Genomic DNA, 55593 nt, shown 5'->3' on the forward strand with positions numbered 1-55593 from the left:
TGTGGAAGGCGCTCGGACCGTTCGGGCCGAAGTAGTCGGCGAAGCCGGAGCGGATGCGGGCGGGGACGCCGATGTGGCGCAGGAACGAGCAGTGCAGGAGGGAGAAGTCCCGGCAGGTCCCGACGAACCGGTCGGCGGGCTCGCGCCGTTGGCCGAGGGGGGCGTCGTTCCGCTCCACGATGATCCGCAGGATGTCGTCGACGTAGCGGGTCTCGGCGTCGTTGTGCAGGCGGTCGGTGGGGTGGGTGTGGGCGAAGAGGTCGCCCTCCATGCGGTGGATCACCAAGTCCCTGGACATGCGCGCGAGTTCGGTGGGGTCGTGCGGCAGGTCGGCGTAGTGGTGGGCCAGTTCGCCGGGGTCGGAGAACGTGCTCTGGGCGGTGTAGAAGTCGAGGGGCATGTCGCGTCACGCTGCCAAAATTCGGGGCGAATTGTCCAGAGGGCGGTCGTGGCCGGGGGGCCGGAGGCCGACGGTGGCCCGGCGGGCGACTAACCTGTGCCGATCACCGTCGCGTGTGCGGCAGTTGAACCCCAGGTGTGGTGTGGAGGAACGGTCATGGTTGCTGCTCCGGTACTGGAGGAGCTGCGGGAGGTCTGCCAGCCGCAGGCCAAGCTGGCTAGCCGCAACGGCGAACACTGGGCGGGCCGGCTGTACATGCGGAGCGTCTCGCTGCGGTTCACCCGGCAGCTGGTGCGCACGCCGGTCACGCCCGACCAGCTCACCTGGACGATGGTGGCGTGCGGGGTGGCCTCTGGGGCCGCGCTGATGATCCCGGGTCTCACCGGTGCCGTACTCGCCGTGATCCTCATGCAGTTGTTCCTGCTCTTCGACTGCGTCGACGGCGAAGTCGCCCGCTGGAAGGGGCAGAACAGCGCGGTCGGCATCTACGTCGACCGGCTGGGCGCCTATCTGGCGGACGCGGCCCTGATGGCCGGCGCCGGCTACCGCGCCGCCGAGTCCGGCGTCGGCGGCTGGCTGTCGATCGGCATCGCCACCGCGCTGGGTGTCGTGCTGCTGAAGGCCTCCACCGACCTGGTGGACGTCGCCCGCGCCCGCCGCGGTCTCGGCGTCGTCGACGACGAGTCCACCCGCCCCCGCTCCCAGGGCGTGGCGAACGTCCGCCGCCTCGCCGCCGCCTTCAAGATCCACCGCGTGACCAACGGCATCGAGGCGTCCCTGGTCCTGCTCGTGGCCGCCGTCGCGGACACCCTGACCGACGGCATCGAACCCACCCGCTGGGCCCTGGGCGCGCTCGCCGTCATCACCTGGGTGATGGTCCCGGCCCACCTGCTGTCGATCCTGTCGTCCTCGCGACTGCGCTGACTCGGCCTCGGGTGGCGGGAGTTCAGCCGGCCACCCGCAGCAACAGCTTGCCCGTGCTGGTGCGCGTCCCCATCAGGCGGTGCACCTCCGCCGCCTCCGCCAGCCCGAACTCGGCGGTGACCGGAAGCACGACCGTCCCGTCCGCCACCTTCGCGAAGGCCCGCCCGGTCAGCTCCCGCAGCGCCGCCGGGTCGGTCTGCGCGAGGGTGAGGATCGAGAAGCCCGCCACCGAGAGGCCGCGCGGGTACAGGTCGGGCTGCCCCACCGTCCAGGCCGGCTCCCCGCCCGCGTTGCCGAAGGAGACCAGCCGGCCGAAGACCCCGAGGGAGGCGAGCGAGGACCGCAGGGTCGCGCCGCCGACGGGGTCCAGGGCGAGGTCGACCCCGCGCCCGCCGGTCGCCTCGCGCACGGCCGCCTCGAAGTCGCCGACGAACACCTCGTCGTAGCCGTACTCCCGCGCGTACGCCGCCTTCGCGCCGCTCGACACCACGCCGTACACCGCACCGGCGCCCGCCGCCTTCGCCAACTGCCCCACCACCGTGCCGATTCCGCCCGCCGCGCCCTGCACGAGCACCGTCTCGCCGGGCTGGAGCCGGCCGACCGCGTGCACGAGGGCGTACGCCGTCGGCAGCACCGTGGGGAGCGTGGCCGCCGTCCGCAGATCGACGCCCGACGGGAGCGGGAAGACGGTCGCCGCGCTCGCGACGGCCACATCCGCGTAGGCGCCGCCCTCGGTCAGGGCCGTCACCTCCTGGCCGACGGCGAGGTCCGTGACGCCCGCGCCGACCGCCCGTACCCGGCCGGAGACCTCGAGGCCCGGCCGGAAGGGCAGCGACGGCACCCGGTACCCCGTCTCCCGCGCCTTGAGGTCGGCGAAGTTGATCCCGGCGTACGCCACGTCGACGCTCACCTGGCCGGGGCCCGGCTCGGGTACCTCCGTCTCCACCACCTTGAGGACCTCGGGACCGCCGTACTCCTGGATCTCGACCGCGCGCATGCCACCACATCCCTCGTTGAGTGTTCGACGGTAGGCGAACACTCGGGAGTGTATGGTTTTCATCGAACACTCGGCAAGCGGATTCAGGGAGACAGGGAGGTGGCGGACGGCATGACCGGCACCAGTCACCGCGCCGCCCCGGAGCACACCCACCCGGACGACGTCTCCGTACCGGCCGCCTTCGCCGCGCTGGCCGATCCCGTACGCCTCACCCTCGTGAGGGAGTTGGCGAACTCGCCGGAATGGGCGCGTAGTTGCGGCAGCTTCGACGTGCCCGTCGGCAAGGCCGCCCTCAGCCACCACTTCGCCGTCCTGCGCGCCGCCGGCCTGGTGGAGCAGCGTGACGAGGGGCCGCGGCGCGTCAACCGGCTGCGCCGCGTCGAGTTCGAGGCCCGTTTCCCGGGGCTGCTCGCGCTGGTCCTGCGCGACGACACCCGGCAGGGCTGAACCTCCTGCCCCCGTCCGGCGTCACAGTGGCGAGCCGGACGGAGTCGGACGGAGGGGGACGGGACATGAGGAATCGTGGGTGGGCGGGCGTGGCCGCCGTGCTGGCGCTGGGCGCGGTCCAGGCCTGTGGCGGCGAGGGGCTGCGGGTCTCGACGGCGCCGGAGGCCGACGACCTCACCGTGTGCGTGGGTCACCGACCCGTGAACAGCCTTCCCGACCGGGACGACGGCACGCCGCTGATGCGGGTCGTCGTGCACGTCGAAGACCTCGCCCAGAAGCGGTACGGCGCCGTCTACACCGGCCTCTCGGTGGACGAGGACGACTCCGCGGCCGACATCTGGCGCATCCCGTCCGACGCCTTCGACACCGCGGTCTGCGAGGCGGCCGTGCGGGGAGTGACCCTCCGGCTGCACGACACCGACGTCAACGGGCGGACGCTGACCAGGCTCGGCGACCGGATCGTCGACGACATGGACCGCTGGGACGGCAGGTTCCAGCTGCGCGAAGTCGGCTCGGACGAAAGGGGGTTCGTCATGGTCGGCGTCGACGACCCCGCCACGGCCGAGCCGATCCTCAAGAAGGCGTACGGGGCGAAGAACGCCCCGTACATCAGGGTCGAGTACGCCGATCAGGCCGAACTGTTCGACGAGGGCTGAGACTTCGGCCGCCGCAGCACCGCGTACAGCCCGGCGTACACCGCCGCGCTCAGCACGAAGCCGACGACCGGCGTGATGTCACCGAAGGACGGCCAGTGCTTCGGTACGTAGCCGACGTAGTCCTCCTGGTTGGAGAAGAGCGGGACGGACACCGCGACGCCGATCAACAGGGCTGCCACACCGGGCCAGTTGGTGAAGGAGCGGTCGGTGAGGCGGGGGGCCAGTTCGGCGTCCGGGGTGCCGGAGCGGAGCCGGCGTTCCACCAGGACCACGCCCAGCCAGGGCGCCACCCAGTACGCGATGACCAGGAGAAACGCCTCGTAGGCGGCGCCCGCGTCCGACAGCGACGCCCATGCCGCCGCCGTACCGGCGATGCCGGAGACCACGACCAGGACGCTGCGGCTCAGCCACGGCGGGAGGTTCAGGCCGAGCGCGGTGATGGAGATCGCGCCGGAGTAGACGTTCAGGGCGTTGGCCGAGACCGCCCCCAGGATGATGGCGATCAGCACCAAGTCGCCGAGCCAGCCCGGGAGATGGCCGGTGAACGCGGCCGTCGGGGTGGCGTCCTTCGGGGCGATCAGGGTCGCCGAGGCCGCGCCGATCACCGCGACGAGGGTGACGGACACGAAGAGCCCGACCGCCGGGTAGAGGACGGTCTTCAGCCTGTTCGCCGTGCGCGGGAGGTAGCGGGAGTAGTCCGTGGCGTACGGGTTCCAGCCGGCCGCGTAACCCCAGGCCGCGCTGAACGCGAGCAGGAAGCCGCCGATGCCGCCGCCCGTGCCGCCCCCGGTGAGATCCGCGTCCTTGAACGTCCACACGCCCGCGAGCAGGAAGATCAACGCGAGCGCGGGGAAGGCGTACTTCTCGAAGGTGTGCACGAAGTTGTGGCCGATGAAGCCGATCAGGATCTCGGCGACGACCACGAGGAGCAGCGAGGGCAACGGGCGCAGTCCGGTGAGGGTGTTGAGCGCGAAGGCCGCGCTCACGCTGTTCACCGCGAACCAGCCCACGCCCGCGACCAGGCCGTTGGCCGCCGACGGCAGGATGTTGCCGCGGAAGCCGAAGGAGAAGCGGCCGATCACCATCTGCGGGACGCCGAACCGCGGCCCGTCCAGGGAGAGGAAACCCTGCGTGATCGCGCCGAGCGCGGTGCCGAGCACGATCGCGCCGGTGGCCTGCCAGAAGCTGAGCCCGAAGAAGAGGACCGCGATCACGCCGATGTAGACCGTCGCGAACTCGATGTTCGGGGAGGCCCAGGTCCACAGCAACTGGAGCGGGCCGCCGTGGCGTTCGGCGTCGGGGATCGGTTCGGAGCCCGCCGTCTCGACGGCGATGACCTTGTCACCGTATTCGGGGGCGAGGGTGCCGGTGGAGTCGGCGGGTGCTGTCGTCATGCGAGGTAAGTGTCCGGTTCCGACCGGTCCGGGCACAGGGGCGCATTGTCCGCTTCGAGGGGCTCGGCGGCGTACAACCTGTAGGTCAGTCCGTCCGGCGGTCGTCCTTCTTCTGGTCGTCCTCGTCGAGCGACTTCAGGAACTCCGGGTTGTCGTCCGGCGCCACCCAGCGGCCCTGCGCGGGGCCCGCGCCCGGCGCGGTGCGCTTCTTGCCGGCCACCAGCCAGGCGACCGGGCCGACCAGGACCTCGCCGAAGAGCAGGATGACGATCACCCACGCGACCTTCGGCAGCGGCTTGCGGATCTGGTCCTCGGGCGTGTTCAGACAGTCGATGAAGGCGTAGATCCAGAGCGCCAGGACCAGCAGGAAGGGCAGATACCTGAGCATGTTCGAGCGTTCTCCCTACAGGTGGGGCGGCCCCGGTGACGGGGTCAGGGTAGCGGGTGGCCGATACTGGGACGCATGGCTTACGACGATCTTCGCTCCCTGCTCAGGGCACTGGAACGCGAGGGCGACCTCAAGCGCGTCAAGGTCGAGGTCGACCCGTACCTGGAGGTCGGGGAGATCGTCGACCGGGTGCAGAAGGCGGGCGGCCCCGCGCTGCTCTTCGAGAACGTGAAGGGCTCCGACCTGCCCCTCGCGATGAACGTCTTCGGGACCGACCGGCGCCTCCTGAAGGCGCTCGGGCTGAAGTCGTACGCGGAGATCAGCGACAGGATCGGCGGACTGCTGCGGCCCGAACTGCCGCACGGGTTCGTCGGGGTGCGCGAGGCCTTCGGGAAGCTCGGCGCGATGGCGCACGTACCGCCGAAGAAGGTGAAGGACGCGCCGGTGCAGGAGGTCGTCCTGACCGGTGACGACGTGGACCTCGACCGGCTGCCCGCTCTCTTCACCTGGCCGCAGGACGGCGGGTCCTTCTTCAACCTCGGGCTCACCCACACCAAGGACCCCGAGTCCGGGATCCGCAACCTCGGCCTCTACCGCCTCCAGCGCCACGACAAGCGCACCATCGGCATGCACTGGCAGATCCACAAGGACAGCCGCAACCACTACCAGGTCGCGGCCCGGCGCGGCGAGCGGCTGCCGGTCGCGATCGCCTTCGGCTGCCCGCCGGCGGTGACGTACGCCTCCACGGCCCCGCTGCCCGGTGACATCGACGAGTACCTGTTCGCCGGGTTCATCGCGGGCAAGCGGATCGAGATGGTCGACTGCAAGACCGTGCCGCTCCAGGTGCCTGCGCAGGCGGAGGTCGTGATCGAGGGCTGGCTGGAGCCGGGGGAGATGCTGCCGGAGGGGCCGTTCGGCGACCACACCGGTTTCTACACCCCGCAGGAACCCTTCCCCGCCCTGAAGATCGACTGCGTGACGATGCGGAAGCGCCCGCTCCTTCAGTCGATCGTCGTAGGCCGCCCTCCGACGGAGGACGGACCGCTGGGGCGCGCCACGGAGCGCTTCTTCCTCCCCCTCCTCAAGATCATCGTGCCGGACATCGTGGACTACCACCTGCCGGAAGCGGGCGGTTTCCATAACTGCGCGATCGTCTCGATCGACAAGAAATACCCCAAGCACGCCCAAAAGGTGATGCACGCTGTCTGGGGGGCCCACATGATGTCCCTGACGAAGCTGATCGTGGTCGTGGACTCCGACTGCGACGTCCACGACCTGCACGAGGTCGCCTGGCGGGCCCTCGGCAACACGGACTACGCCCGCGACCTCTCGGTCGTGGAAGGCCCCGTCGACCACCTCGACCACGCCTCCTACCAGCAGTTCTGGGGCGGCAAGGCGGGGATCGACGCGACCAGGAAGTGGCCCGAGGAGGGCTACACGCGCGACGGGGGTTGGCCCGAGATGGTGGTGTCCGACCCCGAGACGGCGGCGACGGTCGACCGCCGGTGGAAGGAGTACGGCCTGTGAGCAGCGCCTCCGCCGCGATCCCGCAGCCAGGACGCACGAAAGCCTTTCTGCGGCTGGTGATGATCGAGCACTCGGTCTTCGCCCTGCCCTTCGCCTACATCGCCGCGCTCACCGCGATGTTCGAGATGGACGGCAACATCCACTGGGGCCGGCTGCTGCTGGTGACCATCTGCATGGTGGGTCTGCGGACCTTCGCGATGGCGGTGAACCGGATCATCGACCGGGAGATCGACGCCCGGAACCCGCGCACGGCACACCGCGAGCTGGTGACCGGTGCGATGTCGGTGAAGCACGCGTGGACGGGCGCGCTGGTCGCGGTCGTGGTCTTCCTGGGCTCGGCCGCTCTCCTCAACCCCCTCTGCCTGGCCCTCGCCCCCATCGCGGTCGTGCCGATGGTGATCTACCCCTACGGCAAGCGGTTCACGAACTTCCCGCAGGCCATCCTCGGTCTCGCCCAGGCCATGGGCCCGATCGGCGGCTGGCTCGCGATCACCGGCGAGTGGTCCTGGGACGCGGTGATCCTGGGCCTGGCCGTCGGCATCTGGATCGGCGGCTTCGACCTGATCTACGCCTGCCAGGACGTCGAGACGGACCGCGAGATCGGCGTCATGTCGGTCCCGGCCCGGTTCGGCATCCCGGCCGCGATCCACGGCGCCCGCGTCTGCCACGCCCTCACCACCGGCCTCCTCATCTGGTACGCCGTCGCCACCGAAGCCGGCGCGTTCTTCTGGATCGGCCTGATGATCGTCGCCGGCGCGTTCGTCTACGAGCACTCGATCGTGCGCCCGCACGACCTGTCCCGCCTGAACAGGGCGTTCTTCAGCGTCAACGGGTTCATCGGGATCGCGCTGTTCGTGTGCGCGCTGCTGGATCTCCTGGTGCGCGGGCTCACCGTATAAGCGCTGGAGTGGTCCGGGCGCGGCGGCCCAGCCAGAATGCCGTGCCCACCCCCGACACCAGCCCGATCAGGTGTGCCTGCCAGCTGACGCCCGACTGGGTCGGGGCCAGGCCCAGCAGGATCGACGTGCCCCAGATCGCGCCTATGACCAGGCCGACCAGGATGCCCAGGGGCTTGCGTTCCACGAAGCCGGTGACCAGCAGGAAGCCGAAGAGGCCGAAGATCAGGCCGGAGGCGCCCGCGGTGTTGGTGTGGGCCGGGGCCACCAGCCAGACGCCGAGGCCGTCGGCCACGATGATCACCGCGCAGATCGCGGCGAACCGGCGCAGGCCGCCCAGCGCGGCGAGGAAGCCGAAGACCAGCAGCGGCACACTGTTCGCCGCCACGTGGGCGAAGCCGAAGTGGATGAACGCGGCGGGGACGACGTCGATCAGTTCGGAGGGCTCACGCGGCGTGATGCCCAGGCCGTCCAGGGCGTGGCCGCTGGCCACGTCGATCACTTCGAGCAGCCACAGCAGCGCGATCCAGCCGACCATCAGCTTGGCCGCGGTCTTCGCGCGGTCGCCGCGTGACCAGCCAGGCGATCCGCCTCGCGACCTGTCGAGCTCGGTATCCATGACACCCCCCACTGCCCGCCCGTCACCCACCTGTTCCGCTTACAAGAACGGTCGGACCCCCTTGGCCGGTTCCCGACCCGCGGTGCCGGATAGGCTCGGGGACGTGAACCCAGTCAAGCCAGGAGAAGCGCCGCGTACGCCTTGGATCGTAGGGGTGTCCGGCGCCTCCGGCACCCCGTATGCCGCGTCCGTGCTGCGCGCACTCCTCGCGGCCGGCGAGAGCGTCGACCTGGTGGTCAGCCGGGCCTCGCGGCTCACGCTCCTGGACGAGACCGGGATCGCCTTCCGGGACGCGCACTGGCGGGACGACCTGCGGGAATGGCTGGCGCGGGGGGCCGACGGGAAGCCGGACACCTTCGCGGTCGACCTGGACGCGGTGCGGTACTGGCCCGCCGGGGACCTCGCCGCCGGGCCGTCCTCGGGCTCGTACCCGGTCAAGGGGATGCTCATCGTGCCCGCCTCCACCGCGTGCGTCGCCGGTGTCGCGCTGGGGCTCTCCAAGGACCTGCTCCAGCGGGCGGCGAGCGTCACGCTGAAGGAGCGCCGGCCGCTCGTCGTCGCCGTACGGGAGACTCCTCTGAACGGGCAGACCCTGCGTCATCTGGTGACCCTGGACGACCTGGGCGCCGTCGTGGTCCCCACCTCGCCCGCCTTCTACGCGGGCGCCACCCACATCCAGGACCTGGTGGACTTCGTGGCCGGACGGGTGCTCGACGCGGCGGGCGTCGGACACCAGCTGTACCGCCGTTGGGAAGGCGAGCTGGGCGGCGGGGGCCGTACCGGCTGAGCGACCCGCGGCGCGCACGTGGCAGTACCTCTCATCACTTCAGGAACTTTTCAGTGGAAGGCTTCGATCGCATGGACGCGGTGGACAGGCAGCTCATCCAGGCCCTGAGGGAGAACGGCCGGGCCTCGTACGCGGAGCTGGGGCGCCTCGTCGGACTGTCGGGACCCAGCGTCACCGACCGCATCAACCGGCTGGAGGCGGCCGGCGTCATCACCGGCTACCGCGCCACCGTCGACGCCGCCTCGCTCGGCCTCGGCGTGATCGCGCTGATCGGCATCTCGCTGTCCGACGCGGCCGACCACGAGGACGTGGCCCGGCGGCTGAAGGACCTCTCCGAGATCGAGGACTGCTGGTTCATCGCGGGCGACGACTCGTTCATGCTCAAGGTGCGCTCCACCAACGTGGACGGCCTGGAGAAGACCATCCGGCGGCTCAGCGGGACCAAGGGCGTCTCCCGCACCCGTACCACCATCGTGCTCTCCACCAAGTGGGAGAACCGGGTCGGAGAGCTGCCCGAAGAGGTGTGAGCGAGGGCGTGATCGGGGTGGGCGTACGGTTGGTTCGGGATTCTGAGAAAGGTGTGGGTATGGACGTCGGGCTCAAGCGCGAGCTGGAGGAGAAGGTCCGCTCCGGCGAGCGGCTGTCCCGCGAGGACGGCATCGCGCTGTACGAGTCGGACGACCTGGCATGGCTGGGCGGCCTCGCGCACGAGGTGCGGACGCGGAAGAACGGCGACGTCGTCCACTTCAACGTCAACCGCCACCTCAACATGACCAACGTGTGCACGGCGTCCTGCGCCTACTGCTCCTTCCAGCGCAAGCCGGGCGAGAAGGACGCGTACACGATGCGCATCGAGGAGGCGGTGAAGCTCGCCAAGTCGATGGAGGGCGAGAACCTCACCGAGCTGCACATCGTCAACGGCCTGCACCCGAACCTGCCGTGGCGCTACTACCCGCGCTCCCTGCGGGAGTTGAAGGCCGCGCTGCCGGAGGTGTCGCTCAAGGCGTTCACGGCGACGGAGATCCACCACTTCGAGACGATCAGCGGTCTGTCCGCCTCCGAGATCCTCGACGAGCTGATCGACGCGGGCCTGGAGTCCCTGACCGGCGGCGGCGCGGAGATCTTCGACTGGGAGGTCCGCCAGCACATCGTGGACCACCGCACGCACTGGGAGGACTGGTCGCGGATCCACCGGCTGGCGCACGAGAAGGGGCTCAAGACCCCGTGCACCATGCTCTACGGCCACATCGAGGAGCCCCGCCACCGCGTCGACCACGTGCTGCGGCTGCGTGAACTCCAGGACGAGACCGGCGGTTTCCAGGTCTTCATCCCGCTGCGCTACCAGCACGACTTCGTGGACATGAAGGACGGGAAGGTACGCAACCGGCTGCAGGCGCGGACGCAGATGGCGACCGGCGCCGAGGCCCTGAAGACCTTCGCGGTCTCGCGGCTGCTCTTCGACAACGTCCCGCACGTCAAGGTCTTCTGGGTCATGCACGGCGTCCAGACCGCCCAACTCGCCCTCCAGCACGGCGCGGACGACATGGACGGCTCGGTCGTCGAGTACAAGATCACGCACGATGCCGACAACTACGGCACGCCGAACAAGCTGACCCGCGAGGACCTGCTGGACCTGATCCGCGACGCGGGCTTCCGGCCGGTGGAGCGGAACACGCGCTACGAGATCATCCGCGAGTACGACGGTCCGGACCCGGAGCGTCGGGAGGCACCGCAGCCGATGCGGGTCTGAGCGGGAGCCCCACCCGCTGCAAGATCGCCCCGGGGGCGTGCTTCACTGAATGGTGCCCCCTTTGGGACGCCTTTTGGGACGGTCGGACAGTTCGAATCGGAAGAGTGGATTGAGATGTTCCGCTACACGTTGATGCGCCTCGGAGTCTTCGCGAGCTGCCTCGTGGTCGTCTGGGGCCTCGTCTACTTCGGCGTCTTCCCGCGCGGGCTCGGCGAGTCCAACGGCATGTGGGTCGTCCTGCTCGCCCTGCTCGTCTCCGCCCCGATCAGTTTCGTGGTGCTGCGCAAGGAACGCGACCGCGCCTCCATCCAGGTCGTCCAGCGGGTGGACCGGATGAAGGCCAACCTGGACGCGAACCGCAGCCAGGAGGACGTCGAGGACGACTCGGCGCCGGCGCAGGGCGCGCAGGGTCAGGCACCGCAGGCTTCGTAGGTCTTGTTGCGAGGCTCGCGGGAGGGGTGCCCGGCGCCGCCGCCAACTAGTGTGTGATGCATGGGTGCCGTGAAGACCAAGCGGATGCCGCGAGCGGTCCGTGAACAGCAGATGCTGGACGCCGCCGTTCGGACCTTCGGGCAGCGCGGGTACATGGCCGCGTCGATGGACGAGATCGCCGAACTGGCGGGCGTCTCCAAACCGTTGGTGTATCTGTACCTGAACTCCAAGGAAGACCTGTTCACCGCGTGCATCCGCCGGGAGGCGAAGGCACTGGTGGAGGCGGTACGGGCCGGAGTGCGGCGCGATCTGCCCGCCGACCGCCAACTCTGGGAAGGGCTGCGGGCGTTCTTCACGCACACCGCGCAGAACCCGGACGGCTGGTCGGTCCTGCACCTCCAGGCCCGCACCCACGGTGAGCCGTTCGCGTCCGAGGTCACGGCGATGCGCGAGGAGATCGTCGTGTTCGTCACCCAGCTCATCGTCGTCGCCGCCCGCGAGGCGCACCGCGACCCCGACCTGCCCGAACGCGAGGTCGCCGGACTGGCGGAGGCCCTGGTCGGCGCCGCCGAGTCGCTGGCCGCCTGGGCCAACGCCACCCCCGGCGTCACGGCCCGCCAGGCCGCGGCCACGCTGATGAACTTCGCGTGGGCGGGCCTGGGCAACCTGATGGAGGGGCGGCCGTGGCAGCCGCCGGCCGGTTCCACGGCTCAGTAGCCCCCTTCGGTCAGGACCCGAGCGGTGTCACCGTCCCCGACACATGCACCCGCTCTTCGTCACCCCGCAGCTCGAACCGCCCGCCCTCGGCCGCGTACGTCACCGTCCCCGGCAACAACACCGGCGCCCGGAACTCGGCCCGCACCCGCACCGCGTCCGGCGTCCCGTGCGCGGCCAGACAGCGGGCCACCGTCCACATGCCGTGCGCGATGGCGCGAGGGAAGCCGAACAGGCGGGCGGTGAGCGGATGGAGGTGGATCGGATTCCGGTCACCGGACACGGCACCGTAGCGACGGCCGACGTCCCCGGCGAGCTGCCACTCGGCGACGGCGGGCAGGGGCTCGGCAATCGGGCCCTCAGCCGTGGCGCCGGCGGACGGCGCCCGGCCCTGCCCGGAGCCGGCGCCGGTGGCGGGCAGCGGCTCGCGCGCGTCCGGGGCGTCGTCGAGGGACCGGCGCCGCTCGCCGGCGGGCAGCGACCGGCCGGGCCCCCGCACGTACGGCGCCCGGTCGCCCGAGGCGCGGCCCTCGCCGTCCGTTCGCGACGCCGTCCGCTCGACCTTCTCCCCGTCCCCGCCGGAGCCCCGATGCCGAGCCAAGTACGTGCTCCGTGACTCCCACACCACCTCCCCGCCACCCCGCAACTCCGTCACCACCGTCGCCTCGGTGCCGCGGCGGTGCGGCGCCAACCCCTCGACGCGCACGGCGAGTTCGTACTCCCCGGTGGCCGGGAGGGGCCCGGGGCGGGTGATGTCGATCGAGGTGTGGACGAGGCCGAGCAGCGGCAGCGGGAAGTCCCGGCGGCTCATCAGGCGCATGGCCAGCGGGAAGCCCAGGACGTGCGGATAGGTGAGGGGCAGCGCGTCGTCGCCGGTCGCGAAGCCGCACACCCGCTCGTAGGACGCGAGCCGGGCGAGGTCGATGCGTGGGGCGGCCAGCACGAGGCGGTCGTGGGGGAACTCCGCGTCCGGGCGCGGCCGTTTGAAGGGGGACAGCAGGGCGCCCCGGGCGAGGAGCGGCGTGAGCGCGGGGGACTGCGCGAGGACTACGGACATCACGCCCCCAACAGACTCTGGCCGCAGACCCGTACGACCTGTCCGTTGACCGCGCCGGAGGCCGGGTGGGCGAGCCAGGCCGTGGTGCGGGCGACGTCGACGGGCAGGCCGCCCTGGGCGAGGGAGTTCATGCGGCGACCCGCCTCCCGGATGAAGAGCGGGACGGCGGCCGTCATCTTCGTCTCGATGAAGCCCGGCGCGACCGCGTTGACGGTGACCCCGTGCTCGGCGAGCGCGCGCGGCGCGAGGGAGCGGACCAGGCCGACGATGCCCGCCTTGCTGGCGCCGTAGTTCGTCTGGCCCGCGTTGCCCGCAAGGCCGGCGATCGACGCGGTGGCGACGACACGGCCGCCCTCGCGCAGGGTGCCCGCCGCGAGCAGCGCGTCCGTCGTCCGCAGCACGCTCGCCAGATTGACGTCGAGGACCGAACTCCATCTCTCCGCAGGCATGTTGACCAGTCGCCGGTCCCGCGTGATGCCCGCGTTGTGCACGAGGACGTCCAGACCGTCGGGCAGCGCGGCGGCGATCCGCTCGCCCGCGTCCGGCGCGGTGATGTCGAGCAGGAGCGCGCTGCCCCCGAGCCGTTCGGCCACGCGCCGCGCGTCCTGTTCGGCCTGCGGCACGTCGAGTACGACGACCTCGGCGCCGCCCTCGGCCAGCGTCTCGGCGACCGCCTCGCCGATCCCGCGCGCGCCGCCGGTGACCAGTGCGGTGCGCCCGCCCAACGGCCGCTGCGCGTCCGCCGGTTGGGTCACCGGGCGCGCGTCGACGGCGATCACCTGGCCGCTGACGTAGGCGGACCCGGGGGACAGGAGGAAGCGCAGGGTCGACTCGGCGGCGAGGGCGTCGGTGAGGCGGACGAGGTTCACGGTCCTGCCCCGCCCGATCTCCTTGCCGAGCGAGCGCACGAAACCCTCCAACGCCTGCTGGACGGCGGCCTGATGGTGGTCGTCGGCGTCCAGAGGCGCGCCCAGCACGACGATCCGGCCGCTGCTCGCGACCGACCGGACGACGGGGTGGAGGGCCGCGTGCACCTCGGCGAGGGTCTCGATGTCCCGTACCCCGGTGGCGTCGAGGACGACGGCGGCCGGTTCGTCGGCGGGCCCGGCCGCGGGCTGCGTACGGGCGAGGACCGGTTCGAGGTCGAGGTCCGACTTGCCGGCGGTGAGGTGGCGCAGGCCGCCGGTGAGGGCGGGGGCCGTGGGGGACCAGCGGCGCAGCGGGGCCGGTTGCGGCAGCCCGAGGCGGCGGGTCAGGAAGCGGCCGGGTGCGGTGCCGGTGAAGCTCAGATAGCGGTCCGCCATGTCCATCTCCCCATTCGGGACCGCACTGGGTCCACCGTCAGGTCCACGTTGCTTACTCTGGAGTAAGGTTACCGTAGGTAAGCCTACGTCACAGATGAGGAACCGGTCGAGATGAGCCCCCTTGAGCAGCCCCTCGCACTCCCGCGCACGCGCCGCGTGGCGATCATCGGCGGCGCCCGGATCCCGTTCGCGCGCTCCGACGGCCCCTACGCCACCGCGTCGAACCAGGAGATGCTGACCGCGACCGTGGACGCGCTGGTCGACCGGTACGGGCTCGAAGAGCCGGGCGCCGTCGGCGAGTTCGTGGCCGGCGCGGTGCTCAAGCACGCCCGGGACTTCAACCTCGCGCGCGAGACGGTCCTCGGCTCCCGGCTGGACGCCCGCACTCCGGCGTACGACATCCAGCAGGCCTGCGGCACCGGGCTCCAGGCGGTGATCGCCGCTGCCAACAAGATCACCCTCGGGCAGACCGAGTCGGCGATCGCGGGCGGCGCCGACACCGCGAGCGACGCGCCCCTCGGGGTCAATGACGCGCTGCGCCGGATCCTGCTGGAGACCCGGCGCGCGAAGTCGGCCGGCGCCCGGCTGCGGGCCCTGTCCCGGATCCGCCCGGGCCACCTGGTCCCCGACATCCCGCGCAACGCCGAGCCGCGCACCGGCCTGTCGATGGGCGAGCACGCGGCGGTGACCGCACGGGCCTGGGGCGTCGCGCGCGAGGCGCAGGACGAGCTGGCGGCGGCGAGTCATCAGCGGTTGGCGGCGGCGTACGAACGGGGCTTCTTCCAGGACCTGGTGGTGCCGTTCCGGGATCTCGCGCGGGATCAGAATCTGCGGCCGGGCTCGACGGTGGAGAAACTGGCCTCCCTGAAGCCGGTGTTCGGCCTCGATGCTCCGAACCCGACCATGACGGCGGGCAATTCGACCCCGCTGACCGACGGGGCGGCGACCGTGCTGCTGGCGTCCGAGGAGTGGGCGCAGGCACGCGGCCTGGAGCCGCTGGCCTATCTCACGGCCTACGAGACGGCGGCCGTGGACTTCGTGGCGGGCGATGTCGTGGGCGGCGAGGACGGGTTGCTGATGGCACCGGCGTACGCGGTCCCGCGCATGCTGGAGCGCGCGGGGCTGACCCTGGCCGACTTCGACCTCGTCGAGGTGCACGAGGCATTCGCGTCCCAGGTGCTGGCGACCCTCGCGGCCTGGGAGAAGCGGGGGCTCGAACCGGTCGACCGGGCCCGGCTGAACGTGGCCGGGTCGTCGCTGGCCACCGGCCATCCCTTCGCGGCGACCGGGGCCCGTATCGTGGCGACCCTGGCGAAACTGCTGGCCGAACGGGGCGGCCCGGGGCGCGGGTTGATCTCGGTGTGCGCGGCGGGCGGCCAGGGAGTGACGGCCGTTCTGGAGCGAACGTGAACTCTTGTCACATAACCCCCGAGGTTGCACAAGCCCGGCCCCGGATCGCCGTCGAACCCTTACCAACCCCCCACGTGGGCCCCGTACGATCGCCAACCTGACCGCCGGTAACTCCTTCCGCCGCAGGCCGCCGGTGAACGACTTGGTATGCGAAATCCGTACCAAAGCAGCAGAGCGGTACCGAGCTGCGCGCCCCAGGAGCTGCCATGTCCGTGCCCTACCCGTCCGCCGCCGACTACGACGGCGTGCCTCAGCTCGTGGAACCCGAGATCGTGCGGCTGGACGGGGTGGTGCGGGAGGTGTCCGTGCCCGCGTTCGTCATGCCGTCCACGCACGGCTCGCTCGCGGACCTGCCGTTCGACAACGCGGCCGCCGCCCCCGGGGCGCGCGTGCTCAGCCGCCGTACGCAGGACGGGGATTGGGCCGATGTCACCGCGGCGGAGTTCGCGGACGAGGTGCTGGCCCTGGCCAAAGGGCTGATCGCGGAGGGCCTCGTGCCCGGCGACCGGATCGCCGTCATGGCCCGGACGATCTACGAGTGGACCCTGCTCGACTTCGCCGCGTGGGCGGCCGGCCTGGTCACCGTCCCGATCTACCCCACCTCCTCGGTCTTCCAGACCCGGTGGATCCTCCAGGACTCCGGCGCGGTGGCCCTGGTGACGGAGACCGCGGGACAGGCCTCGGCGCTCGGCCCGGAACTCAACCGGCTGCCCGACCTGCGCCACATGTGGGTCGTGGAGAAAGGCCACTTGGACCGGCTCGCGGAGCTCGGACAGTCGGTCCCCGACCAGGAGATCTCCGTACGCCGGGGCATGCTGGTCCCCGACACCCTCGCCACCGTCATCTACACCTCGGGCACCACGGGCCGCCCCAAGGGCTGTGTGCTCACGCACGCCAACTTCCTGGCCGAGGTCGACAACGCCGTCGAACTCCTCTACCCCGTCTTCAAGTCGAAGACCTCGGACGAGCCCGCCACCCTCCTCTTCCTGCCCATGTCGCACGTCTTCGGCCGCATGGTGGCCGTGGCCTGCATACGCGCCCGGGTCCGCCTCGGCCACGCGCCGAGCCTCCAGTCCGAGGACCTCATCGCGGACCTCGGCAGCTTCAAGCCGACCTTCCTGCTCGCCATCCCCTACATGCTGGAGAAGGTCTACAACAGCGCCCGCGCCAAGGCGGAGAGCAGCGGCCGGGCCTCCTCCTTCGACCGCGCCGCGAGCGTGGCCCAGCGCTACGGCGAGGCCATGGAGGCCCGCCACGCGGGCACCGGGTCCGGCCCCGGCACGGCCCTGAAGACGGCCCGCACCTTCTACGACCCGCTCGTCTACCGCCGTATCCGCAACGCCATGGGCGGCCGCATCCGCCAACTCATCTGCGGCGGCTCGCCATTGGGCCGCCGTCTCGCCGCGTTCTACGCGGGCGCGGGCATGGAGATCTACGAGGGCTACGGCCTCACCGAGTCCACCGGCGCCGCGACCTGCACCCCGCCGCTCAAACCCCGCCTGGGCACGGTGGGTTGGCCCATGCCGGGCACGAAGGTGCGGATCGCGGCCGACGGCGAGATCCTGCTCAGCGGCGGACACGTCTTCCGCGGCTACTGGGACCCGCACGCGGGCGGTGTGGTGCCCGCGTCGACGGACGGCTGGTTCGCGACCGGTGACATCGGCCAGTTGGACGACGAGGGCTATCTGACGATCACCGGCCGCAAGAAGGAGATCCTGATCACCGCGGGCGGCAAGAACGTGGCCCCGGCCCCGCTGGAGAACTGGCTGCGCCAACACCCCCTGATCTCCCAGTGCATGGTCCTCGGCGACCGCCGCCCCTACGTCTCCGCGCTCATCACCCTCGACCTCGACGGCATCACCCACTGGCGCCAGATGAACGGCAAGCATCCGGTTCCGGCCGAACTTCTGGTCAATGACGAGGAGTTGCGCCAGGTCCTCCAACGCGCCGTGGACGAGGCCAACAAGATGGTCTCCCGCCCCGAGTCGATCCGCCGATTCACCGTCCTGCCCCGCGACTTCACCGAGGCGGAGGGCCATTTGACGCCCTCCATGAAGCTCCGCAGGGAGTCGGTCATGAAGGACTTCGCGGCGGATGTGGAGGGCTTGTACACGAAGTAGGGAGCTCCCTCGCCTTGTTACGACAACATCTTGACGTAACACACGTGTGACGGTTGGCTGTCGGCCACTCGGGTATCCACGCGTCCCCCGCGGACCCTCGAGAAACCGCTTCCCCCCACGCTCCGCCCGCTCGGAAGGCCCCCGTCGTGAACGCTCCCCTCCGCCGGACCGCTGTGCGCCGCTCAGCCACGGTCCTGGCCGTGTTCAGCACCGCCCTCTCCCTCACCGCGTGCGGTGCCGTCGACGCCATCAGCGGGGGCGGCAGCTCCTCGTCCCCGACGAAGGGCGACGACGTCACGGTGGGCCTGCTGCTGCCGGACAAGGACACGGCACGCTTCGAGAAGTTCGACTACCCGATCATCAAGCAGCAGGTCACCACCCTCACGAACGGCAAGGGCAAGGTCGTCTACGCCAACGCCGAGGCGAGCGTGGCCAAACAGAGCAGCCAGTTCCAGAAGATGATCGACGACCAGGTGGACGTCGTCCTGGTGGACGCCCTGGACTCCAAGGCCATCTCCGCCGAGGTGCAGAAGGCCAAGGACGCCGGGATACCGGTCATCGCCTACGACCGGCTCGCGCAGGGCCCGATCGACGCCTACGTCTCCCACGACAACGAACTCGTCGGCGAGGTGCAGGGCCGGGCCGTCGTCACCGCCCTCGGCGACAAGGCGGCGACCAGCAAGATCGTCATGATGGACGGCGACGTCAACGACCCCAACACGGGCAGCTTCAAGGCCGGCGCGCTCAGCGAGCTCAAGGGCAAGGTCGTCATCGCCAAGGAGTACGAGACCCCGCAGTGGCTGCCGGCCACCGCCAAGGCCAACATGCTCAAGGCGATCCGGTCGGTCGGGCTCGACAACATCGCCGCCGTCTACTCCGCCAACGACGGCATGGCCGGCGCCGTCATCGACGCCCTCAAGGAAGCCGGCGCGGACAAGATCCCGCCGGTCACCGGGCAGGACGCCAACCTGGACGCCGTCCAGCGGATCGTCTCGGGCGAGCAGTACATGACCGTCTACAAGTCCTTCCTGCTGGAGGCCACCGGCGCCGCGAAGCTGGCGGTCGCCCGGGTCCAGGGCCGCGACATCGAGTTCGACGCGCTGACCCAGGACCGGGTCGACAGCCCGACGCAGAAGGACATCCCCGCGAACCTGGTGCCGGTGGTCGCCCTCACCAAGGACAACATCAAGCAGACGCTGATCGCGGACGGCGTCTACACGGTCAAGGACATCTGCACCCAGGCCTACGCGGCGGACTGCGCGCAGATCGGCCTCAACTGAGCCACCGGGCCACACCTGACCCACAGGGCCAACTCGCTTACAGAGCAGGGTATTTCGGCTCCGATAGTTATTGACTTCACAAGACCCTCGCGCGACATTCCGGTCTCCTTGTCCTCGTTCGGCAGGAGGAACCCGAGATGTCCACGAGCACGTACAGGGAGCCCGGCAGACCCATCGGGCTGCCGACCCGCAGACAGGTGCTCGGCACCTCCGCGGCGGCCGGCGTCGCCCTCGCGACCGGCGCCGGTACGGCCACCGCCGCCGACCCGCCGCTCCTGGGGACGTACGACGTCGTCGTGATCGGCTCCGGCGCGGCCGGCATGACCGCCGCGCTCACCGCGGCCCGGGCGGGACTGAGCTGTGTGGTCGTCGAGAAGGCGGCCACCTTCGGCGGCTCGGCGGCCCGGTCCGGGGCCGGCATCTGGATCCCCAACAACCCGGTGCTGCTGGCCGCGGGCGTCCCGGACACGCCCGCCAAGGCCGCCGCCTACCTCGCCGCGGTCGTCGGCCCGGACGTCCCGGCCTCCCGGCAGCAGGCCTTCCTCGCGCACGGCCCGGCGATGATCTCCTTCGTCATGGCCAACAGCCCGCTGCGCTTCCGCTGGATGGAGGGGTACAGCGACTACTACCCCGAACTCCCCGGCGGCCTCCCGAACGGCCGCTCCATCGAACCCGACCAGCTCGACGGCAACGTCCTCGGCGCCGAACTCGCCCACCTCAACCCGCCCTACCTGGACGTCCCGGCCGGCCTCGTCGTCTTCAGCGCCGACTACAAATGGCTCGCCCTCTCCGCCGTGAACGTCAAGGGCGCCGCCGTCGCCGCCGAGTGCCTGGCCCGCGGCACCAAGGCCGCCCTGCTGGGCCAGAAACCGCTCACCATGGGCCAGTCCCTGGCCGCCGGACTGCGCGCCGGGCTCCAGAGCGCCGGCGTCCCGGTATGGCTGAACACCCCGCTCACCAGCCTGTACGTCGAGGGCGGCGCCGTCACCGGGGCCGTCGTCACACGCGCGGGCGCCGCCGGTCTCGTACGCGCCCGGCGCGGTGTCGTCGTGGGTTCCGGCGGCTTCGAGCACAACGCGGCCATGCGGGCCCAGTACCAGCGCCAGCCGATCGGCACCGACTGGACCGTCGGCGCCAAGGAGAACACCGGCGACGGCATCCGGGCCGGCCAGCAGGCCGGCGGCGCGCTCGCCCTGATGGACGACGCCTGGTGGGGCCCGGCGATCCCGCTGCCCGGCGACCCCTACTTCTGCCTCGCCGAACGCACCCTCCCCGGCGGCCTGATGATCAACGCCGCCGGCAGCCGCTTCGTCAACGAGGCCGCCCCCTACAGCGACGTCGTCCACACCATGTACGACCGCAACCCCACCGACCCCGACATCCCGGCCTGGCTGGTCGTCGACCAGAACTACCGCAACCGCTACCTCTTCAGGGACATCGCCCCGACCTTCGTCCTGCCCGCCGACTGGTACGGCTCGGGCGCCGCCCACAAGGCCTGGTCCTTCGACGCCCTCGCCGCCTCCATCGGCGTCCCCGCGGCCGCCCTGCGCACCACGGTCAGCCGCTTCAACTCCCAGGCCCTGCTGGGGAAGGACCCCGACTTCCACCGCGGCGACAGCGCGTACGACCACTACTACACGGACCCCGGCGTCCTCCCCAACTCCTGCCTCGCGCCCCTGTGGCTGCCCCCGTACTACGCCTTCAGGATCGTCCCCGGCGACCTCGGCACCAAGGGCGGCCTGGTGACCGACGCCAGGGCGCGCGTGCTGCGCTCCGACGGCTCGGTCATCCCGGGGCTGTACGCCGCCGGGAACGCCAGCGCGGCGGTGATGGGCCACAGTTACGCGGGCGCGGGCTCGACGATCGGTCCGGCGATGACGTTCGGGTACATCGCGGCGCGGGATCTGGCGGGGGTGCTCTAGAGGCTCTTGCGGACGAGGAGGATGGCCTGGGGCGTCGACTCGTTGGGCCAGGGTTCACGCACGGTCTGGGAGACGGGCGCGAACCCGGCGGCCAGCAGCAGCGGGAGGACCTGCTCGGGCCGGCGCCGCAGGAAGTCCAGCTGTACGTCGTGTCCGAAGGGCCGGTCGTGGCGGCGCGGCTCGTCGCCGATCTGGAAGGCGAGGAGCAGATACCCGCCGGGGGCGAGCAGGCGCAGGAACTCGGCGAAGAGCGCGGGGAGTTCGTCCACAGGGGTGTGGATGGACGAGTACCAGGACACGGCACCCGCGAGCGACCCGTCGGGCAGGTCCACCGCCAGCATCGAGCCGTGCTCGAAGCGCAGCTCAGGGTGCTCGCGCCGGGCGATCGCGAGCATCGACTCCGACAGGTCGAGCCCGAGGACGACGGACAGGCCCAGGGAGGCGAGGTGGGCGGTGATCCGCCCCGGCCCGCAGCCCAGGTCGGCCACGCGCGCGCCGGGCCCCACCAGCTCCGCGAAAGCGGCGAACATCGCCATGTCCACGGGCTTGGTCAGCTCGGTACGGAAGAGGTCGGCGTAGTCCTCGGCGATGGTGTCGTAGAACGTGCGGGTCGCGGTCACGAAGTCGGGTTCGGTCATGCCCCCGGACGCTACCGACGACCACTGACAACGCTCCCGACCTGCGAAGACCTCACCGCCTCCGCCCGCGCAGCACAAAGGCAGGAGCCCCGTCGCCTTGCGGCACGGGGCTCCTTGGGTAGTGCAACTCGTACTCAGATCGCCGGGCCGACGGCCCAGGTCACATCAGACCGGCGTGACGTTCTCCGCCTGCGGGCCCTTCGGACCCTGGGTCACGTCGAAGGAAACCTGCTGGTTCTCCTCGAGCGAGCGGAAACCGGACGCGTTGATCGCGGAGTAGTGAACGAAGACGTCGGGGCCTCCGCCTTCTTGGGCGATGAATCCAAAGCCCTTTTCGGCGTTGAACCACTTCACGGTTCCGGTAGCCATAAGCCCTCCTTGGGCCCAAAGGGTCGCCCTGCTCCAGAACCCTGCACGTGTGAAAACAAGTCCCGCACTACTGCATACGTCTGAAAACGACTAGAGCCCGCGGTTACATGCTCCGCAGGCTCTGTACTGCAAGGGAAACCAAACTGCAACTTGCGGCGAGCCTAGCATGCAGGCACCCGAAAGCAATAGAGGCCAAGATCACGTCACCGGAACGTTTGATCTCGGGCGTGTCGCGTTGACGGTGGGGTGGCGGGGGCGGTCGCCATACCACGTGCCGCAGGGTCTAGCCTCGCGATGTGGACAATTCTCGCACCCGGCCGCGCGTCGGACACATCCAGTTCCTGAACTGCCTGCCCCTGTACTGGGGGCTCGCGAGGACCGGCACCCTCCTCGACATCGAGCTCACGAAGGACACCCCGGACAAGCTCAACGAGAAGCTGGTGCGGGGCGACCTCGACATCGGTCCCATCGCCACCGCGGAGTTCCTCAAGCACGCGGACGACCTGGTCGTCTTCCCGGACATCGCCGTCGGCTGCGACGGTCCCGTGCTGTCCTGCGTCATCGTCTCCCAGGTCCCGCTGACGGAGCTGGACGGCGCCCGGGTCGCCCTCGGGTCGACCTCCCGCACCTCCGTCCGCCTCGCCCAGCTGCTCCTCGCGGACCGCTACGGCGTGACCCCCGACTACTACACGTGTCCGCCCGACCTCAGCCTGATGATGCAGGAGGCGGACGCGGCGGTCCTGATCGGGGACGCGGCGCTGCGGGCCTACTTCCACGACGGCCCGCGCTACGGCCTCCAGGTGCACGACCTCGGCGCGCTCTGGAAGGAGTGGACCGGACTGCCCTTCGTCTTCGCCGTCTGGGCGGCCCGCCGCGACTACCTGGAACGCGAGCCGGAGATCACCCACAAGGTCCACGAGGCCTTCCTCGCCTCCCGCAACCTCTCCCTGGAGGAGGTCGGCAAGGTCGCCGAGCAGGCGGCCCGCTGGGAGGTCTTCGACGAGCAGGTCCTGGAGCAGTACTTCACGACCCTCAACTTCGACTTCGGCGCCCCCCAGCTGGCGGCGGTCGAGGAGTTCGCCCGCCGGATCGGCCCGACGAGCGGTCTCCCGGCGGACCTGAAGGTGAATCTGCTCCAGCCGTAGCCGATCCGTGGGCGATCCGTAGCCGGCGGGGAGTCTTCCGACGGCCGTCGGCGCACTAACCTTCTACTCGTTACGGGGGAGGGGTGGACGTCATGCAACCGCTCGGAGTCGACGAGCCCACCGTCGTGGGGCCCTACCGCCTGCTCGGCCGGCTCGGTTCCGGCGGGATGGGACGGGTCTACCTGGGCCGCAGTGCCGGGGGCCGCACGGTCGCGGTGAAGATCGTGCACCCGCACTTCGCCCTCGACGAGGAGTTCCGCGCCCGCTTCCGGCGCGAGGTGGACGCGGCCCGGCGGGTGGGCGGCGCCTGGACCGCCCCGGTGCTCGACGCCGACCCGCAGGCCGCCGTCCCCTGGGTCGCCACGGCGTACGCGGCCGGCCCGTCCCTGACCGGCGCGGTCACGGACGGCGGCCCGCTGCCCGCCCCTTCGGTACGGGTCCTGGGCGCCGGTCTCGCCGAGGCGCTGACGGCCGTGCACGAACTGGGCCTGGTCCACCGGGACGTCAAGCCGTCCAACGTCCTGCTCACCCTGGACGGCCCCCTGCTCATCGACTTCGGCATCGCCCGCGCCACCGACGGCACCGCGTCCCTCACCTCGACCGGCGTCTCCATCGGCTCGCCCGGCTACATGTCCCCCGAGCAGATCCTCGGCAAGGGCGCCACGGCGGCGGCCGACGTCTTCTCGCTCGGCGCGGTACTGGCGTACGCGGCGACCGGTGAACCCCCGTTCCCGGGCGACTCGTCGGCCGCCCTGCTCTACCGGGTCGTCCACGAGCCGCCCGAACTCGGCTCGCTGGAGGGCGAGTTGCGGGAGGTGGTCGAGGCGTGCCTGGTCAAGGACCCGACCGACCGGCCGACCCCACCCGAACTGGCCCGCCGGCTCGCTCCCGAGGGGACGGCCCGGCTGGTGGCGGGCGGGTGGCTGCCGGGGGCGCTGGTGGAGCAGGTGAGCCGGAGTGCCGTACAACTGCTGAATCTTGAGGCGGTGCTGGGGGAGACGGGGCAAGGGGGAACGGGCCAAGGGGGAACGGGGCTGAGGGAGGCGGCTTCCGGGCCGGTGGGGTTCAGCAGTCCGTCGGTCGATTCGAGTGGTTCCGTGGGGCAGTTCGGGCCGCCGCCGACGATGGCTCCACCCATGCCTGCGGCCACGCCGACATTCGCGCCCGTCTCCGCGCCCACCGGCGTTCCCGAGCCACGTGACGCCACTCCGCAGGAGACGACGGGGGTGTCCGGTCCCGGGAACGAGCGCCCCGGCAAGCTGTCCGTGTCCGTCGCGGCCTCGTCCGCGCCGGGGAACGGGGGGCGCGGGCGCCGGATGAGCTGCACCGTGGCGCTGGCGGTCGCGGGGGCGCTGGCGGCGGTGACGGTGGGGTCGGTGTTCCTGTTCGACCTGATGCCCAACGGCGGCAACAACAACGACGCGTCGGGCGACACGAGCGCCAAGTCCTCGGCGCCGGCGGCCACTTCGGGGAACGAGCCCGGCTCCTCGGCGAGCCCGAAGCCCAGTTCCGGGCCCAGCGGCAGCAAGGAGCCGAGCCCCGGCCCGACGAGCGCGGGTCAGACCGCCGGGTCCGCCGTCCCCTCCTCCTACCTGGGTACTTGGGAGGGCTCGGCCCTCGCCCTCGACGGCACGCTCCCGGTCGGCACCTTCCGGCTGACTGTCCGCCAGGCCGCCGTGGGCGAGACGTTGGGCACCCTGCGCCAGACCGACCAGCTCGGCGGCACCTGCGACGACAACCTCACCGTGAAGTCGGTGACCAAGAAGGAGATCGTCGCCACGTCGACCGGCGCCGCGTCCAACCACGACGGGTGCAATCCGACCCCGCACACGGTGCGGTTGTCGCTGGTGGGCGACGATCTCAAGTACGTGTCGGACAGCGAGGCGGAGGGGAATCCGACGTCTCGGATGTCGCGGGCAAACTAGTGCTGTGACCGGGATGGCTCACCGTGGGCGGGAGACGGCTGACGGGACGAGCGCGGTCCGCGAGGCGGCTGGTATTACTGGTGCATGCAGGAAGAGACCGCACGGTCCGCGATCGACACGTTCATCTCCGCGTTCAACGCCTCGGACGACAGCTATGTGACGGCGCTGCTCTCCCAGGCCCTCACCTCGGACGTGGTCTTCTGGGGACCGTTGGGCCGCAGTGAGGGGATCGAGGCGGTCGAGCGGTTCGTGCTGGACATCCGGCGCCACCCCGCGGGGACCGGCACGATGGTGCGCTGTTCGGCGGTGGACATGCCGGACGAGTGGGCCCGGTACCAGTGGGTCTTCACGACGCCGGACGGAGGCCCCCGCCTGGCGGGAACGGACGTCGTCCATCTGCGGCGGAGCCTCATCGACCAGGTCATCGTCTTCGCGGGGGAGATCGAGCCGTCCGCCTCCTGAGTCGTTCTCCTCCGGCGCCGTCCTTCTCCTGAACCGGCCCCGTTCGGGGCTCCGGGTCTGCCCGGCCTCCCGCCCACGGAGGGTCCAGGCAGGCCAGGCCGATCTCGTTGAACCGGTGGATGCGGTCACAGCACTGGCCGCGGGCCGACCGGAGGTCGCCCCTCCTCGCTACATCGGTGTCGTCACCGTGACGTGGTCCCCGCCGCCCAGGTGGAGCATGCCCTTGCCGGGGGTGACCGGGCCGCCGACCATGCTGCGGTTGGTGCGGATGCCGATGAGTTCGCCGGAGCCGGACTCCTGCGGGGAGAGCAGGATGCCGCGGCGGGCCTTCTTCGCGTCGACCTGCCAGCCGGAGAAGCCGTCGCAGATCTCGTCCTCGTCACCGGCGATGACGACGGCGAGGCCCTCCTCGACGCCGCGTTCGACGATGCGCTTGAAGACGTCCTCGGCGTCGCAGTCGTCCAGTACCTCGGCGTCGTCGACCAGGACGACGATCGGCTCCGCCGGGCTGGCCGTCCCGACCAGCTCCTCCAGCTCGTCCTCGTCGACGTCCCGCCCGGTGAAGACCTTCAACACGCCTTCCTGGCCGTCGAGTTCACGGAGCGGGGAGGGCCGCGGGGCGGCGACGACGAGACGTACGCCCTGGGTGAGGTAGGAGCGGGCGAAGTTCAACAGCACCGTGCTGCGGCCGGACTTGGCGGGGCCGCCGATCACGAACGCCGGGACGCCCTGCGCGAGGTCGGGGCCGAACGCGGTGAGTTCGTCGCCGCCGACGCCCGCGATCGCCCACAGCGGAGTGCCGGCCGTCGCCGAGTCGCGCATGGCCCACGCGTCCTCGAAGGAGATCCGGCTCGGCAGCACGTCGACCCGGAACGGCCGCCGCTCACGCGGGACTTGGGCGTCCCGGGCGGCCGCGGCCTCGCCGATCGCCACCAGCGCGGCGTTCTGGCCCTGCCCGGTGGTGTCCTCGGAGAGCAGCGCGAACTGGGTCTCCGCGGCGGTCTCGTTGCGGAAGGCGCGGCCCGGCGGGATCTCCTCGGGCACCTTGCGGGAGTTGATGTCCAGCATCGAGAAGTCGGCACGGTCGGCGAGCCGCAGACCGAACTTGTCCTCGGTGAGGGAGGAGATACGGCCCGCCAGCAGCTGCCGGTCACCGGTGATCACGACATGGATGCCGACGCTCGCGCCTTCCCGCATCATCACCATGACCTGGTCGGTCAGTTCACCGTGGTTGTGTTCGCCGAGCGTGGGCAGCCAGCCCTCCCAGCGATCCAGCAGCAGCACGATGTGCGGCAGCCGCTCCTCCTCGGTGACGGCGGCCCGCTGCTCGCCGATGTCGGCGAACCCCTTGTCGGCCAGCAGGTCCTGACGACGGGTCACCTCGCTGCCGAGCCGCCCGATGAGCCGCTCCACCCGCTCCAGCTGGTTGCGTCCGACGACCGCGCCGCAGTGCGGCAGCCGGGTCAGCGCGTTGAGCGCGCCGTTGCCGCAGTCGATGCCGTAAAGGTGCACGTCCGCACAAGAGTTGGTGCGGGCCAGCGAACCGGCGATGGTCCGCAGCAGCTGCGAGCGGCCGGTGCGCGGGGCGCCGGCCACGATGAGGTGCCCGAAGGTCGCGAAGTCGACGGCGACCGCACGCCGGGCCTGGTCGGCCGGCAGGTCCTCGACACCGTACGGGGCCGCGGGCAGCGAGCCCTGGGCCTGCACGGCCGGGACGTCGCCGAGCAGCAGCGAGTCGTCCAGCGCGGGCAGCCACGGCGAGTGCTGCGCGGGGATGCCGAGGGCGGTGTTGGCCTCGCGTACGACGTCCACCAGCACCTTGAGGTCGGTGATCTCGTCGTCCTCGCGGGCCTCGGACTTGGGCTTCTGCAGCGCCCCGCGCCCCAGGTCCTGCCAGGTCAGCGGCCCGGCCCAGGGCGCGAGCGTCGCCGGATCGGCGGCACCGGGACGCCGGCCACCGACCCGCCCCGACTGGAAGGGCACCAGAGAGGCGTGGCCGAGCCGGACGTACGCCCGTCCCGGTGTGCTCTTCGCGATGTGCCCGGCGTCGGGCGCGTCGATGACGTCCGTGGACTCACCGGCGTCGGTCACGCGCAGCGCGATGCGGAGGTTGGTGTTGGCGCGGATCTCCGGGGAGACCACACCACTTGGCCGCTGGGTGGCGAGCAACAGGTGGATGCCGAGGGAACGTCCTCGCTGGGCGATGTTCACGAGACCGGCGACGAAGTCGGGCAGGTCACGCACCATCGACGCGAACTCGTCGATGACGATGAGGAGTCGGGGCACCGACGGATGACTGGGCTCCCGTCTCACCAGATCCTGGTAGTCCTCGATGTCCTTGGCGTCGGCGGCGGCGAGGATGTGCTCGCGCCGCTTGAGCTCGGCGCCCAGCGACTCCAGCGCGCGCTCGACGAGGTGGGCGTCGAGGTCGGTCACCATGCCGACGGTGTGCGGGAGTCGGACGCAGTCCTTGAAGGCGGCGCCGCCCTTGTAGTCGACCAGGACGAACGTCATGTTCTCCGGCGTGTTCGCGACGGCGAGGGCGGCCACGATGGTCTGCAGCAGCTCGGACTTGCCCGAACCGGTCGTACCGGCGATCAGCCCGTGCGGGCCGTCCCGCCGCAGGTCGATGCCGAACGGACCGTCGTACGACTCACCGATGACGGCCATCGTCGACTGCCCGCCCATCCGCCACCGCGCGGCCACCGCGTCCCGCGTGGGCGGCTCCAGTTGGAGCACGTCCAGCAGCCGGCTGGCGCCGGGCAGCGCGGAGTCCTCGGTCTCGCCGCTGATGTCGCGCAGCGGGGAGAGGGAGCGGGCCAGCCGCGCGCACCAGGCGGCGGAGACGAAGTCCGGCCGCACGTTCCGCTTGCGCAGCGCCCCGCTCTGCTCGACCCGCAGCCGCAACTCCAGTACCTGCTCGGCCTGTTGGTCGTCGTGCTGGACGTTGGGATGCCAGGCCTGGAAGGAGGGGAAGCCACCGGCGGACTGGGCGGCGGCGGGCACGGTGGCCGGGGATTCATCGTGCTGGTGCGGCTCGGCGACGACCACGGCCTGGCACTCGCCGGGCAGGAACCGCTCCTCCTCGTCCAGGCAGACCGACCGGATCGCGACCCCCGGACCCTCCCGCAGCAGTCGTACGACACCGGGCATGGACCGGAGCCGCCGTGAGCCGTCCCATACGACGACGATGTCCGGGTCGGTGAAGGCGGGACCGTCGGTCTTGTTGCGGCCGCCCTGCTGGAGGGCCTTCTGGCGGCCGTCGAGCAGCTGGGTCAGCTCGCCGACGCGGGCCGCGACGGTCTCGGCGTCGGTGCCGATGAGGACGTTGACGTCCTGGCCGCCGGTCGGGCGGGAGTGCGGCAGCCAGCGCACCCAGTCCCAGCGGTCGTGGGCGTCGTTGTCGGTGAGGACGTAGAACTGCACGTCCATCGGGCTGTGCAGGACGGCGGTCTGGGCGACGGCCCAACGCCCCAGCGCGTGCGCGGAGTCACCGGGCCCGGCGACCCCGACGACCCCGAGGTCGCGCAGCGAGAGCGCGACCGGCGCGTCCTCGATGTACCAGCGGACCTTGCGCTTGTGCTCGTCCTGCTCCGGGTCGTCCAGCTCGACCTCGGAGGGCAGACGGCCGGTGCCGAAGCGCAGCAGCAGATGGTCGGCGTCGGTGCGCCGGCGCTCCCACAGGCGGGTGCGGGGACCGGTGCCGAAGGTGAGCACGGCGGCCGGATCGGGCACGGCCTGCCGCCGATCGCCCCGCTCGGTGACGAGAGCCTCTTGCGCGTCCTTCTCGATCCGCGCCTTGTGCTCCTTGTATTCCTTCTGCTGTTTGGCGTGGGACTTGCGGCCGTGCTTCTTGTCCATGAAGTAGTTGCCGAAGAGCATCAGCGGGCTCATCAGCGCCATGATCAGGTAGTACCAGCGCCCGAACATCATCACCGACACCACGGCGCCGACCAGCGGCAGCACCGCCATCAGCCAGGGCAGCGGCCGGGCTTCGTAGTCGCTGGGCGGGTTGGGCAGCGAGAAGCTGGTCTGCCGGTCGGCGGGCCGCAGCCGCGGGGGCCGGTTGTAGTCGAGCGCGGAACCGTCCTCGGACCACTTCAGCGCGGCGTTGGGCGGGGCGTACGCGTTGATCTCCAACAGGCTGTTGCCGAGGGAGAGTTGGGAGGAGAGGGGCCATTCGCCGCCGGTGAAGTCCGCACCGTCGAGCCGGGCTCGGTCTTCCGCGTCTTTCGTCTCTTTACCTGCGTGGAGGGCGAGTTGGCAGGTGCCGTCGATGGCGATGGAGAGGGTGGCGGCGCGGGCGGGGAGTTCGGGGTCGTCGATGCGGAGGTGTGCGGCCGGTCCGTTGCCGATGTCGTACTTGCCGACCCCGAGCCGGTGCACAGCCCCGGCGGCGGGACCGCCCACGACCCGGAACTCCACGACACCGGTGGGCTCCCCGAGCAGACACCCGGCCGGATCGTGCAGGCTGACGACGACACCGTCGCGCAGGGGAGAGCCGACGACGTCGGCGGCGGGATCGAGGGCGTACCCGTCGACGTAGGCGAGAGGGGAGCTGCCGGCGCCGAGGCCCCGCTGCGCGCCGATCGGAATGATCTGCGCACTCCCGCTCAAACCGACATGCTTCGCCAACTCCCCGGTGATGTCACCGACGGTGGACTCCGGATCGGCGTCGAGCACCACGTCGGCACTGGCACCGCCGAGCGGGTCGACGACGGTAAGACTCAGGCGCACGCTAGGTCCCCCAACAGACTCAACACAGACTGGGAGCGACCTTAGCCCGAGAGCCTTTGCCGTACGCAACGGGATGTGCGACGGTTCACGATTCCCTTGCACGAGGCCCCTGTGGCCCCACGGGTCGCACCCGTAAGATCTTTGCTCGTGCGGACTACCGCCGTACCGAGGTACGGGTGGGACGGTTCGCACGAACGGTGCCACGGGGGAAGGCCCTGAGGCCACACCAACGGGAGGGAGCCGTCATGGGCAAGGGCAAAGACGCAGACCTTACTTATGCCGAGATGGAGAAGGTCGCGGGTGACCTGATCAAGGACATGCACGACCTGGAAGACAAGATCAAGTCGGTCGAGAAGCGGGTCTCGGCACTGGTCGAGAACGGCTTCTCCACCCAGAAGGCCTCCGGAGCGTACGACGACTCCATGAAGGACTTCACCAAGGGTGCGACGAAGACGATCCAGGGGCTGCACGGGCTTTCGGACTTCTTGAAGAAGGCGAAGGAAGCGTACGAGCAGCTGGACGATCAGTTGGCTAAGTCGGCCAAGGGCTGATCGACGCGGCGGATGCGCGGGGACGTCGGTGCGGCGGGCCTTCTGGGCGGCCGCACCGACGTCGCTGTGTCAGGACTTCTCGGAATTCTCAGCGGGGGACCATGTCGGATCAGACAGCTGATCTCTCTCGTATCAAGGAGAGCGCCCGCTCTCTCTCCAGGATCCATCGGGAGTTCAAGCGCAACGCGAACCCCGCGGACGGACTGGGGGTGCCCGTCCTCGGTGAGAAGGGCCTGGTCGACGTCTTCGACGACTTCGGTGACAACTGGAGGATCCACCGGGAGCGTCTGACGGACGAACTGGAGAAGCTCTCCAAGATCCTGACCACGGCGGCGAAGGCCTACGAGGACATCGACCACCAACTCGCCGATGCCCTCCGGGGTACGGACCCGAAGAAGCCGACCGCCAAGGAGGGACCCGGGTGACACGCCCTCGGGCCGACGAGTGGTCGGCGATCGGGGAGTCGGCCGATCCGGTCCCGGGTGATCCGGAGGAAGTCGCCAGACTCGGCAGGGACCTGCGCAAGACGGCTGAAGCCATCAGGAAGCAGGCAGGCGAGATCAAGGCGCTTTCGTCCGTCGAGGCCTGGAAGAGCAAGGCGGCGGACGAGTTCCGCCAGCAGGCCGAGGAAGCCGAGGGCAAGCTCCGAAAGGCGTTCAAGCGCTACGACGCCGCCGCGGACGCTCTCGGGGAAAAGGTGAGCGAGGGCACGGACTCCAAGGAGTACGCCTCCGAACTCCACCGCGCACAGAAGATGGCCGACAAGGCGCTGCGCGACGCCCAGGACGCTCACGACGAGAACCAGGCGAGCAGCACCGCGATCGGGAAACTCCCCAAGGACACACCTGACGACGATCCCGGCCGGGACAAGCTGAAGAAGCGCCAGGAAGCGTCGGCTTCCGCAATGGAACGGGCGAAGAAGGATCTCGAAGCGGCCAAGGACGTGCGTGACGCGGCGGCCAAGAGGGCACGCGACTCCATTCGTCACGCCATCGACCACGACGGGCTGAAGGACGGCCGCTGGGACAAGTTCAAGGACTGGGTGCACGACAACGCCGGATTCATCGAGGAAGTCCTCAAGTGGTCGGGCTGGATCGCGACGATCTGCGGAACGCTGTCCTTGCTGGTGGGCTGGATTCCGGTGATCGGCCAAGCGCTCGCCGCAGTCCTCGGAAGCATCGCGCTCCTCGCCACCCTCGTTTCTCTGGTGGGCCACACGCTGCTGGCGCTCGCCGGTGAGGGCAGTTGGTTCGATGTCGCCCTGGACGTCGTCGGACTCGTGACGCTGGGCATCGGCCGTGGAGCCATCGCCGGTGCCAAGGGTGCCTCGCTCGCTGCGAAGGCGACCGCGCGTTCGGCGGCGGGAAGGGCGCTCAGGGCGGGCATCAGGGCGAAGCCCGGCACGGCTGCGTATCAGAGGGCCCTCAACGAGACGTGGAAGAAGGCCAACCTGCTCAGCGGCGGTGCTCTGCGTGGCAAGGCCGGCGTCAAGGTGATCGACGAGATGCCGAAAGGTTGGTTTCCCGGGGCGGCACGGCTGAAGGAAGCCTTCAACCCCAAGTCGATCTACAACGAGTTCAAAGAGGGCTTCAAGGGCGTCAAGGACTTCCGGCCCAGCAACGTCCGGCAGTTGGGGCAGAGCGAGACATGGGCGGGAGTCCGCCCGAGAATCGGGGACTCTGGTATCGCCGATCTCGAAAAGAGCATGGGGCAGATCTCGGAGTCCCTGCGGGCGGATGACGCGGTGCGGGCGGCCGGTGACGTCTTCAAGGCCCAGACCCGGATCTGGGCGGGCTCGACCGGCCTCGCCTCGGCCACCGACCTTGTCGACAAGGGGGAGATCACCGGCTGGATCGGTGACCATGTGGGGCTAGGCGGATTGGACGACGGGCTCTGGTCGGCCACCGGGGTCAAGGAAGCCACGACGACGAGCAATGGATGAACAGGACGGTCCATGACCGAGCAGCGACGAGTCGGAGCAGAGCCGGAGCCGCGCGCCGAACCAGTGGTGCGCCCGCGCGGCACGCGCCCGCACAGTGCCGATGTCGTGCGCCTGGCGCGGATCTACGCCGACGGCAAGAGTCTCGTCGTACGCGACAGGCGACTGCGCGAGCGGCGGTATCCCGTCGGTGGCGGGGACATCACGCGGGCGGTCTTCGTCCCGCCGTCCTCCGATCTGTGGGAGACCGTGGCCAAGCGACCCGCCGAGCGCTGGGGCACGGTGGTCTTCGAGCAGGAGGACGGCCGGGGCGTGCTGCGGGTACCCCTCGCGGAGTGGCTGCCCGAGGCGCATGTCGTCGGAGTCCTGGAACTGCGGCCGGCGAGGTGTCTGGACCGGACGGGACTCAGGGAACTGGCCACCGCACTCGGGATTCCGCTGGAGGAGAGTGCGCAGCCACCCGCGAACGAACCGGTCAGGACGGACCGGGGGAGCGGGCCCTACCGGGCGGTGCACGGCGAGTTGCCCCGCTGGTACGGCTGGACCAGGGGGCTGGGTGTCTTCGGCTGGTTCCTCGCGCTCGTCGTCGCGTTCGCCGCTGACGTCGACTGGTGCCTGCCGGCGGCCGCGGGAGCCCTGTTCCTCGTACCGGCGAGCGACGCCGTGGTGCGCCTCGGCGCGTGGTGGCGCAATCGGCGGTACTTGCGCACGCGGTTCGCGGACGCCGTGGTGATCACACCCGATCCGGCGGTCGGCGAACGAGTGACGCGGAGGTTCTGTCGTACGGCGTCCGTCCGTGTGTTGTCCGGTGACGTGGTGTTGACGGACACCGTCGGCCGGGAGCGGTGGCTGGCGCGAGACGGTGCGTACGGCATCGCGCGGGTGGTGCGTCTGGTCGCTCCCGGTGCCGGCCGACAGCCTCTGGGAGTGGAGCTGCGGGACCGAAACGGTGAGAGCCGGGCGTTGTTGCCCTGGCGTCACTGGTTCGCCGGACCACGAGGCCAGGACCGCTGGAACGAGTTGGTGGCTGGCCTGTCGGTCCCCGTCGCGGACGAGGAGACTCGGAACCCCGGGCGCCGGGCAGAGGCCACGGAGCCTTGGTGGAAGGGGCACTCGCTCGCCGCGGATGCCCGCATGATGTCGCCGTTGCCGGCCAAGGAGGCCCGCGCGGAGACCAGTTGGCACCGCACGGTCGTCGGCGGCAACGAACTGCTGCTGGTTCCGCTCTTCAGCCTCGTGCTGCTGGCCGGACTCTTCGGCGACAGCGCGGTGGCACGCCTGGCGGGTCTGTTCTCTCTCCTGACCATCGTGGCCGAACTCGGCCCGGCCGCGGTCGCCTCGCTGATCAGCCGCTCCTCCTACGACAAGCCGGTCGAGCATGGCCGGGACCAGTGACCCGAGACGTGGGATCCACCCCGATGAACCCGGAGCCGTCGTGACACCGAAAGTGGGCAGAGCCCCCGGCGCAGCGCCCCCGGCCGACTACCAACTGCTGCTGCCGGACGGCTGGTTCCGGGTCCGTATCGATCCCGACGGGCGCGAACGGTCCGTCGACGCCCTCGTGGACCGGCAGTTCGAGGGAGTGGACAACGCGCCGCACCTCAAGCGGCAGGCGCGCGAGTCCCTTCGGGCGCAAGCCGTCGCGGCCTACCGGGACGGTGGCATCGAGCTGTACCTGAGCCTTCAGCAGGCGGGTCCGCTCACCATTCCCGCCTCCCTGCTGATCACGCTGGTGCCGCCGGTACCCGGCGGCTCCCTGCCGACCGCCCCCGATCTCGCCGCCCGCCTTTCGGCCGACGGGGACGGAGAGGTCTCGGTCGTGGAACTGCCCGCGGGAACGGCTGTTCGCGTCCGCCGGACGACGGGTGGACCGGACCGCTCGGCCCCGACGGGAGCACCGGGAAGCCCGGACGAGGCGCTCGCGTCGATCACCCTGGACTACCAACTGCCGGTACCCGCCACCGACGCACACCTGCTTCTGACCTTCTCCACCCCCCTCATCCAGATCGGCGACGCGATGGTCGAACTCTTCGACGCGGTGGCCGGTTCACTGACCTGGCTGGACGGTGCCGGCGCCCATGAATGACATCCAGACGTGCGGCATCGAATGTCCGACGGACTGGGTGCCGCTCCCCCTGGACCCGTCGGACGACGTCAAGCGGTGGGCGAAGAGAACCGCCGGAGATCTGCGCGAGCGGAACAGCGTGGCGGGTCACAAGCTGAACGAAGGCGCGCTGCGAAAGGACCTGCGCGGGTGGGCCGACGACAGCCGCGGCCGCGGGCCCCTGTACGCCTTCGCCTTCTATCCCGACGGCTTCGACACCGCGCTCGCCCTTCTGGAGCTCGAGGTGTTCCGCCCGGACGAGACCCTGCCGCACATCTCCCTCGACCGGCTGGCGGACGCCTTCAGCGCGGATGACTTCGGACCTCCCCACATCTCCCACCCCGAATTGCCGATCGGCCCGGCCGTACGACTCCGCCAGAACTTCGCGGCCGACGGTTCGCAGCGCCGCGGCCCTGGGGTGCTGCTGCAGTCGGTCACATACGGGATTCGTCCGCCGGCCACGGAGGACGCTGTCGTGGTCCTCGTGTCGTGGTCGCTGCCGGGCATCGACGAAGAGATGGAAGAAGCGGCGGACAGCATCGTGCGGACCCTGACGGTGGGTTTCTGACCGATGGGAGAAGAACTCGGAACCCGGACCCGGGTGAGGGAGGGATTCGGAATCGCCATCGGCCTTTTCTGCCTTGTGGCCGCGCTGTTCGTGCTGCTGCTGGTCATGGGTCTGTGGAAGCGGATGGTACGTGCGACCGCACCCACACTCGTGGACCTACCGGGCGGATCCTGGACGGCAGGCGCCGTCCTCGGCCTGGTCACGGTGCTCGGGGTGGCCGGAGGCCTGCGGTGGGGCTCCGGTACGCCAGGTCGACCGACCGTGGGCCGGACAGCGCGCGCCTTGGCGGCGACAGCCTGTTGGGCGGCAGCCTTCGCCGCCCCGTTCTATCTGCTGAGCGCCCTTCCCGGAAAGAACTGCCGTTCATACGAGGCGGGGTGTGCGTACATCCCGGGCACGGGCAGTGCGTTGGTGGCGTGCGTGGTCAGTGCGGGGTTGCTCGGGTGGGCTCTCTTCCGGATGAACCGGGCGGCACGAGAGACGGAGGCGACTCGGGAGCGGGATCGTTTGCGCAGGCTGCGTAAGAAGGGGAAGGGGAAGAGCCGGGCAGCGGGCGGGCGATAGTGGTGCCCGGCTCGATTTCGGTGAGGCCTTCACCCGCGCAGGAGCGCGGCTTCAGCCGCTTACCGGCTCATCCGCGGCCCGACGAAAGCGTGCCTGTGTCTGGACGTCTTCAGCGCCCATCTCCCCTTCGTGCCGGGGCAGTTCGGCGCCCGGCTATCCTTCCTCGTCCAGCACCCAAAGACTGCGGGCGAAGTCGTCGAACTCGTCGATGTTGGCCGTGACCCAGCCGACGTTGTCGCTGATGGTCCGAAGGACCAGGTCGACCCCGCGGGACTCGATCCGCCAGGCGTAGTTCACGGAACAGCAGACGGCCTCGGCCTTGGCCGACACGAAGTATCGGATCGAGCGCATTCCACGGCCAAGCCGGTCCGTGTCGAAATCGATGACCTCAGGGTCCTGGATCGCTCCGGGCGCGTTCTGCTGTACGAGTTCAGGCAGGGCCGAATCAACCGCTCCCTCGCTGACGCCTATGTGCGTCACGAACGTCAGGACGTCGCGGCGCGGGTCCGGTACGTAGATGAAGGCCTGATGGACAGGAAGGGTTTGAGGGAGCAACTCGGCTGTCGCCTCCAGTTGCCCGGCCAACCTCTTGACGTCGGCCTTCTCTGCGGAGGCGCCGTCCGTGAGACTCCAGAGCAACTCCGAAGACCTACGAGCCCACTTCCTGCGTTCACGCGAGGCTCCCCGGCCGTCGCTGATCGGCAACCCGAGCCAGATCGTCGGGTCGCTGTCCGTGTCCAGAGCGAAGCGGATATTCACTCGGTTCTCCCTGTATGGGCTCGAACTGTGCAGATCTCACCTGTGTGCCCGGAACCGGATTCCCCGCTCACGCTGGGACCAGTTGTAGCGGCTCCCGTACTTCCATACCGTGCTCCAGCCGAAGAGCCCCGCGACGATCAGGCAGGGGACCAGCGCCAGCACGGTGGGGTCGGAGAGGCCCGCGAGGACGGCCACAGCGAGGAGGAGTGTGAGGGCGATGACAGCGAGCATGGCGATACCAAGTACGGCCGCCACTGCGGCATCGGTGGCTTCACTCGACTCGGAGTCGGCGGCGTCGACCACCATGACGGGGACGAGCGCGGCTACGAGGGTGACGACGCCTGCGCACAGGAGGAAGGCGAGTGCGCGACCGCGGGAGAGGTCCTCGCGGATCAGCGCGTCGAGTGCGTTGGCTTGGTCGCGCAGCCGGGATTCGCGATCCCACCAGGTGTTGGGTGGGCCGGGAGGTTCTGGGAGGGAGTTGCGCGCGGGGGCGGAGGCATGTCCGTCGGTGGTGTGGGTCATGTCCGTTCCTGCTTTGGAGAGCGGGCCATGCCCGTCACCACGCATCAACATCAGGTTGAAAAGGCTCACTGGCCGGCCGAGTTGGGCTGTCCTTCGGCGGCTCTGAGCCGGAGGCTTCTTGCGAAGTCGTCGATGGCGTCGAATGAGGCTTCGAGCAGGGCGGGTTCGTCGTAGTGGCCCTTGAGGACCAGATCGATGTCGTGCCGCGCGTCGTTCCAGGCATAGGTGACGGAAAGGATCAGCCCGCCGTCGGGGCGGGTCCAACTGCGCAGACAGCGGAGCCCCTCGCCGAAGTGCGGGGAGAGGAAGGGGACGGTCTCCACTCGCTCGCTCGCAAGGGTGACCGTCGGATCGGGTTCGGCGAGCATGCTCAGGTGATGAGGGCTGTGTTCTTCGTCGCAGACGAACTGCTTGGTGAAGAACACAAGCGGTGCCGCCTGGGGTGGGATCGGCCCGAAAAGAAATGCCTGATCCGCCTCGACGCGGTCGCGCAGCATGGCGGCCGAGCCTTCGAGGAACTTCCTCATCTGCCGCTTCTCGCGCCAGGTCAGTTTGCGTTGATGCAGCAGGCCGCTCGCGTCGAGCTGAAGATCGAGCCACCGCGCGAACTCGGACCTGCTGCCGTGGATCGGCATGTGGAACCACAGGGCAGGATCTGAGCTGGTTTCGACGATCATCATGTGTACCTCCACGCCGATGTCGTGCGGTGGATCCTTGATCACGGAACGACGGGGTGGCCTCGAACGGACTGTTGTTGTCCTGCTGTCAGCTCATCGAGGTAGAAGACGATTGCGAACTTGACCCAGGCGTAGGCGACTCGTCGGCGGAGAGAGCCTCGAGGGGGTCCGCGAAGGAGACCGTCTGGAGGATGGCGCCCATCATCTCGATGAATTGGGGCCAGTGGTCCACCGATGCCGTGAAGAGCGTGAAGACGGCGGTGAACGGGCCCGTGGGGAACGGGACGTGGACCTGGATCTGCGCGGTGACGAGGTCGGCCGGCTCGCCGTTCGCCGTCACTTCCGGATTGATCTGGAACTCGCGCCAGGTGACACAGGAGACGGCAGGACCGCAGGGCAGATCGAGCCATTGCACATCGTCGTACGGGTCCTTGGAGAGGACTGCGAGGATTCCCTGGGCGGCGGTGTCGACGTCTGTCTGGTCGGTGGGTACGGCTGCCAGGGTGAACGCGCACTGGGCGGCGCCGTCGGTGAGGTCGTGCCGTGCCACCTCTCCCTCAGGGGTCCGCTCTTCCTCGGAAGTGGAGAAGAGACCTATCGCAGCGTAGGAGAGGCCGGTGTTCTCCATGAGTTCGGCTATCGCCGTGTAGTAGGGCGCGGCCGGGGTCCAAATGGATTCGTCGCCGCGGGAGTAGAGGTCGCGGACAAAGGACTCCGCTCGGGCGGAGCGCTCCTCGGGGTCGGTTGCGAGAGGGAGTGCGAAGAAGCCCTCGGGGGTCAGGAACCAGACGGGCGGAGGGTCGGCGGGCGGGGTCGGCAGGTGGGCCGGCACGGTGAGGTCAGGAGAGGGTGTCATGGAGCGGGAAGCCGTTTCGAAATCGATGAGCCGTCGGGGTCAGAAGTCCTCGGGGTGATAGTCCTCGACAGCGACCTCTTGGCCTGCGGAGTCCATTACGAGGCTTACTTCCGAGGCGCCGAAGGCAGAGGTGAACCGCTTCGGGAGGAGGATGTCGACCGAATAGCGACCGCCCGGATTCCGGGTGATGATCGGAGTCACCGAACTCGGCATCTGATTCTCCGCGGCAAAGTTCAGGACGGTCGTTCGCTGTTGCGGGGTCAGGGATTCCAGGGCGATGAGTTCCCGCGGGGGAGCCAGATAGCGCGTCAGCCTCCGCCGCCAGTTGGAGCGTAGTCTGCACCACGATCCGTCCACGAACACGACTTTGAAGTCGTTCCCGTCCCTGAAGTTCTTGAGTTCGATGCGGTCGACGTCGGTGCGGGAGCACTCCCAGAGGACGTCGTCGTCAATTGCCTCGAAGTTCTTCTTTTCATAGGGCAGCTCGACGAAGAGGAGCCTGCGATCCGTGAAGATCGCGTGGGTGACCTGATACTTCTGGTCGAAGCGGCCCGGATCCAGTTGCCAGGGCAAGGTGCGGGCGATGGTGCCGGGGGCTGCCCAGATGACCGGAAAGTCCTCCACCTCGTCCGATGGGTCGTCCGGAGTGTCCGAGCTCTCGTCTCCAGCATGGCCACCACCGGTGACATTGCCCCCTGCGGAACTGAGAAAGGCCATGACGGCCACGCCCGCCGTCAGCGCCGCACCTCTCAACGATTTCCGGACGAGGGCATCCCCGGTCGAGTGGGGTGTGAAGGAGGGGCCCTCGGGCCAGTCCCTCAACTCGTGCTGGATATCCCTGCGCTCGGTGTCACGGAACCATCGCATGCCCCTGACTCGCGTAGCGGCTCCGGTGGCGAAGGTGACCGGGGCGCGGGCGAGGAGCGTCTCTCCCGGACGGGGCTCCCAGACGTTCATCGATGTGCGGCCTCTCTCAAGTCGGATCTCGTGGCGGACTCACTCTTGTTCCGTCAGTCACCGGATATGGCGTCCTTTATATGTGTGCCGACCTTGGGAGCGATCTTCAAACCACCGTCAAGTGCCCTTCCGAGACCACTGAACGGATCGACGTTCCCGTTAAAGAGTGTATTGATGCCCTTTGTACCCAGCCACTGACCCTCGTGGTATCCCGCACTCGCCAGACCTCCCATGCGCGACGCCAAGCCGCTGCTCGCATGGGAGACCTCGTAGACGAAGTTCGACGAACCGCCGATCTTCACCAACCCACTCACACCGTGACCTTCCTGGACGAGCTTCGAGGCCTTGCCCATGGACAACAGAATGCGTGAACTGCCGAGCTCCGTGACCTGAAATCCCTTTCCGAGGGCACCGGCCTTGGCCACCGCTGCGGCTCTGCCCAGCTTCGCGGTCTCACCGACGACCTTGACTCCCTTGCCGAACATGCCTATGCCCGGCAGCAATCCCAGCGCGTCCGTGCCGAGCGTCATCCAGCCGACATCCGCACCGGCCGCCATGGCGATGCCGTGGGCGGCCAGGGCTAGACCGCTGCCGATGAGTGCGGCCGTACCGAAGATGGCGGCGAGAGGTGGGAAGGGAAGGGTGACGATGGCCAGCATGCCCAGCACCGCGGTGATGTCGCTGAGTACGTCGCCGATCATCTTGATCAGGTCGGCGTGCTCCTGCAGCCAGTCGCCGGTGGCGTCCCAGGCGTTCGCGATCCCGCTACCGAGCTTGTCCCAGAATCCAGGCTCGTCAGGAGCGATGTCGCCGGCCTTGTCCAGCTCCTTGCTTATCTTCCGGGCAGCCTGCCGGTAGTCCTCCTCCAAGTCGTGGACCTGTTGGATGACTCCGTCCACCGCACTGGAGGTCTTGGCGAGGTCGTCGCTGCCCTTGCCGCCGGCTTTGGCCTCGGCCTTCGACCTGGCATCGAGTTTTTCGCCGGCGCTCTTCTCCAGGCGGTCGGCCCGGCCCTGGAAGTCCTGGAGTTCGCCTGCCCAGCGGTGCAGAGCGCGCGAGGCCTTGTCGAAGGAGTCGTGGCTCTTGCGTATCAGGGGGGTGACGTCCTGGCCTATGTACTCGGTGAAGGCGATCGCGGTCTTGCCCTTCCAGGCGCCGCACTCGATGCGCTCCAACTCCCCGAGCGCCGTGCCGAGTTCACCGGCTAGTTTGCCGAGCTGCTTGGCGAGGTCCCGAGTGTCCTCCACGCTCCCCGGCGTGGGGTCCCAACCTATGTGAGGGAAGGCAGGCCGCTGCCCGGTCACGTCACTTGCCCTTCTTCTGCGGAGCCTTGAGGGACTCGGCCAGGTCGAGGTCGAGCTTGCCGAAGCTCTCTCCGATCTTATTGATCATCTTCACGGCGCCCTGGGTGTGCTTGCCGAGTTGTTTGATGCCGTACTGCCAGTCGTCGGCGAAGTCCTGTACGTCCTCGACGAGTTTGCCCTCGCCAACGGCGGAGGCGTCGGTGCCGCGGAGCGTGCGGCGCGTGGTTTCCATCCGGTCGCTTATGGAGGAGAAGGTCTTCTTCAAGTCCTGGAAGATCGTGTCTTCCAGACGCAGGTCGCTCATGGCGGGATCCGGTTTCTACGCGTGGTGCACGGCCGGGCTTCCTGGGCCGTGCACCGGATCGTCAGCGGTTGACGGCCTGGATTTCCTTCACGGCCACGTCCTGCTCGTACGTGGACAGACCGTCCGGCAGAGCAGGTTGCTGCGGCGCTCCGTCGGGGTCGGCGGAGTCGGTCCAGGTCACCTTCCAGGTGATCGACGCCTTGAAGGGGTAGGTCTCGCTGCCGGACGAACGACGGTAGGTGATGTTGCAGCCCGCGTCCGTACTGTCGACGGTGTAGCCGTTCTTGGCCTTGACCAGGTCGTACGTACAGCTCTGCGGGTCGGCGTCCGCCGTGCCGGCCTCGACCTTGAGGGCGACGGGGGTCGCGACCGTGGTGGCGGCCATCTGGACGCCCTTGTAGTCGATGCTGGCCGTCGTCCATACGCGGTCGAAGTCGTTCTCCAGCTTCACCCGGGTACCGAGATTCACGATGAGCCGGTCCGCGCGCGGGCTCAGTTCCACGGGTGGAGTGGGCAACTTCGTGGAGTTGTAGGCCAGTTCGGAGAGGATCTGCGGAGTCAGCTGATTGGGTTCCGGTCTCGGCTGGGCCGGAGGAACCCAGAGCTCCCAGTTGTCCGTCGTGACGGGGCACGCCTCGGTGAAGTTGTCGTCCCGGAATTTCACCTGCCACCACAGGCCTTTGTCGCCCTTGTGGTAATCCTCGTCGGCCCGTTCCTTGGCGTAGCTCGCCGCGGGTTCCTGGGCGCCCTTGTACGCGGTCTTCATGAACTCCTCGTACTCCTCGGGGGAGTACATGGGCTCGTACCAGCAGACGGGGGGTTTCCAGTCGGCGTTCGAGGAGGTGGCGGTTGTGGTGGAGGAGGACGAGCCGGTCTTTTTCTGGCTGATGCGGATGTGGGCGCCGATGGTGCCGTTGCCGGAGTCCGCACCGGGATCGGACTTCGGGTGGTCGGGTTGAGAGCTGCCCCCGCCCTCGCCCCAGGAGCCGTCACCGGCGTAGGCGGGAGAGCCTGCGCCCAGAGCAACAAGGAGGCTCGTCGCGGCGATCGTCCGTAGGGCTGGACGGACTGCTTTCAGCCCTGCACGCATTCCGCGACCTCCGTCTTCCAACTCACCTGCCGGGCTTGCCAGTCGCCACGGGAATCCTGCGCCATCTGAAGCGTGACCTGGATGAAGTCCTTGTTGCTCGGTTGGGTGCGGAGCACCTTGCCGGACTTGATTTCCTTGGCGAACCCCTTTCGCTGGTCCTCGCAGTAACGCGCCGCTGCGGTCTTTCCCTTGAGGTCCAGGACCTGGAAGTCGTAGTAGCGGTAGGAGCCGGTGTTGGTCAGCCCCTTCTTCTTGTTGGCGCTGATCTGTTCGTTCCAGTAGGTGAGGGCGTCAGCAGCGAAGTAGCGGTTCATGTTGGCCGCCTGGCCTTCGCCTTTGGCGAAAGCCTCAAGCCGCGCCTGCGCCGAATACGCCACGTCCCGCAGCACCGCGTCCTTCGTCGCATCCCCGGTCGTCTTCCGCTCGACGGCCACCGTGATGTCCGAAGGAAGGTCGAAGGTCGGCGCGTCCTTGTCGGCCGCTGCGGAGGCCGAGGGTGACGGGGAACTCGAACCCCCCTCGTCGGCGCCCGCGATCTTGTCATTGGCCTTGGAGCTGTCGTCCCCGCCCCCGCAAGCCGTCAGCAGCAGACCTGTGGCTGCGGCCAGCGCGACAGCGGTGGGCAAAGTGCGGCGCTTCACTGTGGACTCCCCGTGAGACTGAAGTTCGGCAAGAGGACAAACGCTATCGGTGGGGTTCCGGGTTTCGCCACCGCGAAGTTCCCAGCAAAGCTTGCCAATTGTGTGCATTACGGACACGCTGGTAGGTGATGCGTCCTGCCGATACCCCAATCGGCTGCCGTGCCCGACAGGCGCGGGTCGAGCGTCGGGCACTGTCGATGTCCGGGATTTCGCTTCGCTATCGGAGTGCCTGTACCGGCCCGGACGGTGATCGGCTATGACGATGGTGATGCGGGATTGCGGGACGGTGAGATTTCGTGTCATCGAGGAGATCAGGGACGGGCGGGTCGGACTCCGGCAAGGAGGCCTCGTTGGATGTCCTCGGCGGTCGCACCCCAGTCGATGACAGAGATCCGGCCTCCGTCCGCGCCCGCCTGCTGATGCAGGAAACGGAATCGGCGGGGCGCGGAGCCGTCGGGCGAGGGCGCGGCGAGTACGCCGATGAAACGGGGGTCTCCCGCAAACCACACCACGTCGATCTGGGCCTTCAGCTCACGAGCCGCACGTGGGGCCATGCGACGGCTCCACCACCCAACACCCCAGTGTCGGCGGAACACCAAGGGCAGCCGCTCCTCCGGCCGGGCCGGATTCGGGAACTCGAACCAGCCGTACTGCCTGCCGACGACATCGGGTCGCTCGGCGAGACCCTGCGGGGCGTCGCTGTGCAGGTGCCACGGGTACACCTGGAGGGCGCGCCGCATCCGCAAGATCGTGGGGAGGGCGAACACCTGCAGGAACGCTCGGTAGAAGGCGTACACAAGGAACGGTGCTACGAGGATCGCGTACCCCGGGGACAGGAAAACCGACAGGACGGCCAGGAGCGCGAACCACAGAGCGACCCAGCCGACGAGACCGAGCGCATTCACCGCCAGCTGCCTCAGCCAGGCCCGCCGGGTCGGGGGGTGCTCCCATGCCACGGGGTGGTCTGCGGGGCTCATATCGGTCCTCTCTCGTCCTCTCCTTGTCCAGCTCATCCATCGCACCGGAGACCAGACCCTACGACGTTGCCCCAGAGATCGGATGTTCCCGTATCGCGCGATTTTCCGCGGAGTTCCCGCCTGTAGCGCGTCTCCTGTGCAACGACGCGACCCGTGAGGCGTTCGGGCTGGTCGAGGCCCCGGATTCGGGACGCGGATATGCTGATCAGCATGGAGAACGGGGTGGCCGGAGAGTCGAATGACGTGGTGTGTCCGGGCTGTGGTGGCGCTGAAACAAGGACAGTTGAACAGGCGCGCCTGGGCAAGGGCGCGTTGCGTGACGACCTGTACGGTCGGCTGGCACCTGGACCGGACAAGTCCGGCGACGGTTTGTTGCACTTCGCCGAAGGCATGGTGTTGACCGGTCTTGGTGTCGCTCTTGCGTACACGGGCGTCCAGCAGGCCGAGGGTCTGTACACAATCGGCGGTGTGCTTCTCGCCCTGGTCTGCTTCGTCGGGACCATCGCTGTCGTCCGCAGCGACGGGCGCGAGAAGGCCGCCGCCGAGGCCGGGGCTCCGCGTGCCAGGCAACTGTGGCATCCGGCGCGGTACTGCGACGGCTGCAATTCGGTCTTCTGCCCGGGCGGCACACCATGGCAGGGGATGCTCACACCTGAGCAGTTCAAGAAGCTGGTGTGGACCGAGGCCGGCTACGCCGATCAGCTCGTGGTGGGGGACAAGGCCAAGGACGCCGAGATCCCGGCGGATGCACTGCTGGGGCGGCTCTAGACAGAGGTCCGGCCAGGCCTGCGGTGCGCTCTGGACTCTCCCATTGCGGGCCGTTGGTTGCTGCCGCGAAAACACCCGAAGCACAGTGACCGTGGCCGCCTCACCCCTCAGGGGCGGAAGTTGACGCACACCGGATACGCGGCCGCCGGTGTCGCGCTCGGTTTCTCGGTCACGTGAATCGGCGCCGGCGGAACACCTTTCTGTAACTGGCACTGGAGCACGAGCGGTTGACCCGGTCGGCCGTTCCGGGATACCGGGGCTTCGGAGCAGAGAGCAAGGATCACGTGGCGAGCGAAGACGAGCGGTCCGTCGACGAGTTGTTCGCGGAACTGCCGGAGAAATGGCAGCGGGCGCTGACCGAGGTCGGCATGGGGCTGCCTGAGCTGCGCCGTGTCGCCGAGGGCCCGGACGGTATGCGGCGGGTACGCCGCATCCTCGCCGACGTCACTTCCGCACCCGGCGCGCGGGGGCAGGGTGCGGGATCGGCCGTGTGGCCGTGGGCCCGGCTGCTTCTGGTGGCCGTCGTCTCAACTGTCGTCTGCCTCCTGTGCACGCCGGCCATCGGCAAGGCGGCAACGTTCGTGGGCCTGGTGCTCGGGCTGCTCGTGTTCTGGGTGGCGTCCAAGACGCGGCTCTCCCGCGGAGGCCTCGTCGCGGTGTGCCTCACGCTGGCCGCCTATCTCGTACTGGTCTCGGTGGGCTCGTACTTCGCGAACGCCTGGTATCTGCAGGTGCGCGGGGTGCAGCAGACGGTCACTCTCGCGTCGCCGACCCATCAATGGACGCACGGGACCCGCGAGACGTACTGCCGGGTCCGGCTGCGCGACGGTTCCGTCCACGAGGTGGTCGACAACAAAGGGGACTGCGCTGACCGCGTCGGGCAGAAGGTCACGGCCGTCGTCGACCCGGCCGGCCACTACAAACCGTCCCCCGGCACGAAGTCCGACGTCGGCGGTGTTCTTGAGGGCTACTTCTGCCTGGGCGCCGGCGTGATTCTCGTGCTGGCTCCGTTGACCGTCGCGGTCATGGGCCGGCGCAACCTGGCCGAGTAGGCCACGGGCGCGGCCCGGCGGCTGGCCGTCGGCGCCAGTCTCGACGAACGGCTGATCGCGGCGCTGACGGAGGAACTCCACGAAGCCGCTGCGGATACCCGTACCAGAGCCCCGGCAACGCCCCCCCCTCTTCTACCGCCCACACGGATGTGCTGTGCGAACTGGCGGACCGGCTTGCGAGGACGGTGACTGTGGACAGGGAGTACGTCCCAGGAGAGGGAACGCAGACGATCGACGTCGGCTCAGCCTCGTGAGTGATTCGTGCAGGCCTCATGGCCACCCCGTGACGAACGCCCCGCTACGGGAAGGATGTCGGGGCGGGCGCAGATTCGCGACCGCACAGAAGGTGGAGGGTCGCAGGGGGCGGGCGTAACCGGGGAAGAAGCGCCTCTAGTTGCAGATGGATAACGGCGGGGCCGGGGCGGAGCGAGGGCTGGGATGCGCCTTGAGGGGCTTATGTGTGGCTGATACGGTGCGATGGCTTGACACTCACCCCCGGCGATGGCATTCGCCCAGGTCGCAAGGGGATCTGGTGAAGTGTCCGGTTTTATAGAGAGTTTGACAGACGTGGCAGACACCATCGTGGTGGCAGAAACCATCTGGGGCGTACGGGGAGCGGTTGCGTGAAGATCCAAGAGCGTACGGGGGCGGGCGCGGGACGTTCCGCGGTTCCGGCTCAGGCGGGGGTCGGTGACCGGCTTCCCACCCCTCCTCGCGAGCGCAAACCCGCGCTGGCCGCGTTGGCGGTGCTGTTGATCCTGGTCGGTGCGCTCGGCGCGACGATGCTTGTGCTGCAGGCTGGCGACCGGATCGAGGTCGTCAAGGTGGTCAAGGAGATCCCCGCGGGGCAGTCGGTCAGCGACACCAGCGTGACCTCGGTGATGGTCGCCAAGGACAGCGGCATCAACTACGTCGAGTGGTCGCAGTTGGCCACGCTGAAGAAGCTGAAGGCGGTCAACACCATTCCGGCCGGAGTCGTGGCCGTCGGCCAGATGTTCGGTGACGAGACCGGTGTCGCCGCCGGCAAGGCCACCGTCGGGCTCGCCCTCAAGGAGGGCCAGTACCCGGCCAACGGCCTGAAGATCGGCTCTGTCGTCGCGGCCTACCGGGTCAGCAGCGACAGCGGGTCCGGCTCCGCCAGTTCCAGTTCTTCCTCCGGCAGCAGCAACAGCCTGATCGTCGACCAGGCCCAGGTCACCTACGTGCCCGACAAGAAGAGTGACGAGCTCGTGAGCAGCACCAACCTCGCCGTCACCCTGACCGTCGACAGCGACAAGGCCGCCGTACTGGCCCAGGCCGCCTCCAACGGCGAAGTGGCCCTCGTGCTCGTCCCCGGCAACTAGAAGGCGACCCCCAGAAAATGGCCCTCATCGCCCTCGCCGCCGACAAGGGTTCCCCCGGCGTCACCACCGCGGCCGTCGCCCTCGCCGCGGTGTGGCCGCGTCGTGTCCTGCTCGCCGAGACGGATCCCGCGGGTGGGGACCTGGTGTACCGCAGTGCCGCCGCGCACGGTGGGCCGCTGAATCCGAATACCGGGATGCTGTCCATCGCCGCCACCGCTCGGCGTGGGCTCGTGCCCGATCAACTCTGGGACCACGTACAGCCGTTGAGCGGTGGGCTCGAAGTGCTCGTCGGGCTCGGGATAGCCGAGCACGCCGCCGGGCTCGCCGGGCTGTGGCCCACTCTCGGGCACGCCTTTTCCGCGCTCGCCGACTCCCCGAACGCGCCCGCCGACGTCATCGCCGACTGCGGGCGGATCAGTGGGGACACGCCCGCTGTTGAGCTGTTTCCGCATGCCGCGCTCGTGCTGCTGATCAGCCGTACCGAGCCCGAGGCCATCGCCCGGGTGCGGGACCGGGCCGCCGCTCTCACGAACAAGCTGCACGGCGGGCCCCGTGGTGCCGCGAGTCTCGGTACGCCGCTGATCGGTGTCGTCCTCATCGCTGACACGAACAACGCCGGCAAGCTCGCCAACCAGGTCAACGACATGCTCGTACACGCCCAGACCGGCGCCCGAGTGGTCGGCACCATCGCCGACGACCCGGCCGGCGCCGACCAGTTGGCCGGGCGTAAGCGCGGGCGGCTCGAGAAGTCGTTGCTCATCCGGTCCGCCCGCAAGGTCACCGCCGATCTGTACCAGCAGTTCGGCGCCAGTTGGTCCGCGTCCACCCACGGTCATGTCAACGGGCATGCGGGGGCCGGGACATGACGGCTGTCGACCATCAACTGGTCAAACGGTTCCGGCAGGACGCCGGTGACCGGATCGCCGAACAGCGTCGCCTGGACCAGACCGACGGCGTCACGCCGATGTCCAACGAGGACGAACGGCAGTACGCCCGCGCGGTCATAGCCCAGATGCTGGAGGAGTACGCGCGGACGGAGATCAACGCCGGCCGTACGCCCCTGGACGCGGAGACCGAGGAGCAGTACGCCGCCGCCGTGCACGCCGCGCTCTTCGGCGTGGGGCGGCTGCAGCCGCTGCTGGACAACCCCGAGGTCGAGAACATCGACATCAACGGGTGCGACCAGGTGTTCGTCGGCTACGCCAACGGGCAGGAAGTGAAGGCCGATCCCGTCGCCGAGAGCGACGAGGAACTCATCGAGCTCATCCAAGTACTGGGCGCCTACTCGGGGTTGTCCTCCCGGCCCTTCGACTCCGCCAACCCGCAACTCGACCTGCGGCTGCCCGATGGTTCCCGTCTGTCGGCCGTCATGGACGTGGCCCGGCGGCCCGCGCTCTCCATCCGTCGCGCCCGCATGGGCAAGGTCTTCATCTCCGACCTCGTCGGCAACGGCACGGTCACCCCCGAAGTCGCCCACTTCATGGCCTGCGCGGTCCGCGCCCGCAAGAACATCATGATCGCCGGTGCCACCAACGCCGGTAAGACCACCCTGCTCCGAGCCCTGGCGAACGAGATTCCGCCGCATGAGCGGCTCATCACCGTCGAGCGGGCCCTTGAGCTCGGGCTCGACACCTTCCCCGAACTCCACCCCAACGTCGTGGCGTTCGAGGAGCGGCTGCCCAACTCCGAGGGGCAGGGCGCCATCGCGATGGCGGAGCTGGTCCGCCGGTCCCTCCGTATGAACCCCTCCCGCGTGATCGTCGGTGAGGTGCTCGGCGACGAGATCGTGACCATGCTGAACGCGATGTCGCAGGGCAACGACGGTTCGCTGTCCACGATCCACGCCAACAGCTCCAGCGAGGTCTTCAACCGTATTTCCACCTACGCCCTCCAGGCCAACGAGCGACTGCCCATCGAGGCCAGCCAGATGCTCATCGCCGGCGCGGTGAACTTCGTCGTCTTCATCCAGCGGCGCAACGAATTCCAGACGGGCGGCCGGCTCCAGCGCATGGTCACCTCCGTCCGCGAGGTCAACGGCGTCGACGGACGCGTGCTGTCCAGCGAGGTGTTCGCCGAGACCCCGGACGGCCGGGTCGTCCCGCACGCGCCGCTGGCCTGCCTGGAGGATCTGATCGCACAGGGCTACCGGCCCACGGGATGGGGGTGACATGACCTACGAGGCTCTCGGCTCGCTCGGTTCCCTGGGCGGCCTGTTCTCCACGACCGTCCTGTACTCGGTGGGCAGCGGTGTCGCCGTCGGCGGCGGACTCGCGCTGTTCGTCGTCGCCGTACGCGGACTGCCCGCGAAGCCCGCCCACGAGAAGCAGAAGGCGGCCGAACGTGCCGGCGAGCTGATCCGGTTCGCCGGACAGCGGGGCTCGCTCGCGGCCATCGTCGGACTCGTCGTGCTGCTGCTGACCCGTTGGGCGGTGGCCGGTATCGCGGCCGGCATCCTCGTCTTCTTCTGGGACCGCCTCTTCGGCGGCGCCGGGGAGGAACGGGCCGCCATGAAACGGGTGGAGGCCCTCGCCTCCTGGACGGAGTCGCTGCGCGACACGATCGCCGGCGCGGTCGGCCTGGAACAGGCCATCCCCGCGTCCGCGCGCGCCTCCGCACCCGTCCTGCGGCCCCATCTCGACGCCCTGGTCGACCGGTTGCGCTCCCGCACCCCGCTGCCCGAGGCGCTCCAGCACCTCGCCGACGAGATCAACGACGCGTCCGCCGACATCATCGTCGCCGCGCTCATCCTCAACGCCCGGCTGCGCGGCCCCGGTCTGCGCCAGGTCCTCGGCGCGCTCGCCAAGTCGGCGCGCGAAGAGGTCGACATGCGCCAGCGCGTGATGGCCCAACGGGCCTCCACCCGCCGCTCGGTGCAGATCGTCGTCGCCGTCTCGATCGCCTTCGTGCTCGGACTGTCCATCTTCAACCGGGAGTTCGTCGAGCCCTACGGGACGCCCGTCGGCCAGCTCGTACTCGCCTGCGTCTGCGGCCTGTTCGCGCTCGGCTTCTGGTGGCTGCGCAAGCTGTCGACCATCGAGACACCCGAACGCTTCCTGGTCCGCGACGAGTCGGCCGTGCAGTTCGTCCGGCCGCGCACCCCGGCAGGGCCTGCCGGCACGCCGGGTGCGGCCGGGCCGGGTCACCAGGAAGAGGGGGTACGACGGTGAACCTGACGATGCCGATCGTCGTCGGCGCGGTCCTGGGCCTGGGCATCTACGCCCTCGTCCGCGCCCTCATGCCGTCCAAGCGCAGCGCGGTCGCGCAGGTCGCGCGAATCGACGCGATGCGGGCGCGCGGGGCGGCGTACGAGTCGTCCCGAACGGCGCCCGACGCGGGCCGGATCGGCTCGCTGCGGGCCCAAGTCGGCGCGCGAGTCTCCGAGTTCTACATGCAGCAGGGGTGGGAACAGCGCTCCCTGCGCGCGGACTTGGCCGTCCTGGACCGGAGTTGGGAGAACTTCCTCGCGACGAAGGTGCTGCTGTCGGTGGCGGGGCTGTTCTTCGGACCGTTCCTGTTCGCGGTGGTCTGGACGCTGGGTGTCGGCAGCAGCCCGATGATCCCGGTCTGGCTGGCGCTCGCGTTCGCGCTCGTCTTCTTCCTCCTGCCCGATCTGGAGGTGCGGCGGGACGCCGCCGAGAAGCGGCGGGACCTGCGGCGCGTGATCGGGGCGTACCTGGACCTTGTGTCCATGAGCCTGGCCGGCGGCCGCGGTCTGCCCGAGGCGCTGATGGCCGCGGCCGAGGTCTCCGACGGCTGGGCCACCCAGCGCATCCGCAACGCGCTGGCCGACGCCCGCATCACCGGCATCAGCCAGTGGCAGGCGCTCGGCCATCTCGGCGAGGAGATCGGCGTGGAGGAGCTCAAGGACCTCTCCGCCTCCCTCGCCCTGGTGGCCGACGACGGCGCGAAGGTCCGGGAGTCCCTCGCCTCCCGCGCCGAGACCATGCGGCACCGCGAACTCGCCGAGATCGAGGGCAGCGCGGGCGAGAAGTCGCAGTCGATGCTCGTTGCGCAACTGCTGCTGTGCGCGGGCTTCCTGGTGTTCCTGATCTTTCCGGCGGCGATGCGGGTGTTCCAGGTGTCATGACGCGAGCCGCGACGGCAGGCGAGAGCCGAGCAACCAGCGACAGAGACCTTTTGAGAGGACAATTCACCATGAACACAAGGAACTTCAGCACCGGCATCCCGGCCATGGACTTCCTGGTCACGTTCCTTCAGGGCCGCGTCCAGCGGGCCCGCTCCGGCGAACTCGACCGTGGCGCCTCCGCGGTGGAGTGGGTCATCATCTCCGCCGTCGTGGTGGCGATCGTGGGCGTGGTCGCGGCGATCATCAACGCCGCCCTGAGCGACGGAGCCAACAAGGTCGGCAACTGCATCAAGGGCGCGGACGCGGGCAAGACCTGCTGAACGCCCGTACAGAGCCTGCCAGTTCTGTACATACGTCGATTTCTGCAACGGGGATGAACGGGGATGTCGGTGCGCGTACATCGCTGGGTACGCCGACGGGTGGAGGCCGCCTCCACCCGCGGTGAGTCCGGCATGACCGCGATCGAGTTCGTGCTGCTCACGCCGGTGCTGTTCTTCATGATCTTCGCCACGGTCCAGTTCGCGCTGTACTTCTTCGCGGACCACGTGGCCCAGGCGGCGGCCCAGGCCGGCGCCCGCAAGGCCCGCGCCACGGCGCACGACCAGCCGGGCGCCTGGCGGGGCGAGGCCCAGGACGTGGTCGACAGCTACATCCGCCAACTCGGCCCGCAACTGGTCCTGTCGCCGCGCGTGACGATGCTCCAGCCGGAGCAGAACACGGTCGGCGTGGAGATCACGGCACGGGTGCCCTCGGTCTTCCCCGGGCTGGATCTGACGGTCCACGCGCAGTCGGAGGGGCCGGTGGAGAGGTTCGTGCGGGAGGGGGAGAACTGATGCGGCTCCCCATCCGGGGCAGGATCCGGGCCAGGCTCCCGCACCGGGACGACGACCGGGGTCTGTCCACCATCGAGGTCGTGATCCTGGCGCCGGTGATGATCCTGTTCATCCTGGTACTGGTGGCGTTCGGCCAACTGGTGGACGGGCGGGGCGCGTTGGACGGCGCCGCTCGGGACGCCGCCCGCGCCGGGTCGATCCAGAAGGACCACGGGACGGCCATGGCCGAGGCGAGGAAGGCGGCTTCGGCGGACCTGGAGGACGTCTGCTCCGGCCCGGTGACCGTCGTACAGACCAGTCAGGGCTTCGCGCCGGACACCATCTTCACGGTCGAGGTCAGCTGCGAGGTGCGGGGCCTGGCCATGCTTGGCCTCGACGTGCCGACGCGGCTGACGGCGAGCTTCAGTTCGCCGCTGGATCCGTTCCGGAGGACGGTGTGAACGGGATGAGTGAACACGTGCGTACGTGGTTGTCGTCCCGCCGGGCCCGTATGGACGACCGGGGTTCGGGTGCCGGCGCGGTCATCATCTTCGCGCTCGTCTTCCTCTCCCTGTCGGCCTTCGTCATCGACGGCGGCCTGTCCATCTCCAAGCGCGAACGCGCCGCGGACATCGCGGAACAGGCGGCCCGGTACGCGGCCCAGGACATCGACCTCGACGCGCTCTACGACGACGAGGGCGGTCCCGCGCCGATCAACTACCAGGACTGCGACGCCCGGGTGAAGACCTTCGCCCGCCAGATGGACATGCGGGGTGCGGACATCGCGGCGACCCACTGTGTGCAGGCGGACGCCGAACAGGTCGAGGTCGAGGTGCAGTTGACGTACTCGCCCGTCTTCAGTGGCATGTTCTACGGCGGGGACGTGGTCGTGCACGGGCAGGCGGTGGCGCGGAACGAGGTGGGGTGAGAGCGGTTCCGGTCCCTCGGGAGGGGCTGGTTCCCCGGCAGGGGCCGGTTACTTCTGCTCCTCCTCCTTGACCCCGTCCTTCACCTTCTTCTCCAGGTCGAGGTCCAGTTTCCGGAACTCCCGGACGACGGCGTCGGACATCTCGGCGAGGGAGTCGAGCTGCTGGGTGATGTCCTCGCGGCCGTCCTCCCAGTTGGACTCGAAGTCGCCGAGGGCGTCGTTGACACGGCCGTCGCCGATGTCGTCACGGTAGGACTCGAAGAGCTTCTTGGTGTGGTCGAGCCGGGTCTTGAGAGAGCGCAGTTTGCCCCCGTACTCCTCCAGCTCGCTGAGCGGCAGCGCGAGATCGCTCTTGCCTTTGCCCATGTGACCGTCCCCCGATCCCGATCTCGTAGTCTGGCGGCACGGTACAACGGAAGGGAGGCCGACGTCATGGCCCGATACATGGAGGCGCTCACGATCGAGCGCGGAGGGTTCCTGATCAAGGTGCCCGAGTCCTGGTGGGAGTTCGACGTACGGCCCGAGTCGCGGAACGACTCGATCCACCGCATGGTGACCGAACGGGTCGAGCAGCACCCGGAGTTGGCCCAGTACCGGGACACGTACACCGCGTTCCTCCAGAAGGCCGCCGGGGAGGCGTGGAAGTCCGGTGCGCTGTATTGCGGTTGCATGGCGGACACCTTCGGCGGCGCGACGCCGATCACCGCGTCGGTGACGGTCTCGATGGTCGGCGGTCGCACGCGCGACGGCGCCCCTCTCTCGACGGACCCGGCCGCGATGGCCGCGGGTCTGTCGTCCAAGGAGGCGAAGAAGGAGGGCGACTCCTGGCGCAAGGTGACGACGGTCGACCTGCCGGGGGTGGGGGCGGCGGCCCGTACGTACGGCATCGAGGACATCGTCGTACCGGACGACGCGCTGAACCGTACGGTGCGGGCTGTGCTGATGCAGACGTTCATTCCGGTGCCGGGGCAGGAGGGCAAGGCGGCGTTGGTGGCGGGGAGCAGTCAGGTGCTCGATCTTGCCGACTCGTTCTTCGACATCTTCGACGCGATCACTTCTACGTTCCGGTTCACGGGTTGATGGTTGATGCGCTGATGGGGCATGGGTTGACGGGCTGACGGCCGATGGATATCACGGGGGTCTCAGCGCCTTGGGTCGTCTGCGTCCCGCAAGGCGCGGTCGAGGTCCAACATCAGTTGTCGGCGTTGGAGGTGAGGGGCGGGCGTGTCCACCGCTTCGACGCGCGCGAGTTGACGACCGAGGAGCGGATCTTCGGTTCGTTCGCCGAAGTCCTGCGATTCCCGGCCTACTTCGGCAGGAACTGGGATGCCTTGGTCGACTGCCTGGGTGACCTGTGCGGTGCGGTCACGGGTGGTGGCGTGGGGATCGTGGGCGTCATCAGTGATGCGGATCGGCTTCTGGAGGCGGAGTTCTTTCCGCTGTTCCTGTCGGTCCTCTGTCAGGGGGCGGATCGGGCCAATGCCTCGGAGGCCGCGCACTATGTGCTCGAGTTTCGTGAGTTCGATGCGGAGGCGATCGAACTCCGCGTCCGACAGCCCGACTTGCTCGTCACCGTGGGGGACGGGTTTGTCGGTGCGGCTCTCGATCCTGAGGAGTGGCGGTGACCCGGTTCGACTGGCGGAGTGGGGAGGGGCTGTCCGGTATCGACGACCCCGACGCGGTGGACGCCGCTTTCGAACGTGGTGAGGAGCATCTTGGTACGGCGGTGATCGGGCTGGCGATGACGTGCCCGCCGGACGTGGCGTCGCCGCGTGTCGTGCGGGCGATGCAGGTGCTGGACGTTCCTCGGCGGGAGCTTGCGTTCACTGCGGCGGGCATCGTGGCGCGGCTGCACGGGGACCTGACACCGGAGTTGTACGGGGCATTGCGAGCGGAGGGCCCCGGCGGCGTCGCCGAGAACTCCATCAGGGATGTGCTGACCTTCGTGCCGTTCCGGCGGCTGCCGCCGTGGTTCAAGTGGCGGTTGCTGTGGACGACAGTGCGGGACGCAACGCTGGGCCTGTGGCTCCGTTTGTCCTCTTCGCTTCGAACCTGAGTGCCGTGTAAGTTCGCGTGTGCATACGGATGTTGATGGTGTTGTACGCGTGACGGGGGTTGCTGGATGGCGGGGTATCGGCCTTCGGACTGGCATGTGCTGGATCTGGACAAGGATCCGACGCCGGGGGATCCCGACCGGGTACGGACGTTGGCCAAGACCCTTCACGACTTTGCTGATGACGTGTCCGATGCGTTGCGTCTGGTCAAGGGGATGGCTGAGGACGATGCGACGTTGCAGTGGGCGGGGAAGTCGGCGGAGGTGTTCCGGGATCAGTTCTCGGGTGTGCCGAAGAATCTGAAGAAGCTGAAGAAGTCGTACGAGTTGTGCGGGTCTGCTCTGGCGGATTTCTGGCCGAAGTTGGAGCGGGCGCAGGCGCTGGCGGACAAGGCGTTGGTGAAGGCGCGGGAAGCCCGCAGCAATCTGTCGTC

At 69.4% G+C, this 55593-nt stretch carries 59 protein-coding genes (2 of these 59 cut by a window edge); 38 read left to right on the plus strand and 21 right to left on the minus strand.

What is annotated here, in order from left to right; genetic code table 11:
* On the minus strand, positions 1 to 400 hold the beginning of the coding sequence (locus tag ACWD5F_RS41910; protein WP_451261464.1) for a transglutaminase-like domain-containing protein. It extends 515 nt beyond the left edge of the window; only the first 400 of its 915 coding nucleotides appear in the window; the start codon lies at positions 398 to 400; the stop codon falls past the left edge of the window.
* Between the two features lie 156 nt (positions 401 to 556).
* Between ACWD5F_RS41910 and ACWD5F_RS41915 the strand changes: the two genes are divergently transcribed.
* On the plus strand, positions 557 to 1324 hold the full coding sequence (locus tag ACWD5F_RS41915) for a CDP-alcohol phosphatidyltransferase family protein (RefSeq protein ID WP_451261465.1): 768 nt from the start codon (positions 557 to 559) through the stop codon (positions 1322 to 1324).
* A gap of 22 nt (positions 1325 to 1346) precedes the next feature.
* On the opposite strand, the gene ACWD5F_RS41920 is transcribed toward ACWD5F_RS41915, so the two are convergent.
* A complete protein-coding gene (locus ACWD5F_RS41920; protein ID WP_451261466.1) occupies positions 1347 to 2321 on the minus strand; it encodes a quinone oxidoreductase family protein in 975 nt (324 codons plus the stop codon).
* A 111-nt stretch (positions 2322 to 2432) separates the two neighbouring features.
* Between ACWD5F_RS41920 and ACWD5F_RS41925 the strand changes: the two genes are divergently transcribed.
* Both ACWD5F_RS41925 and ACWD5F_RS41930 read left to right on the plus strand, forming a co-directional pair.
* Positions 2433 to 2768, plus strand: a complete 336-nt coding sequence (locus tag ACWD5F_RS41925; protein ID WP_451261467.1) for an ArsR/SmtB family transcription factor — start codon at positions 2433 to 2435, stop codon at positions 2766 to 2768.
* Between the two features lie 65 nt (positions 2769 to 2833).
* Positions 2834 to 3424, plus strand: coding sequence for a hypothetical protein (locus tag ACWD5F_RS41930; protein WP_451261468.1), 591 nt, complete (start codon positions 2834 to 2836; stop codon positions 3422 to 3424).
* Here ACWD5F_RS41930 and ACWD5F_RS41935 read toward each other — a convergent pair.
* Both ACWD5F_RS41935 and ACWD5F_RS41940 read right to left on the minus strand, forming a co-directional pair.
* Positions 3397 to 4818, minus strand: coding sequence for a purine-cytosine permease family protein (locus ACWD5F_RS41935; protein ID WP_451261469.1), 1422 nt, complete (start codon positions 4816 to 4818; stop codon positions 3397 to 3399). The two genes, ACWD5F_RS41930 and ACWD5F_RS41935, sit on opposite strands and share 28 nt — an antisense overlap.
* Positions 4819 to 4903: 85 nt before the next feature.
* Positions 4904 to 5206: a PLD nuclease N-terminal domain-containing protein gene (locus ACWD5F_RS41940; protein WP_451261470.1), complete on the minus strand. Its 303-nt coding sequence runs from the start codon at positions 5204 to 5206 to the stop codon at positions 4904 to 4906.
* 75 nt (positions 5207 to 5281) lie between these two features.
* Between ACWD5F_RS41940 and ACWD5F_RS41945 the strand changes: the two genes are divergently transcribed.
* Both ACWD5F_RS41945 and mqnP read left to right on the plus strand, forming a co-directional pair.
* Complete coding sequence (locus tag ACWD5F_RS41945; protein WP_451261471.1) at positions 5282 to 6733, plus strand: menaquinone biosynthesis decarboxylase; 1452 nt, start codon at positions 5282 to 5284, stop codon at positions 6731 to 6733.
* Complete coding sequence (mqnP, locus tag ACWD5F_RS41950) at positions 6730 to 7632, plus strand: menaquinone biosynthesis prenyltransferase MqnP (protein WP_451261472.1); 903 nt, start codon at positions 6730 to 6732, stop codon at positions 7630 to 7632. Before ACWD5F_RS41945 ends, mqnP begins: the two co-directional genes overlap by 4 nt.
* Here the strand turns inward: mqnP and ACWD5F_RS41955 are convergent.
* Positions 7622 to 8248 carry a rhomboid family intramembrane serine protease gene (locus ACWD5F_RS41955; protein ID WP_451261473.1) on the minus strand — a complete coding sequence of 209 codons (627 nt, stop codon included), beginning with the start codon at positions 8246 to 8248 and terminating at the stop codon, positions 7622 to 7624. The two genes, mqnP and ACWD5F_RS41955, sit on opposite strands and share 11 nt — an antisense overlap.
* Before the next feature lie 154 nt (positions 8249 to 8402).
* Between ACWD5F_RS41955 and ACWD5F_RS41960 the strand changes: the two genes are divergently transcribed.
* From ACWD5F_RS41960 to ACWD5F_RS41980, 5 genes are all read left to right on the plus strand, one after another.
* A complete protein-coding gene (locus ACWD5F_RS41960; RefSeq protein ID WP_451261474.1) occupies positions 8403 to 9035 on the plus strand; it encodes a UbiX family flavin prenyltransferase in 633 nt (210 codons plus the stop codon).
* 71 nt (positions 9036 to 9106) lie between these two features.
* On the plus strand, positions 9107 to 9562 hold the full coding sequence (locus tag ACWD5F_RS41965) for an Lrp/AsnC family transcriptional regulator (RefSeq protein WP_401714442.1): 456 nt from the start codon (positions 9107 to 9109) through the stop codon (positions 9560 to 9562).
* A 59-nt stretch (positions 9563 to 9621) separates the two neighbouring features.
* Positions 9622 to 10785 carry an aminofutalosine synthase MqnE gene (gene mqnE, locus ACWD5F_RS41970; RefSeq protein ID WP_401714312.1) on the plus strand — a complete coding sequence of 388 codons (1164 nt, stop codon included), beginning with the start codon at positions 9622 to 9624 and terminating at the stop codon, positions 10783 to 10785.
* A gap of 114 nt (positions 10786 to 10899) precedes the next feature.
* Positions 10900 to 11217, plus strand: coding sequence for a DUF4229 domain-containing protein (locus ACWD5F_RS41975; RefSeq protein WP_401714311.1), 318 nt, complete (start codon positions 10900 to 10902; stop codon positions 11215 to 11217).
* Positions 11218 to 11277: 60 nt separating this feature from the next.
* Entirely contained in the window at positions 11278 to 11934 is a 657-nt protein-coding gene (locus tag ACWD5F_RS41980; RefSeq protein WP_451261475.1) for a TetR/AcrR family transcriptional regulator, read from the plus strand.
* 10 nt (positions 11935 to 11944) lie between these two features.
* Here the strand turns inward: ACWD5F_RS41980 and ACWD5F_RS41985 are convergent, their stop codons facing one another.
* Together ACWD5F_RS41985 and ACWD5F_RS41990 are read right to left on the minus strand one after the other, a co-directional pair.
* Positions 11945 to 12988: a MaoC family dehydratase gene (locus ACWD5F_RS41985; RefSeq protein WP_451261476.1), complete on the minus strand. Its 1044-nt coding sequence runs from the start codon at positions 12986 to 12988 to the stop codon at positions 11945 to 11947.
* Positions 12988 to 14292 (minus strand): 3-oxoacyl-ACP reductase, encoded by a 1305-nt coding sequence (locus ACWD5F_RS41990; RefSeq protein ID WP_451261477.1) that lies wholly within the window; start codon positions 14290 to 14292, stop codon positions 12988 to 12990. Before ACWD5F_RS41990 ends, ACWD5F_RS41985 begins: the two co-directional genes overlap by 1 nt.
* Positions 14293 to 14403: 111 nt before the next feature.
* Here ACWD5F_RS41990 and ACWD5F_RS41995 point away from each other — a divergent pair, with 111 nt between their 5' ends.
* The 4 genes from ACWD5F_RS41995 to kstD all read left to right on the plus strand — a co-directional run bounded on the left by ACWD5F_RS41995 (position 14404) and on the right by kstD (position 21024).
* Entirely contained in the window at positions 14404 to 15702 is a 1299-nt protein-coding gene (locus ACWD5F_RS41995) for an acetyl-CoA C-acetyltransferase (RefSeq protein WP_451261478.1), read from the plus strand.
* Positions 15703 to 15908: 206 nt separating this feature from the next.
* Positions 15909 to 17822: an AMP-dependent synthetase/ligase gene (locus tag ACWD5F_RS42000; protein WP_451261479.1), complete on the plus strand. Its 1914-nt coding sequence runs from the start codon at positions 15909 to 15911 to the stop codon at positions 17820 to 17822.
* Between the two features lie 173 nt (positions 17823 to 17995).
* Positions 17996 to 19102 carry a sugar ABC transporter substrate-binding protein gene (locus ACWD5F_RS42005; RefSeq protein ID WP_451261594.1) on the plus strand — a complete coding sequence of 369 codons (1107 nt, stop codon included), beginning with the start codon at positions 17996 to 17998 and terminating at the stop codon, positions 19100 to 19102.
* A gap of 137 nt (positions 19103 to 19239) precedes the next feature.
* Entirely contained in the window at positions 19240 to 21024 is a 1785-nt protein-coding gene (gene kstD / locus ACWD5F_RS42010; RefSeq protein WP_451261480.1) for a 3-oxosteroid 1-dehydrogenase, read from the plus strand.
* Here kstD and ACWD5F_RS42015 read toward each other — a convergent pair.
* A complete protein-coding gene (locus tag ACWD5F_RS42015; protein ID WP_451261481.1) occupies positions 21021 to 21662 on the minus strand; it encodes a class I SAM-dependent methyltransferase in 642 nt (213 codons plus the stop codon). The two genes, kstD and ACWD5F_RS42015, sit on opposite strands and share 4 nt — an antisense overlap.
* 165 nt (positions 21663 to 21827) lie before the next feature.
* Positions 21828 to 22031 (minus strand): cold-shock protein, encoded by a 204-nt coding sequence (locus ACWD5F_RS42020; RefSeq protein ID WP_003992177.1) that lies wholly within the window; start codon positions 22029 to 22031, stop codon positions 21828 to 21830.
* A 296-nt stretch (positions 22032 to 22327) separates the two neighbouring features.
* Between ACWD5F_RS42020 and ACWD5F_RS42025 the strand changes: the two genes are divergently transcribed.
* From ACWD5F_RS42025 to ACWD5F_RS42035, 3 genes are all read left to right on the plus strand, one after another.
* Entirely contained in the window at positions 22328 to 23176 is an 849-nt protein-coding gene (locus ACWD5F_RS42025) for a menaquinone biosynthetic enzyme MqnA/MqnD family protein (RefSeq protein WP_401714303.1), read from the plus strand.
* A gap of 92 nt (positions 23177 to 23268) precedes the next feature.
* The gene (locus tag ACWD5F_RS42030) at positions 23269 to 25101 is read left to right on the plus strand and encodes a serine/threonine-protein kinase (protein WP_451261482.1); all 1833 of its coding nucleotides are present in this window, start codon (positions 23269 to 23271) and stop codon (positions 25099 to 25101) included.
* 84 nt (positions 25102 to 25185) lie between these two features.
* Positions 25186 to 25563: a nuclear transport factor 2 family protein gene (locus tag ACWD5F_RS42035; RefSeq protein WP_024757633.1), complete on the plus strand. Its 378-nt coding sequence runs from the start codon at positions 25186 to 25188 to the stop codon at positions 25561 to 25563.
* A gap of 168 nt (positions 25564 to 25731) precedes the next feature.
* Here ACWD5F_RS42035 and ACWD5F_RS42040 read toward each other — a convergent pair whose 3' ends face one another.
* Positions 25732 to 30300 (minus strand): FtsK/SpoIIIE domain-containing protein, encoded by a 4569-nt coding sequence (locus tag ACWD5F_RS42040; protein WP_451261483.1) that lies wholly within the window; start codon positions 30298 to 30300, stop codon positions 25732 to 25734.
* Positions 30301 to 30545: 245 nt separating this feature from the next.
* On the opposite strand from ACWD5F_RS42040, the gene ACWD5F_RS42045 reads away from it, so the two are divergent.
* The 6 genes from ACWD5F_RS42045 to ACWD5F_RS42070 all read left to right on the plus strand — a co-directional run bounded on the left by ACWD5F_RS42045 (position 30546) and on the right by ACWD5F_RS42070 (position 35462).
* A complete protein-coding gene (locus ACWD5F_RS42045) occupies positions 30546 to 30851 on the plus strand; it encodes a WXG100 family type VII secretion target (protein ID WP_401714300.1) in 306 nt (101 codons plus the stop codon).
* A 101-nt stretch (positions 30852 to 30952) separates the two neighbouring features.
* Positions 30953 to 31276: a hypothetical protein gene (locus ACWD5F_RS42050; protein WP_451261484.1), complete on the plus strand. Its 324-nt coding sequence runs from the start codon at positions 30953 to 30955 to the stop codon at positions 31274 to 31276.
* Positions 31273 to 32793 (plus strand): putative T7SS-secreted protein, encoded by a 1521-nt coding sequence (locus ACWD5F_RS42055; protein WP_451261485.1) that lies wholly within the window; start codon positions 31273 to 31275, stop codon positions 32791 to 32793. Before ACWD5F_RS42050 ends, ACWD5F_RS42055 begins: the two co-directional genes overlap by 4 nt.
* A 12-nt stretch (positions 32794 to 32805) precedes the next feature.
* Positions 32806 to 34185: a hypothetical protein gene (locus ACWD5F_RS42060; protein ID WP_451261486.1), complete on the plus strand. Its 1380-nt coding sequence runs from the start codon at positions 32806 to 32808 to the stop codon at positions 34183 to 34185.
* Positions 34186 to 34225: 40 nt separating this feature from the next.
* Positions 34226 to 34876: a hypothetical protein gene (locus tag ACWD5F_RS42065; RefSeq protein WP_451261487.1), complete on the plus strand. Its 651-nt coding sequence runs from the start codon at positions 34226 to 34228 to the stop codon at positions 34874 to 34876.
* A complete protein-coding gene (locus ACWD5F_RS42070; protein ID WP_451261488.1) occupies positions 34869 to 35462 on the plus strand; it encodes a hypothetical protein in 594 nt (197 codons plus the stop codon). Before ACWD5F_RS42065 ends, ACWD5F_RS42070 begins: the two co-directional genes overlap by 8 nt.
* Positions 35463 to 36179: 717 nt before the next feature.
* Here the strand turns inward: ACWD5F_RS42070 and ACWD5F_RS42075 are convergent.
* From ACWD5F_RS42075 to ACWD5F_RS42120, 10 genes are all read right to left on the minus strand, one after another.
* Entirely contained in the window at positions 36180 to 36785 is a 606-nt protein-coding gene (locus ACWD5F_RS42075; RefSeq protein WP_451261489.1) for a hypothetical protein, read from the minus strand.
* Positions 36786 to 36821: 36 nt separating this feature from the next.
* Entirely contained in the window at positions 36822 to 37310 is a 489-nt protein-coding gene (locus tag ACWD5F_RS42080; protein ID WP_451261490.1) for a hypothetical protein, read from the minus strand.
* Positions 37311 to 37375: 65 nt separating this feature from the next.
* Positions 37376 to 38032, minus strand: a complete 657-nt coding sequence (locus tag ACWD5F_RS42085; protein WP_451261491.1) for a hypothetical protein — start codon at positions 38030 to 38032, stop codon at positions 37376 to 37378.
* A 43-nt stretch (positions 38033 to 38075) separates the two neighbouring features.
* A complete protein-coding gene (locus ACWD5F_RS42090) occupies positions 38076 to 38843 on the minus strand; it encodes a hypothetical protein (RefSeq protein WP_451261492.1) in 768 nt (255 codons plus the stop codon).
* Between the two features lie 39 nt (positions 38844 to 38882).
* Positions 38883 to 39800, minus strand: coding sequence for a hypothetical protein (locus ACWD5F_RS42095; RefSeq protein ID WP_451261493.1), 918 nt, complete (start codon positions 39798 to 39800; stop codon positions 38883 to 38885).
* A 53-nt stretch (positions 39801 to 39853) separates the two neighbouring features.
* Entirely contained in the window at positions 39854 to 41047 is a 1194-nt protein-coding gene (locus tag ACWD5F_RS42100; RefSeq protein WP_451261494.1) for an enoyl-CoA hydratase/isomerase family protein, read from the minus strand.
* Positions 41048 to 41105: 58 nt separating this feature from the next.
* On the minus strand, positions 41106 to 41408 hold the full coding sequence (locus tag ACWD5F_RS42105; protein WP_280878633.1) for a hypothetical protein: 303 nt from the start codon (positions 41406 to 41408) through the stop codon (positions 41106 to 41108).
* 61 nt (positions 41409 to 41469) lie between these two features.
* A complete protein-coding gene (locus ACWD5F_RS42110; protein ID WP_451261495.1) occupies positions 41470 to 42498 on the minus strand; it encodes a hypothetical protein in 1029 nt (342 codons plus the stop codon).
* Complete coding sequence (locus tag ACWD5F_RS42115) at positions 42483 to 43139, minus strand: hypothetical protein (protein WP_451261496.1); 657 nt, start codon at positions 43137 to 43139, stop codon at positions 42483 to 42485. Before ACWD5F_RS42115 ends, ACWD5F_RS42110 begins: the two co-directional genes overlap by 16 nt.
* Before the next feature lie 311 nt (positions 43140 to 43450).
* Entirely contained in the window at positions 43451 to 44116 is a 666-nt protein-coding gene (locus ACWD5F_RS42120; protein WP_451261497.1) for a hypothetical protein, read from the minus strand.
* Positions 44117 to 44326: 210 nt separating this feature from the next.
* On the opposite strand from ACWD5F_RS42120, the gene ACWD5F_RS42125 reads away from it, so the two are divergent.
* The 11 genes from ACWD5F_RS42125 to ACWD5F_RS42175 all read left to right on the plus strand — a co-directional run bounded on the left by ACWD5F_RS42125 (position 44327) and on the right by ACWD5F_RS42175 (position 53106).
* Positions 44327 to 44884, plus strand: coding sequence for a hypothetical protein (locus tag ACWD5F_RS42125; RefSeq protein WP_451261498.1), 558 nt, complete (start codon positions 44327 to 44329; stop codon positions 44882 to 44884).
* Between the two features lie 284 nt (positions 44885 to 45168).
* Entirely contained in the window at positions 45169 to 45936 is a 768-nt protein-coding gene (locus ACWD5F_RS42130; RefSeq protein WP_451261499.1) for a hypothetical protein, read from the plus strand.
* 623 nt (positions 45937 to 46559) lie between these two features.
* Positions 46560 to 47279 carry a hypothetical protein gene (locus ACWD5F_RS42135; protein WP_451261500.1) on the plus strand — a complete coding sequence of 240 codons (720 nt, stop codon included), beginning with the start codon at positions 46560 to 46562 and terminating at the stop codon, positions 47277 to 47279.
* 17 nt (positions 47280 to 47296) lie between these two features.
* A complete protein-coding gene (locus ACWD5F_RS42140) occupies positions 47297 to 48145 on the plus strand; it encodes a hypothetical protein (protein WP_401714283.1) in 849 nt (282 codons plus the stop codon).
* Complete coding sequence (locus ACWD5F_RS42145; RefSeq protein ID WP_401714281.1) at positions 48142 to 49446, plus strand: CpaF family protein; 1305 nt, start codon at positions 48142 to 48144, stop codon at positions 49444 to 49446. Before ACWD5F_RS42140 ends, ACWD5F_RS42145 begins: the two co-directional genes overlap by 4 nt.
* 1 nt (position 49447) lies before the next feature.
* Complete coding sequence (locus ACWD5F_RS42150; RefSeq protein WP_401714279.1) at positions 49448 to 50446, plus strand: type II secretion system F family protein; 999 nt, start codon at positions 49448 to 49450, stop codon at positions 50444 to 50446.
* Positions 50443 to 51366, plus strand: a complete 924-nt coding sequence (locus ACWD5F_RS42155) for a type II secretion system F family protein (protein ID WP_451261501.1) — start codon at positions 50443 to 50445, stop codon at positions 51364 to 51366. Before ACWD5F_RS42150 ends, ACWD5F_RS42155 begins: the two co-directional genes overlap by 4 nt.
* A gap of 68 nt (positions 51367 to 51434) precedes the next feature.
* Positions 51435 to 51686 (plus strand): hypothetical protein, encoded by a 252-nt coding sequence (locus ACWD5F_RS42160; RefSeq protein ID WP_280878613.1) that lies wholly within the window; start codon positions 51435 to 51437, stop codon positions 51684 to 51686.
* 63 nt (positions 51687 to 51749) lie between these two features.
* A complete protein-coding gene (locus ACWD5F_RS42165; protein WP_401714274.1) occupies positions 51750 to 52199 on the plus strand; it encodes a TadE family protein in 450 nt (149 codons plus the stop codon).
* Positions 52199 to 52639 carry a TadE/TadG family type IV pilus assembly protein gene (locus ACWD5F_RS42170; RefSeq protein ID WP_451261502.1) on the plus strand — a complete coding sequence of 147 codons (441 nt, stop codon included), beginning with the start codon at positions 52199 to 52201 and terminating at the stop codon, positions 52637 to 52639. The genes ACWD5F_RS42165 and ACWD5F_RS42170 overlap by 1 nt, the downstream gene beginning before the upstream one ends.
* Positions 52640 to 52644: 5 nt before the next feature.
* Positions 52645 to 53106 (plus strand): TadE/TadG family type IV pilus assembly protein, encoded by a 462-nt coding sequence (locus ACWD5F_RS42175; RefSeq protein WP_451261503.1) that lies wholly within the window; start codon positions 52645 to 52647, stop codon positions 53104 to 53106.
* A 48-nt stretch (positions 53107 to 53154) separates the two neighbouring features.
* Here the strand turns inward: ACWD5F_RS42175 and ACWD5F_RS42180 are convergent, their stop codons facing one another.
* Positions 53155 to 53472 (minus strand): hypothetical protein, encoded by a 318-nt coding sequence (locus ACWD5F_RS42180; protein WP_401714270.1) that lies wholly within the window; start codon positions 53470 to 53472, stop codon positions 53155 to 53157.
* A 66-nt stretch (positions 53473 to 53538) separates the two neighbouring features.
* Between ACWD5F_RS42180 and ACWD5F_RS42185 the strand changes: the two genes are divergently transcribed.
* From ACWD5F_RS42185 to ACWD5F_RS42200, 4 genes are all read left to right on the plus strand, one after another.
* A complete protein-coding gene (locus ACWD5F_RS42185) occupies positions 53539 to 54186 on the plus strand; it encodes a hypothetical protein (RefSeq protein ID WP_451261504.1) in 648 nt (215 codons plus the stop codon).
* Between the two features lie 44 nt (positions 54187 to 54230).
* Positions 54231 to 54731 (plus strand): barstar family protein, encoded by a 501-nt coding sequence (locus ACWD5F_RS42190; protein WP_451261505.1) that lies wholly within the window; start codon positions 54231 to 54233, stop codon positions 54729 to 54731.
* Positions 54728 to 55162, plus strand: a complete 435-nt coding sequence (locus tag ACWD5F_RS42195; RefSeq protein WP_451261506.1) for a hypothetical protein — start codon at positions 54728 to 54730, stop codon at positions 55160 to 55162. Before ACWD5F_RS42190 ends, ACWD5F_RS42195 begins: the two co-directional genes overlap by 4 nt.
* Before the next feature lie 66 nt (positions 55163 to 55228).
* Positions 55229 to 55593, plus strand: the start of a protein-coding gene (locus tag ACWD5F_RS42200) for a DUF6531 domain-containing protein (RefSeq protein ID WP_451261507.1). 4168 nt of this gene lie beyond the right edge of the window; the window shows 365 of its 4533 coding nt (coding positions 1-365); its start codon is at positions 55229 to 55231; its stop codon lies beyond the right edge, outside the window.

Source organism: Streptomyces sp. NPDC002499 (assembly GCF_053595415.1).

Coding starts and splice junctions, on each gene's coding strand:
- ACWD5F_RS41915 (WP_451261465.1), top strand. CDS start 557: ATGGTTGCTGCTCCGGTACTGGAGGAGCTGCGGGAGGTCTGCCAGCCG.
- ACWD5F_RS41920 (WP_451261466.1), bottom strand. CDS start 2,321: ATGCGCGCGGTCGAGATCCAGGAGTACGGCGGTCCCGAGGTCCTCAAG.
- ACWD5F_RS41925 (WP_451261467.1), top strand. CDS start 2,433: ATGACCGGCACCAGTCACCGCGCCGCCCCGGAGCACACCCACCCGGAC.
- ACWD5F_RS41930 (WP_451261468.1), top strand. CDS start 2,834: ATGAGGAATCGTGGGTGGGCGGGCGTGGCCGCCGTGCTGGCGCTGGGC.
- ACWD5F_RS41935 (WP_451261469.1), bottom strand. CDS start 4,818: ATGACGACAGCACCCGCCGACTCCACCGGCACCCTCGCCCCCGAATAC.
- ACWD5F_RS41940 (WP_451261470.1), bottom strand. CDS start 5,206: ATGCTCAGGTATCTGCCCTTCCTGCTGGTCCTGGCGCTCTGGATCTAC.
- ACWD5F_RS41945 (WP_451261471.1), top strand. CDS start 5,282: ATGGCTTACGACGATCTTCGCTCCCTGCTCAGGGCACTGGAACGCGAG.
- ACWD5F_RS41955 (WP_451261473.1), bottom strand. CDS start 8,248: ATGGATACCGAGCTCGACAGGTCGCGAGGCGGATCGCCTGGCTGGTCA.
- ACWD5F_RS41965 (WP_401714442.1), top strand. CDS start 9,107: ATGGACGCGGTGGACAGGCAGCTCATCCAGGCCCTGAGGGAGAACGGC.
- mqnE (WP_401714312.1), top strand. CDS start 9,622: ATGGACGTCGGGCTCAAGCGCGAGCTGGAGGAGAAGGTCCGCTCCGGC.
- ACWD5F_RS41975 (WP_401714311.1), top strand. CDS start 10,900: ATGTTCCGCTACACGTTGATGCGCCTCGGAGTCTTCGCGAGCTGCCTC.
- ACWD5F_RS41980 (WP_451261475.1), top strand. CDS start 11,278: ATGGGTGCCGTGAAGACCAAGCGGATGCCGCGAGCGGTCCGTGAACAG.
- ACWD5F_RS41985 (WP_451261476.1), bottom strand. CDS start 12,988: ATGTCCGTAGTCCTCGCGCAGTCCCCCGCGCTCACGCCGCTCCTCGCC.
- ACWD5F_RS41990 (WP_451261477.1), bottom strand. CDS start 14,292: ATGGCGGACCGCTATCTGAGCTTCACCGGCACCGCACCCGGCCGCTTC.
- ACWD5F_RS41995 (WP_451261478.1), top strand. CDS start 14,404: ATGAGCCCCCTTGAGCAGCCCCTCGCACTCCCGCGCACGCGCCGCGTG.
- ACWD5F_RS42000 (WP_451261479.1), top strand. CDS start 15,909: ATGTCCGTGCCCTACCCGTCCGCCGCCGACTACGACGGCGTGCCTCAG.
- kstD (WP_451261480.1), top strand. CDS start 19,240: ATGTCCACGAGCACGTACAGGGAGCCCGGCAGACCCATCGGGCTGCCG.
- ACWD5F_RS42015 (WP_451261481.1), bottom strand. CDS start 21,662: ATGACCGAACCCGACTTCGTGACCGCGACCCGCACGTTCTACGACACC.
- ACWD5F_RS42020 (WP_003992177.1), bottom strand. CDS start 22,031: ATGGCTACCGGAACCGTGAAGTGGTTCAACGCCGAAAAGGGCTTTGGA.
- ACWD5F_RS42030 (WP_451261482.1), top strand. CDS start 23,269: ATGCAACCGCTCGGAGTCGACGAGCCCACCGTCGTGGGGCCCTACCGC.
- ACWD5F_RS42035 (WP_024757633.1), top strand. CDS start 25,186: ATGCAGGAAGAGACCGCACGGTCCGCGATCGACACGTTCATCTCCGCG.
- ACWD5F_RS42045 (WP_401714300.1), top strand. CDS start 30,546: ATGGGCAAGGGCAAAGACGCAGACCTTACTTATGCCGAGATGGAGAAG.
- ACWD5F_RS42050 (WP_451261484.1), top strand. CDS start 30,953: ATGTCGGATCAGACAGCTGATCTCTCTCGTATCAAGGAGAGCGCCCGC.
- ACWD5F_RS42060 (WP_451261486.1), top strand. CDS start 32,806: ATGACCGAGCAGCGACGAGTCGGAGCAGAGCCGGAGCCGCGCGCCGAA.
- ACWD5F_RS42070 (WP_451261488.1), top strand. CDS start 34,869: ATGAATGACATCCAGACGTGCGGCATCGAATGTCCGACGGACTGGGTG.
- ACWD5F_RS42080 (WP_451261490.1), bottom strand. CDS start 37,310: ATGACCCACACCACCGACGGACATGCCTCCGCCCCCGCGCGCAACTCC.
- ACWD5F_RS42090 (WP_451261492.1), bottom strand. CDS start 38,843: ATGACACCCTCTCCTGACCTCACCGTGCCGGCCCACCTGCCGACCCCG.
- ACWD5F_RS42095 (WP_451261493.1), bottom strand. CDS start 39,800: ATGAACGTCTGGGAGCCCCGTCCGGGAGAGACGCTCCTCGCCCGCGCC.
- ACWD5F_RS42105 (WP_280878633.1), bottom strand. CDS start 41,408: ATGAGCGACCTGCGTCTGGAAGACACGATCTTCCAGGACTTGAAGAAG.
- ACWD5F_RS42110 (WP_451261495.1), bottom strand. CDS start 42,498: ATGCGTGCAGGGCTGAAAGCAGTCCGTCCAGCCCTACGGACGATCGCC.
- ACWD5F_RS42120 (WP_451261497.1), bottom strand. CDS start 44,116: ATGAGCCCCGCAGACCACCCCGTGGCATGGGAGCACCCCCCGACCCGG.
- ACWD5F_RS42125 (WP_451261498.1), top strand. CDS start 44,327: ATGGAGAACGGGGTGGCCGGAGAGTCGAATGACGTGGTGTGTCCGGGC.
- ACWD5F_RS42140 (WP_401714283.1), top strand. CDS start 47,297: ATGGCCCTCATCGCCCTCGCCGCCGACAAGGGTTCCCCCGGCGTCACC.
- ACWD5F_RS42145 (WP_401714281.1), top strand. CDS start 48,142: ATGACGGCTGTCGACCATCAACTGGTCAAACGGTTCCGGCAGGACGCC.
- ACWD5F_RS42150 (WP_401714279.1), top strand. CDS start 49,448: ATGACCTACGAGGCTCTCGGCTCGCTCGGTTCCCTGGGCGGCCTGTTC.
- ACWD5F_RS42160 (WP_280878613.1), top strand. CDS start 51,435: ATGAACACAAGGAACTTCAGCACCGGCATCCCGGCCATGGACTTCCTG.
- ACWD5F_RS42165 (WP_401714274.1), top strand. CDS start 51,750: ATGTCGGTGCGCGTACATCGCTGGGTACGCCGACGGGTGGAGGCCGCC.
- ACWD5F_RS42170 (WP_451261502.1), top strand. CDS start 52,199: ATGCGGCTCCCCATCCGGGGCAGGATCCGGGCCAGGCTCCCGCACCGG.
- ACWD5F_RS42175 (WP_451261503.1), top strand. CDS start 52,645: ATGAGTGAACACGTGCGTACGTGGTTGTCGTCCCGCCGGGCCCGTATG.
- ACWD5F_RS42180 (WP_401714270.1), bottom strand. CDS start 53,472: ATGGGCAAAGGCAAGAGCGATCTCGCGCTGCCGCTCAGCGAGCTGGAG.
- ACWD5F_RS42185 (WP_451261504.1), top strand. CDS start 53,539: ATGGCCCGATACATGGAGGCGCTCACGATCGAGCGCGGAGGGTTCCTG.
- ACWD5F_RS42190 (WP_451261505.1), top strand. CDS start 54,231: ATGGATATCACGGGGGTCTCAGCGCCTTGGGTCGTCTGCGTCCCGCAA.